This window comes from Pauljensenia sp. UMB10120 (genome assembly GCF_030212035.1).
Lineage (GTDB): Bacteria > Actinomycetota > Actinomycetes > Actinomycetales > Actinomycetaceae > Pauljensenia > Pauljensenia radingae_A.
This window is the reverse complement of record NZ_JASODH010000005.1, coordinates 57,672-115,342: the sequence shown is the minus strand read 5'-3', so window position 1 is coordinate 115,342 and position 57,671 is coordinate 57,672. Positions and strand designations below refer to the sequence as shown.

Sequence of the window (57,671 nt, the reverse complement as noted above, 5' to 3'; positions counted from 1 at the left end):
CTGCTCGCCGTGGTCGCCCCCATCATTGCTCTGATCCTGGTCGTCATTGTCATCGCATTCATGGCGTGGGCGATCGTGACGGTGCGCCGCTCCCTACAGCGCGTCCCACGATCAGGTCGTCACGAACGAGAGATCATCAGCGACGCGGACATCCTCGACAATCTCAACGATGCACGAGGGCGGCCTACGCGCGACTAAATGCCGGGTGATCCTTTCCACTGGCTGTGCGCGTGAGCAGGGGAGCGCCACTGCAGGCGGAAGTGCTAAACTCGACAGGCGTTGGCCCCGATAGCTCAGCGGATAGAGCGTCTGCCTCCGGAGCAGAAGGTCGCAGGTTCGAGTCCTGTTCGGGGCGCTCACAGGTAGGCGCTCAATGAGAGATTGAACGCGGGGTGCGCCACAGTGCGGTAACGAGTGGAAGCACGGTGCCGATGCCGTCTAATCTTGAACCATGACGCCTGAAGAACTTTCTGCACTGATCACGCGCATTGTGCGCGATGCCGCCCACGCCGGCACCATCACCCTGGATGAGGCTGATATCCCTGAAACAGTGACCGTGGAACGCCCTCGGCAACGCGAACACGGAGACTGGGCATCCAACGTTGCGATGCAACTGGCCAAGAAAGCACACACCGCGCCGCGTGCCCTGGCCACCGTCGTGGCAGACGCACTGCGTGAGAACGAGGGAATCGACAGCGTTGAGATCGCAGGTCCGGGATTCATTAACATCCGACTGGCCGCAGCCAGTGCCGGCGAGCTTGCGCGCACCATCGTGGAAGCAGGCGAAGCATATGGGCGCAACGACTCACTTGCCGGCACGCATATCAACCTCGAATACGTCTCGGCCAACCCGACCGGCCCGATTCACCTGGGTGGCGCACGCTGGGCGGCCGTGGGCGATTCGCTGGCCCGCTTGATCAGCGCGAGCGGCGCAGAAGTCACGCGCGAATACTATTTCAACGATCACGGCTCCCAGATTGACCGTTTCGCCCGCTCACTGGTGGCGCGCGCTCGCGGTCAGGAAGCGCCCGAGGACGGGTATGGCGGCCAGTACATTCAGGACATCGCAGACCAGGTGCGTCACGATGCGGCGGCAGCAGGGGAGCCTGATCCTGCCACACTGCCGGATGAAGAGGCTGTCGAGGCATTTCGCGCTCGCGGCGTTGACCTGATGTTCGCGCAGATCAAGGATCGCCTGCGCGCCTTCCGCGCCGAATTTGACGTGTTCTTCCACGAAGACTCCCTGCACACCTCCGGAGCCGTCACACGTGCCATCGAAATCCTGCGCGAACGCGGCGAAGTGTTTGACGAGGATGGCGCCGTCTGGCTGCGCACCACCGATTACGGTGATGACAAAGACCGCGTCCTCATCAAGTCGGACGGCCAGGCTGCCTACTTCGCAGGCGACGTGGCCTACTACCTGGATAAGCACTCCCGCGGAGCAGACGCAGCAATCTACCTGCTCGGCGCTGACCACCACGGCTACATCGGCCGCATGATGGCCATGTGCGAAGCATTTGGTGACAAGCCAGGTGTCAACATGCAGATCCTGATCGGCCAGATGGTCAACCTGGTCAAGGACGGACAACCGGTGCGCATGTCGAAACGAGCCGGCACGATCGTCACCCTTGATGACCTGGTGGATGCTGTGGGCGTTGACGCCGCGCGCTACTCACTGGTGCGCGTATCGATGGATTCAAACGTGGACATCGACCTGGACCTGCTGTCCTCGCACACAAACGAAAACCCTGTCTACTACGTGCAGTACGCACATGCCAGAACCTGCAACGTGGCGCGTAATGCAGCTGAACACGGTGTCAGCCGAGACGCCGGATTCGACCCGTCCGCGTTGGACCATCCTGCCGACAGTGAACTGCTCGGAGTGCTCGCCACATTCCCGGCGCTTGTTGCGCAGGCCGCTTCAATGCGTGAACCTCATCGTGTGGCTCGTTACCTCGAACAACTTGCTGCAACGTACCACGCATGGTACGGGCAGTGCCGCGTCACCCCTCGCGCTGACGAGGACGTGACCGAGTCCCACGTGGCCCGCCTGTGGCTCAACGATGCGGTGACGCGGGTTCTGCGTAACGGACTGGCACTGCTGGGAGTGAGCGCCCCTGAGCGCATGTAGTGCACGCAGCTTGTCCAGCGCCAGGAATCGAGAAAGAGGACCACGATGTCAGCACATGATGCACAGGACGACCCGACTCTGATCCCCAGCGTGCCAGCAAAAGCAACCGTTGGTACCCTCGTCTGTCCCGAGCCTTCCGAGCGTGCGGACATGTGGCCGTGGTCAGCTCGCCGCACAGATGATGGTGTCATCGAAATCGGTGGGTGCGCGCTGACGGAGATGGCCGAAGAGTTCGGCACGCCGCTTTTTGTTCTGGATGACCGCGACCTTCAGGCTCGCGCTCGTATGTGGGCGTCCACCATGACCGAGGAATTCTGGGACGGATACGGCATGAACGGTGGCGACGCATTCTATGCTGCCAAGGCTTTCATGTGCTCCCACGTGGCCCGCACCGCCACTGAACGTGGCATGGGCATCGACACCTCCACCTTCGGGGAGTTGACCAGTGCGCTGCGCAGCGGCGTGGACCCCGAGCGCATCGGCCTGCATGGGAACAATAAGTCGGACGAGGAAATCCGTGTGGCGCTCACTGCTGGTAACGGCCGAGGCATTGCCCGCATCTTCGTGGACTCACCTGGTGAAGTGGATCAGATTCAACGCATTGCGGCCGAGAGCGGCGTGACAGCGCGTGTCATGGTTCGAGTGAAGACCGGCATCCATGCAGGTGGCAACGAGATGATTCAAACCAGCCACGAAGACCAGAAATTTGGTCTATCGGTGGCAGGAGACGATGCGATGAGCGTCGTCCGTGCGATTCTGGATGCTCCGAACCTGACGCTGGTGGGTCTGCATAACCATATCGGCTCGCAGATCGCTCAGGCTGAGCCTTTTGCCCACGCCGCACGGATAGTCATGGCTTTCCGCCACAGGATTCATGAGGAACTGGGTGTCCTCGTCGATGACATCGATCTGGGTGGGGGACTGGGCATCGCCTATACGTCAACCGACCCGATTCCACCCACACCTGCGCAGGTGGCGCGTGAATTGGCTACAACCGTTCGAGCAGAAGCTGAGGGCTATCACGAACCAGTCCCGCGAGTGAGCGTGGAGCCAGGACGCTCCGTGATCGGCACGACAACGGTCACCGTGTACACGGTGGGTGCGGTGAAGGACGTGCAGGTCAGTGACGATCTGGTGCGCCGCTACGTGGCTGTCGACGGGGGAATGTCGGACAATATTCGACCCGCACTGTACGACGCGGAATATTCCGTCACGCTGGCGAATCGGCGGCTTAGTGCACCGCTGGTGCGCTGCCGAGTGGTTGGAAAGCATTGCGAGTCCGGTGACATCGTCGTGAAGGACGTCGACCTGCCCGCTGACCTGCATCGCGGTGACCTGCTGGTGGTGCTGGCGACGGGAGCCTATGGCTGGTCGATGGCGTCGAATTACAACATGGTGCCGCGGCCAGGCGTTGTGGCCGTGCGCGACGGGAATGCTGAGGAAATCGTGCGTTCCCAAAGCGTGGAAGATCTACTGGCCTGCGACGTGGGCCTCGCCTGACCTGCGTGAAGCTGGGTGAAGCTTCAGGATCACTGGCAGCTGTGCGCCCTATTACGTCAATGCCACTTGCACCAGTGGCGCAGTGCGTTATGGTCGATGCATGGCTGATTCGACCTCTCACGTGAATGACATTGTGTTGAAACAGGGAATGACCATCCCGCAAGTTGGTTTTGGTACCTACCAAATACCGCCTGAAGAAACTGCAGAACGGGTCGAACAGGCGATTGAGGCGGGATATCGGCACATCGACACTGCCGCTGGATATCACAATGAAGCCGGCGTTGGTAAGGCGATTCGACGTTCAGGTCTGGAGCGTTCCGATATTTTCGTGACGACGAAGTTGCAAAATAGCGATCACGGTGCTGACCGAGCCATTGAGGCGCTGGATAATTCCCGACGTGCGCTTGGTCTCGATGTCATCGACCTGTATCTGATTCACTGGCCGGTTCCCTCGAAAGATCTTTTTGTCGAAACGTGGCGTTCCATGATCCGCATGCTCAACACGGGAGCCGTGCGCGCGCTGGGCGTCTCCAACTTTCTGCCTCATCACCTCGACCGTCTACGCGACGAGACGGGCGTGACACCGGTGATCTTACAAACCGAAGTTCATCCGTCTTTCTCGCAGCCTGACGTATTGTCCGATGCCCGTAACCGGGGAATGGTCATCGAAGCGTACTCACCGTTGGGCCAGGCGCGCGACCTCGAGGACCCGGTGATCCTCGACATCGCTGAGCGTGCCGGTGTCACCGCGGCGCAGGCTGTTCTGGCGTGGCATATGCAACGTGGTCGCGTGGTCATTCCCAAGACCACGTCGCCTGAGCGCATGGAGGAAAACCTGGCTGCAGCTGGTGTGAGCCTGCCGGAAACTGACTTGGAGGCGATCGATGCCCTCCACAGTGAAAGCGGCCGCATCGGGGCGCATCCGGACGAATTTGAGTAAAGAGCGTTTAAACTGGCAGAACTGCGTGTTGCGTAGGGGTTGTTGTGTGTCGCGGCAGTTCAGGCGTAGTTTAGAACAGAAGATATTGACACCTGTAGTGTGTGATCACGTTGTGGACAAACTAATCAGAATGTGAAACCTTGCGTCTTTCTTGAATGCATCTGACTTAACCTGCGGTTTATCTGAAGTTAAATTCTCAGATTTCTTTCAACATGGTAAAAGTGAGGTCAAGAATGCGTGTGCAGCGTAATGTAACGCGGGCTGCCCGGCTGACAGCAGTGACGGTTGCTCTTGGCGTGGCCAGCGCTGGCGTCGTCACGGGAGTGGGGAGTGCCCAGCCTGGAACACCAGCTGACGACGGTGCAGAAGTGGAAGTTGCTCAATCTGGAGATGCCCCTCAGTCACCTGATGGCGCCCAGTCAGGACAGCCAGTAGCGGCGAACCAGCCGGCCGCAACAGACAGGGCGGCAGACGAGGGAACCCCCCAGGCGAACGATGCGAGCGATCCTGAGCCAGGTGTTCCCTACGTCCAGAATTTTGCGATTAACCTCAAGCGCGGCGTCAGTTCAGATCAGTTTAACTCTGCCGTGGCGGCCGTGCGTGACACGGGTGCCGTGATCCTGCAGCAGTACCCGCAGATCGATTCATTCTTTGCTCAGACAGCTGACAGAAACTTTGCGGAGCACGTGCGCACGACACTGGCCGACAAGAAGGTGCCGTTGACGAACGTCGGACCCACCCGCTACGCCAAGGTTAAAGGTGACGAGATTGTCGTGGAAGCGGCTCAAGACTCAGCCCCGTCAGGGCAGTCAGGCACATCGACGAGGATGACGGGTCGCAGCCAGCTTGAAAAGAACAGTGAACTGGACCAGGAGTACACACCCGATCCTCAATCCGAAAAAGCGTGGGGTCTGAAGGCTGTCCGTGCCGACCAGGCAGCGGCCGTCGATGTCATGCTTGCGCCGGTCACCGTCGGTGTCATCGACTCCGGTATCGATGGAACTCACGAAGACCTCAAGGACCAGATCGATCACAGCAAATCCGTTGGATGCTCTCACAATGGTATTCCTGACACCTCGTTTGAGGCATGGCAGCCCTCCCCGACATCTGGATCTGATCACGGGACACACGTCGCCGGAACGATTGCTGCAGCGCACAATGGGATCGGCGTTGACGGTGTAGCACCGCATGCGAAACTTGCCGCGATTAAGGCAGGAAACGCTGATGGTCTGTTCTACCCCGAATACGTTACCTGCAGCTTCATCTGGGCTGCAGAACACGACATCGCGGTGACCAATAATTCATACTTCACCGATCCGTGGGAACACTGGCTTCCCACTGAAGAAAACCAGGCTGCAGGCCTGGAGGCCGTGACTCGCGCGGTTGCTTACTCCCACGACCACGACGTGCTCAACATCTCGGCTGCCGGCAATGACGATCGCGACATTGACAACGCGACGACAGACAGTGGCAGCCCGAATGATGTGGCTGGAGCTGCAATTGAGAACCGCTCGTCAGTGGGAGGCGTGGACCTTCCCAGCGATGTTTCCGGAGTGGTCGTGGTCTCTTCGGTGGCAAAGCCAAAGGGTTCAGATCCGCTTGACGGACCCTTCATTCGCTCATACTTCTCGAACTACGGCGCGAATGCTATTGATGTCGCCGCACCTGGATCGAGAATCTTTTCAACGATTCCACTTGGTTTCGACTGGAGGGATGAGACTGCACTGTACGCATCGAAGAGCGGTACATCTATGGCGTCGCCACATGCCGCAGGCGTTGCAGCACTTTTGCGGTCCGTTAACCCGACGCTGAGTGCTGACCAGGCAGCAAACCTTCTGCGTGAACAGGCAGGTGGCCGCTACAAGGTCTTGGCCGACCCGAACAACGCAGAGGCGCCAGACGGCAAGGAATACCGCGGCACCGGTCTGGTGGACGCACTGGCTGCTGTCACAGTGAATCAGCCTCAGCCGACGGTTGCGGGAGTGGAGTACTGGGACTCTGAGAGCCAGTCGTGGAAGGCCATTGCGGATGCGAAAGTTGCTCCCCAGGGTGAGTACGTCAGGATTCGTGCAGCAGTCTCCGGGCCCTACACGAAAGCTGCTTTGCGAGTCAACGGTCGGTCCGTGGCCACCCTTGACGGGACTGGCGCCTTCGACTCGCAAGTTGCCTTTCTGGAAGCTGAGTTGAAAGTCGCTCAGGCATTCACTGCGGACAGGAAGCTGAATGTTGCAGTCGACGCGTGGGGACGTAATAACGATGCGCGTGCTGATGACGATGTGACGGTGGCTGTTCAGGGAACTCTGGACACGACCCGCAAGCACGACGAGCAAAATAAGCAGCCAGCTGCATACAGTGCAAAGCCCAGCGTTGCCCGTACCGGCGCATCGGTGCCCGCGATGGCACTGGCCGGTCTTGCGCTTGCTGGGGCTGGAGCGTTGACAGCTTCGCGACGCATGACGCGTTCCTGATTTAGTGAGGATGGCACCGGGTGCAACCGCATCCGATGTCGCACTCAAACGTGGCGCCTGCACCGTGTGGTGTGGGCGCCACGTTGTCTGTCCAGGCCACCACAGGCAGCGCCGGCGGGAATCCTTCGCTCTTTGAGCAGCCCCGGCGAACCCTCGGCGTTCAACAACCGCCGTTCAACACTCTCAGCGGGATCGCCCTCGTCCCTTTGCGCGCGAGCTGGGAGTAGCCGACAGGGGGTCTTCAGGCCAGGCATGCTTCGTGTACCGGCCGCGAAGCTCGGAGCGAACCTGTTGGTAGGGACCAGCCCAAAACGACGCAAGATCGGAAGTGATCGCCACCGGACGACCGGCCGGATCGGTTAGGTGAATAATCAGCGGAACTCGGCCGTCGACGAATCTGGGCGTAGACGTCCACCCGAATGCTTCCTGGACTCGCAGCGTGAGCGTCGGCCCGTTCTCAGTCCACTCAATGCGCCGACGTGCTCCCGTTGGAATCTCAATATCGGGCGGAGTCAGTTCATCCAGTCGCGCAGCCTGAGGCCAGGGCAACAGCGAACGCAACAGTCGCATCGTATCGATGCTGGTCAGTGGTTTTCCCGAAGCCAAGGCAGGTAAATCCTCAGCTCCCCACTGCGGAAAACTCGAGGCCAATGCTGCATCCGACACATCCGGCCACGGATCTGTGACAATCTCGTGGAGCGCTGCCATGCGGGCACGCAACTGCACGGCGGTCGGTGTCCACGTCAGCGCTGACATTCCGTGCTCATTCAAGACCTGCGCCATGAGATCTTGAACAGTCTGCGGCGGCAGCGTCCTGAGTGACCGTGACGCGAGTCGAATAGCACCCAGCATGGTGGCCTGTTCGCCGCGAAATCGCTGTGCTGCCGGATCATACCAGGCGCGCGTGTCCTCATGGACAAGGGCGCCCGCACACCCCAGCGCATCATCCTCGCTGAGGGGGAGCGCCGCCCGGATCAGCGCGGTTGAACTGCCTGACGGCCGTGTCATATCGCTCACCGCCAGCCACTGCTGTCCGGCGAGGGGACTGGTGGCGGGCAGGGACGCTCCCAGACCGGACACCGACTGGTAGGACAAGGGAGAATCGCGGCGCCTACGCATGATCCACTGAGGGTGAGCGGTGGCCGCGACGAGGGCAAGCTGGTCATCACGGCTGAGCTGGTCTGCAGGTGCGTGGCGCGACATGTCGGCAGCGTATCGACCCATGAGGCGTGTCAGTCGCGCCGACTGGTCGCGTATATGCGACCACTCGGCGTGCGAGGAGTGGCACAGACGGCGCACGCTGGCAGCAAGATCGGCGTTGTCACAGCGAATCTGCTCATCAATGATCGCAACACACTCACACGCGGCCTCCACCCCGATGACCGGCGCGCAGGCTGCCAGTGCGTGAGCAAGCGAGGGTGCGACCGGCAGTCGCGCAATCATCTCGCCATGAGGTGTGGGCGCGCCCTCAGTGTCGAGCGCCCCGATAGCGACCAGCGCCTCGCGAGCAGCCTGGACATTGCCCGAGGGTGGCTGATCCATCAACGGCAAGTCAGCAAAGTCGCGCACGCCCCACACCGCGCACTGCAACAGTGCATCAGTCAGATCAGACTCCACGATTTCCGGGGCCGGGGTCTGCCGGCGGCGCGCCCACTCATTTTCCGCGCAGCACCGCACCGCCCAGCCAGGGCCGAGCCTGGCTGCACGCCCTGAACGCTGGACCATCTCAGCTCGTGACGCTGGCACTGTGACCAGGGTGGTGACACCGCGTGCCGGGTCGATGGACGGGTGGCGAGCCAGCGCAGAATCAACAACGACGCGCACTCCGGGAACAGTCAGTGACGATTCAGCGATCGACGTGGACACGATGACGCGTCGCCGTCGCTCGCAGCCCTCAGGCACAGGTGTCAGGATACGGTCCTGCTCGGCCGCCGACAGAGCAGACAACAGAGGCACTATCTCCACGTCGCCCCGCAGACGCGCACGCAACTCATCAATCAGCATGCGGATCTCGCGTGCACCTGGCACAAAGACCAGGACATCTGCGCTGGTGCGCTGCACAGTCTCATCGACAACGCGACCCATGTGAGCCAGGAACTCTCGACTTACTCCCACTCGGCCACTGCCACCGACAGGTGCGAGAGCAGAAACGCCCGGTGCGGCAGGCGCCCACGACTGCTCCAGTGGAAACAGCACGCCCGGCGCCTCAATCGTCATGACATCTGCGCCCTCGCACTCGCAGGCGTGGGTGCGGACGAAAGTCAGTGTCGGCGCCATATCCAGCGTTGCCGAGGTGAGGAAGATCGTCAGATCCTCACGCAGTGTCTGCCGTACATCGAGCAGGAACGCCAGGGCCAGATCAGAGTCGAGCGCACGCTCATGGAACTCGTCCAGAATTACGGCACTCACTCCCGGCAAATCCGGATGAGCCTGGAGGCGGCGCACCAACACGCCAGGGGTGACCATCTCGATACGCGTGTGCGGGCCGACGGCGCGCTCGCCGCGCACCGTGAACCCGACCGTTTCCCCCACACGCTCACCCAGCAGGGAGGCAATTCGTCGGGCGGAAGCGCGCGCAGCCATACGTCGCGGCTGCGTGCAGACCACCGTGCCGCTGACGCGCGCTGCGACAGCGGACGCAATGAGCGTCGTCTTACCGGACCCGGCGGTGGCTGACACGACGGCAAACGTCCCCGGGTGCGCGGCGCGCGTCACCTGATCGAGGACTGACACGATAGGCAGGTCCGGTGGATGTGTGATCAGATCAAACAGCGATCGCCGGGGCTCGCTGGCACTCGACCCCGGATCCGTCACAGTGTCAGTGTGCTCACTCGACGAAGTCAGCACTGATCATGAACGTCATCGAGTAGTCCTCGCCCGGTTCCAGCACGATCAGGTCGATCCCGGAATTGAACGCATCAGGCGGGCAAGTCATCGGCTCAACAGCGGTGGCGATACGTCCCTGCTGATCACCGGAGTACACCTGAACCCACGGCGCGTCAGAGGTGACCGACACGGATGAGCCACCCTCGTCACACAGGCTGACTTGCCACGTGCCGTCGGGCAATTCGGTGAACGCGTGATCGACCGACTGGCTGCCGATGAGCCGCCCGGAGCGGAAATCCAGATCCAGATCTTCCACATCTTTCAGCTCGACGGGTGCCAAACGCTTATCGACATCGAAAACCTTGCCGGCCGGAACCGTCAGCGTCATCGCGTCGATCGACTGCTGACCGATCGTGATGTAGGGGTGGTGTGAGCAACCATAGGGGGCAGGTTCGCTGCCCACATTCTTCGCGTAGATCGTGATGCTCAGGCCGCGCTCCGCGCTCAGTGCGTACGTCACCGACAGGTCGAGGGCGAAGGGGTAGCCGTATTGCGGCGGCAGGAATGTGCTCATGGTCGCTGAATCAGAATCGGAGTGTACGACGGTCCAGTCGGTCCAGGACACCAGCCCGTGCAGAGCTGCCCCGGTTTCGATTTCGTTTCGCGGCACGTCCATGCGCTCACCGTTCCACGTGTACGTCGCCTCGGTGATGCGGTTGGGCCACGGTGCCAGCGTTTTGCCGAAGTAGCCCTTCGTCAAAACGTTCGGGTCGAACGGAAGCGTGGCATCGCGGCCGTTGAACGTCAGGGAAGCAAGAGCCGCTCCCACCGACACCACGTGCGCGGTGTATGCGCCTGCGCGCAGAGCAATATCGTGTCCGGAAAGTGTGCGTGTCATCGTTCCCACCCATCTGTGCTGGCAATCGTCATAGATTTCTTCCAGTGTAGTGGCTCGAGGCCGCTGCGCTGACACCCCGAGCGCGGGTGACGGAATCCACGCCAAGGGTGGCGCGAGGCACTGCTACATCACCGCTGCAATATCGAAGCGGCGCAGCTGCTCGCGCACCTTATCCACGTGCTCCACACTCGGGGGCTTGACGTCCTCCAGCGTGTACGTCATCCCCAGGTTCTTCCACTTGTCAATCGCCATCTGGTGGAACGGAAGGACTTCCAGACGGGACACGTTCGGCCACTTTTCGACGATCTGTCCCACTCGGTCGATGTTGTCCGGATCGTCGGTCAAACCCGGCACCAGGACGAAACGTACCCATACTTCGGTTCCGTGCTGAGCCAGGCGATCTCCGAAACTGATGGTGGGTTGCAGGTCGCGGCCAGTGACCTTTCGGTAGGTATCAGGATCACCGGACTTCACGTCGAGCAGCACCAGGTTCGTGTCCTCGATCATTTCATCGGTTGCCATCGCACCCAGGAAGCCGGAAGTGTCCAGCGCCGTGTGAATACCCATTTCACGGGCGCCGCGCAGGATGCGTGCAGTAAAAGCAGGCTGCATCAGTGCTTCGCCGCCCGATAGCGTGATTCCGCCGCCGGTGGTACGGAAGATTCTGCGATAGCGCTTAATGCGGCGCAACAGTTCATCGGACTCGATGGGCTGGCCGTCGCGCATATTCAGAGTGTCAGGGTTGTGGCAGTACAGGCAGCGCAGCGGGCACCCGTTGAGAAAAATCGTCATGCGGGTACCAGGTCCGTCCACCGCGGTCACGAGTTCCCACGAGTGAATCGACCCGAGTGTTCCTTCGCGCATACGGCGCAGACGATCTGTTCGCTCAAGGTCGGTCAGCTCCTGCAGGCCGGCTGTGCCCGCCCCGGCCATCCGATTAGCTGGCGGCTGAAAATCCTGGTCGCCGAGCAGCTCAATAGCCACTGGCTGTGACTGTGTCGTCATGTATGCACCTCCTGCCATAAAAAGCGCTTGGCTGCCTGCCATCGTTGAATCGATCGGCAGGCAACCAAGCGGCACGTTTCAGTTTTCTGATCTTCGCATTGCGGTGTCATCGCGCAGTGCCGAGGACGCCCTCGTACCTGCGGGGATCAGGCTGAGTGGTGGAACGTACGGGACAGAACATCCAGCTGCTGCTCGCGGGTGAGCTTCACGAAGTTCACTGCGTAGCCGGACACACGCACCGTCAGGTTCGGGTATTTCTCAGGATGGTCGATCGCATCTTCCAGGGTGGAACGGTCCAGCACATTAATGTTGGCGTGGTACAGCCCCTTGATGCCGCCGTTCTCCTCACGCTTGTCCTTCATGTCGGCCAGGCGCTCATCAAACGTCTTCGTTGCCATGATCTCTCCTTCTCAGGTTGTTTCTAGTATCTCAAAAGAACTGTTCGTCGTCTCAATCAGTCTTCAGGAATGAAGCCGGAATCGAGGATGCCGACCAGGTTCGTGACCTGCTCGCCCTTGTTCCGACCCAGACCTGATGGCGTGATCGTGTTGGTCAACGAAATGCCGTCAAGGGCATCGTTGTAGTCCAGTTTACCGACCGACAACATGGATGCGACCATGCCGTGCGTGTCCACACCGTTCTGCGGGTTGGCGCCCGGCGCGAAAGGTGTGCCGGCCTTGTGTCCGCAGGGGAACGCGCCGGTTGCGCGGCCGTAAACCACGTTCGAGGTAATGGTCAGCACCGACTGAGTCGGGATGGCATCACGGTATAGGGGGATCTGACGGATCTTGTCCATGATGGTGTGAACAACGGTGGCGGCGATTTCGTCTGCACGATCATCGTCGTTGCCGTAGGTTGGGAAGTCACCTTCGACCTCGTAGTCCACAACTAGGCCGGTCTCATCACGCACGGGGACGACCTTGGCGTACTTGATGGCAGCCAGGGAGTCGGCCACGATGGACAGGCCGGCGATACCGCAGCCCATGGTGCGCACGATATCCGAATCATGCAGTGCCATTTCCATCGCTTCGTAGGCGTAACGGTCGTGGCAGTAGTGGATGATGTTGAGGGCCTCAACGTAGGTGCCCACAACCCAGTCCAGCATGTCCTCGTACTTGGCCCAGACCTCATCGAAGTCCAGCGGGCCGTCACCCTTGATGGGCTCGTACTCGTCAACGATCTGCTTGCCGGTCATCTCATCGCGACCACCGTTGATGGCGTACAGCAGAGCCTTGGCGGCGTTGACGCGCGCGCCGAAGAACTGCATCTGCTTGCCCACGCGCATCGGAGACACACAGCATGCGATCGCTGCATCGTCGCCCCAGTGAGCGCGGATCTGCTCATCGGATTCGTACTGGATGGAGGACGTCTCAATCGAGATCGAGGCGCAGAATTCCTTGTAACCTGCGGGCAGGTTCTCATCCCAGAAGATCGTGATGTTTGGCTCGGGAGCCGGTCCCAGGTTGCGCAGTGTCTGCAGCAGACGGAAAGACGTCTTGGTGACCAGTGTGCGACCGTCCTCTGAGAAACCGGCATCTGACCAGGTTGCCCAGTAGGGATCGCCGGAGAAGATCTGATCGTACGCCTCGGTGCGCAGGAAACGCACGATACGCAGCTTGACAACCAGGGCGTCGATGATTTCCTGAGCGTCCTGCTCGGTGATCACGCCTGCCTTGAGGTCGCGCTCGAAGTAGATATCGAAGAATGCGGACAGGCGGCCGATTGACATTGCAGCGCCGTCCTGAGACTTCACGGACCCGAGGTAAGCGAAGTAGGTCCACTGCACAGCTTCCTGCGCGTTCTTCGCGGGGCCGGAGATGTCGAAGCCATAGCTGGCAGCCATGCTCTTCAGTTTCTTCAAAGCCTTGATCTGCTCGGCGTGTTCTTCACGGTAGCGGGCCCAGTGCTCGGAGAACGGCTGATCAGCGTAGCGGTCCTTGTCAACCTGCTTGGCTTCGATCAACGCGTCGACACCGTACAGAGCGACGCGGCGATAGTCACCGATGATACGGCCACGGCCGTAGGCGTCCGGCAGGCCGGTGATGATGTGGGAAGAACGGGCTGCGCGAATACGAGGTGTGTAAATATCGAACACGGCATCGTTGTGGGTCTTGCGGTACTGAGTGAAGATCTTCTTCACGTCAGGGTTGACCTCTTTACCGGCTTCCTTGATGGCGGTTTCCACCATGCGCCATCCGCCGAACGGCATCATCGCGCGCTTGAGGGGTGAGTCGGTTTGCAAGCCGACGATCACATTGTCGTCGTCGCTGATGTATCCGGGGCCGAACGCGTCAACGTCTGCCGGTGTATCCGTGTCAACGTCGAGTACGCGCTTCCTGCGCTCCTCGGACAGGTAATTCTTCTCCAGTGTGTCCCACAGGCGCAGTGTCTTGTCTGTAGGGCCAGAAAGGAAGGAGGCGTCGCCCTCGTATGGCGTGTAGTTGCGCTGAATGAAATCACGAACGTCGATGTGCTCGGTCCATGCACCGCGCTCGAACCCATCCCACGGGTCTTCGCTGACGGATGTTGGAGCGGTCATCTGGGTGGTCATAATCCCTCTTCTCCGGTTCCGGTCCCTTCGATCTGAAGGGTTTCGGTGGCGTGGTTCGCGGCCAGCCAATGTATGTCTGTTTGACATCTGACCTTATTGTCTCTCGAAAGCGCTGGGCCTTCTAGGAGGATCCTGAATTAGGACCTATGGACTACGTCTCACTGCGCGTGGTTATGCTGACGGCATTCTGAGCAATGGGACAAAAGTCCCATGACGAATGTCGCATTATGCAGTAAGCGACGAGGGAGTCCTGTCCGCGCCGGATCAGAAGCGTGGAATGTTGCGCATATTTGACGTTGCCATTGACACTGCTTCGCCGGCACCGCGGTTCAACACGATCTTCGACATGGCCGTGGCAAAGCCGAACAGCTGCTCGCCGGTAATTTCAGGTGGAAGGCTCAGCGCGTTTGGATCGGTGATGACTTCGACGAGGGAGGGACCGCGATGGCTGAGCGCCCTCGTCAAGGCGTTGCGCACATCCTGAGGATCGTCCACGCGTTCAGCCTGGAATCCCATTGCGGACGCGACATCTGCATAGTGCATGTCGTGCACGTCGGTGCCGAAGTCAGGCATTCCGTCCACGAGCATCTCCAGCTTGACCATGCCCAGCGTTGAGTTATTGAACACGATGACCGTGATGGGCAGGTCATGCATGCGGGCTGTGACCAGCTCGCCGAGCAGCATTGACAGGCCGCCGTCGCCTGAAATGGAGATCACCTGGCGGTCCGGGAATGCTTCCTGAGCGCCGATGGCCTGAGGCAGAGCATTCGCCATTGATCCGTGCAGGAAGGAGCCGATCAGTCGGCGCGACCCCAGCGGATCGATGTAGCGGGCTGTCCACACGTTGCACATGCCGGTGTCGGCGGTGAAGATCGCGTCGCGTGCGGCAATCTCGTTCAGGACGTGTGCGACGTATTCGGGGTGAATCGGCTTGATGTGCTCGACCTTGCGCGTATAGGAGCCGACGGGTGCCTTCATGATCTTGGCGTGCTTCTTGAGCTGCTTCTTCAGGAATGCTGATGAGCGGCGTCCCTTGAGCTGCGGCATGAGGCTGTCAATCAATGCCTTGACATCGGCGCAGATCGGCAGGGACACGTCGGTGCGTCGTCCGAGTTTTTCGGGGCTGTTGTCGACCTGTACGGTCAGCGTGTCAGGCAGGAACTGGTTGTACGGGAAGTCTGTTCCAAGCAACAACAGGACATCCGCATCGTTCATGCCTTCTGCAGCTGCGCCGTATCCCAGCAGGCCGGTCATGCCGACATCGAAAGGGTTGTCGTACTGAATGAAGTCTTTCCCGCGCAGGGTATGCCCGATTGGTGCCTGCAGTGCGTCTGCCAGTGCAATGACCTCATCATGTGCGCCCGCCACACCGATACCCGCGAAAATCGCGACCTTCTTGGCTTTGTTGAGCATGGTGGCAAGCTGAGCAACATCATCGGGGTTGGGGTGCAGAATCGGACGGCGAGCCGGAACGAACTGGGGTGTGGGAGCCTGCGCCTTCTGGTCAGACACGTCACCGGGAATCGTCACCACTGCGACGCCCTGAGTGCCAATCGCGTGACGGATTGCAGCGTTCATGACGCGCGGAGCCTGTTGAGCGGTGGAAACCATTTCGCAGTACGACGAGCACTCCACAAAAAGCCGGTCGGGGTGGGTCTCCTGGAAGTAAGACTGTCCGATCTGCACGCTGGGAATGTGTGAGGCGATAGCCAGGACAGGCGCGCCGGAACGCTGCGCATCAAAGAGGCCGTTGATCAGGTGCAGGTTTCCCGGGCCGCATGAACCAGCACACACTGCCAGTTTTCCGGACACCTGAGCATCAGCGGCAGCGGCGAACGCGGCCGACTCCTCGTGGCGCACGTGCACCCAGTCGATACCGCCCCTGGCGGATCCTCCGGTTTTGCGCACCGCATCAACAATTGGGTTGAGCGAATCGCCCACGATCCCATAGATCCGATGTACTCCAGCTTCCACCAATTGGCTGACGAGTTGTTCTGCGACGTTCATTGCGTCTTTTTCCTTAACCGTCGAGGATCGATCTGCGAATCACCACATACATGCGGCGCATCTTTTACTGTACGCAATCTTGCTGCCATACACCTCGTGATGACGCTCACGAGGGAGCCCTCGCTCGCAGTGACGGTCGCCATTGACGAGGGGCGAGCATCAACGACGCGGATCCATGTGCCGCACACTGGACACTGTCGCATCGGGCCTGTGGCCTTGGTTAGGATCACTATCGAAACGTCTGATCAATGAAGGGGTGCACGATGTCGGAACAGCCGCGCACAGTGCGAGTCGCCATCCTGGGAGCGGGAACCGTCGGCTCGCAGGTCATTCGACTGATCCACGAACGAAGCGCTGACTTGAGCGAACGATGCGGAGCGCAGCTGGAAATCTCAGCTGTCGTCGTGCGAAATGTGCACGCCCCGCGTGATGTTGACATCGATCCGGAACTGCTGACAACGGATGCGGCAGAAGCGATCGACCATGCAGACATCGTCATCGAACTGATCGGCGGCATTGAACCGGCACGTGAATACGTGCTGCGGGCCCTGAATGGTGGGGCAACGGTCGTGACCGGCAACAAGGCACTGCTTGCCGCCCACGGTCCGGAACTGTACGAGGCTGCGGCCCAGGCGGATACGGACCTGTACTTCGAAGCGGCAGTGGCTGGAGCCGTCCCAGTTGTCTACGGTCTGCGTGAATCGCTGGCAGGTGACAAGATCAGCCGTATTGTCGGCATCGTCAACGGCACGACGAACTTCATCCTTGATTCCATGCTCACCGCACACGCCAGCTACGAACAAGCCCTTGCCGACGCGCAGAAACGAGGCTACGCGGAAGCTGACCCCACTGCTGATGTCGAAGGGTATGACCCTGCCGCTAAGTGCGCACTGCTGGCCTCCCTGGCGTTCCATTCACGCGTATCCATGAACGATGTCAGCGTCGAAGGCATCTCGCAGATCACCGCTGACGACATGATGGAAGCGGCGCGCACTAATCACGTGATCAAACTGCTCGCCGTGGCTGAGCGTTGCCTCGACGATCTGGGCAATGAAGTGATCAACGCGCGCGTCCACCCCGCCCTTGTGCCGACAGGACACCCACTGGCCACTGTCGACGGCGTGTACAACGCCGTCATCATCGAAGGCGAATCTGCCGGACGGCTCATGTTCTACGGGCAAGGCGCAGGCGGTGCGCCAACTGCCTCAGCGGTATTGTCCGACCTGGTCGCCGGGGCGTCCCACCGTGTGCACGGTGGCCATGCTCCGCGCGAATCCACCTACGCGCATCTACCGATCATTGAACAGGGCATGACACGCACCCGCTATCAGCTTCGTCTGCATGTTCATGACGATCTGGGTGTTTTAGCTGACGTGGCCTCCGTATTCGCCCGTCACGGCGTATCCATCCACTCGGTCGACCAGCGTGACGGTGAACCGGGTGCGCAAACCACCATCGTGATCGCCACGCACTGTGCCCGTGAGGCTGACGTGCTGGCAGTAGCTGAAGCACTCCGTCAATCTGACGCCGTCATCGACGTGGCGTCGCTCCTACGTATGGAAGGTGAATAACACATGGCTCATCAATGGCGCGGATTGCTGCGTGAATACGCTGAGCGGCTCCCACTGGAAGAATCCGACCCGGTTGTCACACTGCTGGAAGGTGGCACACCACTGGTAGAAGCTCCTGCCATTTCGAAGCGCGTCGGAGCGCGCGTCTGGCTGAAAGTGGAAGGCGCCAACCCGACTGGCTCGTTCAAGGACCGCGGCATGACAATGGCCGTGTCCAAAATCGCCGCCACCGACACCCAGATGATCGCCTGCGCCTCCACCGGCAACACGTCAGCCTCGGCTGCAGCCTATGCTGTGGCTGCCGGACTGCAATGCGTCGTGATCCTGCCCGCCGGAAAAATCGCTGCAGGAAAGCTGGCCCAGGCCATCATGCATGGTGCCCGCCTGGTTCAGGTCGACGGAAACTTCGACGATGCGCTGCGCATCGTGCGCAAGCTGACGGAAACCTACCCTGTCGCACTGGTCAACTCGGTCAACCCCTACCGCCTACAGGGGCAAAAGACCGCCGCATTCGAAATCGTTGACGCGCTGGGCGATGCGCCCGACATTCACATACTGCCCGTGGGAAACGCCGGGAACATTTCCGCCTACTGGATGGGTTACAACGAATACGCTGGCCAGAAAGCTGTCACCACGATGGAAGAGTCCTACCGAAACCTTCCAGCCGTTGCCACACACGTACCGCAGATGTGGGGCGTGCAGGCAGCCGGAGCGGCACCATTTGTTGCCGGACACCCCATCGACAACCCGGAAACAATTGCGACCGCCATCCGGATCGGATTCCCTGCGTCGTGGGATTTCGCCTCACGTGCGCGCGACGATTCCAAGGGACTCATCACCGCTGTTCCCGACGAGGAAATCATGCGCGCCCAGCAGATCATCGCCGGCGAAGCCGGAGTATTCGTCGAGCCGGCATCTGCCGCATCCGTGGCCGGGCTGCTCCGCGCAGCTGAAGACGGACGCGTTCCGCGCGACGCACGAATTGTGTGTACGGTGACGGGCAATGGCCTGAAGGATACGAAGACGGCGCTCGCGGCCCTGCCTGACGGGGGTGTGCAGGCCGAAGTCGTTGCACCCGACACGCACGAAGTTGCTGAACTGCTGGGGTTGAAGTAGCCGACGTTACCGAGGTGCACGCAGGCGCATCGCTGTGTCGTTAGTGGGCGATTCGGCGCCGTGTGCGGTCTAGACTAAGTTTCATCGCCTCACGAACGGCGGCGAGCGCCGCCCTCGTTCACTGTTAATCAATGTGTGGGAGACCATCGTGCAACTGCGTGCGGATTTTGCTCGTGTCAGCGTGCCGGCCACCAGCGCCAATTTGGGGCCGGGTTTTGACTGTCTCGGGATCGCACTGGATCTGCGCGACATCGTGTCCGTTCACGCCACCGCCGGCCCGACCAGCATTGTTGTCGAGGGTGAAGGGGCAGGCACTGTCAGCGAGGGCGACGACAACCTGATCGTGCGTGCGATGCGAGTGGGCTTGGATCATGTGGGCGCGCCGCAGGTAGGCGTGAGAATGCACTGCCATAACGTCATTCCGCACAGCAGGGGATTAGGCTCATCGGCCAGTGCCGTCGTGGCGGGACTGGCCCTGGCGCGCGAGCTGATCCGCGACGCTGAGGCGCTGGATGATCACACGATCCTGCAGCTCGCCACGCACATGGAAGGGCATCCGGACAATGTGGCCCCCGCAATCGAAGGCGGCATGACAGTGGCGTGGATGGGTGATGATGACGCTCAGGCCCTGCGATTTGAGCCCCCCGCGTCGATGACGCCCACCGTGTTTATTCCTGATTTCCCACTCGCCACGTCGAAGGCGCGTCAGGTCCTGCCCGACGTCGTGCCCTATCGCGATGCTATTGCCAATATTTCACGTGCAGCTGTGCTGGTTGCCGTCATGTCCGACAATGCGCGCACTTTCGGCTCGGACGATGCGGATATCAGCCGCTGGCTTTTCGACGCAACTGAGGACCATCTGCACCAGGAATACCGGCGCGCCGTGATGGAGCCGTCACTGGCACTGGTTGACTGGCTGCGTGAAGCCGGCGTGGCGGCAGTGGTCTCCGGCGCAGGACCCACTGTCATGGCGTTGAACCACGTGGATGATGACATGCGTGCGAGCGCGCAGCGGTCGGGTTGGACTGTGCGCTCTCTGGCTGTCAGCGGGGATGGAATCCGAACAGATCGCCCGCAGCGTCCCAATGTGTGATTTTCCGCTCAACAATCCTCGCATTGCCACGCGAAAGATGGCATAGTGGGGGGAGAAGTGGTTAAACTTTTCAGCGGTGACTGTGTTGTACAGTCATAGCCGCTGTGTCGGCCATCCTGGTACTCGTCACAAGACTTGTTCGACGTGTACACCTCCGTTTGTGTATCTTTCAACGGATTTCATCTGCCCGCATAGGGCGATCAAGTGAGGAACAATTAGTGAGCAACGATCACACTGATGGCGCATCGAATCACGCGCCATTGTCAGCCATGAAGCTGACGGAGCTGAAGGCACTTGCAGCGCAGATGGGGCTCCGCGGAGTCTCGACCATGCGCAAGGCCGATCTGGTCTCCACCATCGAAGCCGCCCGCCGCGGCAACAATTTGTCTCAAGCACGCTCAGAGCACAAACGCCCTGCCGCTGACGCCTCTGAACGCCACCAATCTGAATCGACAGACGAACAGGCCTCGACACCGACGCGGTCACGAGGACGTCGCCGCGTCGCCACTGCCGGTGCTGTCGAGCCGCGTCAATTCTCGCTCGACTTTCCTGGGTCGGACTTCCAGAGCAAGCCGCTGGCTCCCAAGGGTGACGGCCACGACGAGGGCGACTCATCTGACGAGCACCGCGAACGCAAGCCACTGGCCCGCAAGGGCAATGGTCACGGACGTTCACGCTCCAACCAGTATGAGCGCAACAACGAGGCGCGTGAGAATCGCGCGGCTGCCCTCGATGTGCGTGCCGAACTCGCCGGTGTTCACAGTGATGATGACTCGGCCGACGCCGAGCAGTCCGGTAGCGAGTCAGCTCACCGCAAACTCAATGAGATTGAACTGCCTGAAGGCGACAACGCGAACAACTCCCGTGGGCGCGGTCGCAGAGAACGCAATGCGCGCCGCCGCGGACGAGACCGTGACGAGCGCCGAGACCGCTCAGATCGTTCGGAGCGAAATTCGCGCAACAACCGCCGTCGCGACAATGAGCCGGAAATTCGTGAAGACGATGTGCTGGCACCTATCGCAGGCATCTTGGACGTTCAGGAAAACCACGCCTTTGTTCGTACCTCGGGATACCTGCCCGGCCCGAACGATGTGTACGTCACTTTGGGCAATGTGCGCCGATGGAACCTGCGCGCAGGCGATGCCGTCTCCGGTGCGGTGCGTCAGCCTCGCGAAGGCGAGCGCCAGCGCCAGAAGTACAACGCACTGGTCAAGGTGGACACCGTTAACGGAATGTCTGTCGAGGAAGCCGGCGAGCGCCGCGAATTCGGCAAACTGACACCGCTGTACCCCAATGAGCAGCTGCGCCTGGAAACCACCCCGAAGGCCGTGACGCCTCGCGTCATCGACCTGGTGGCACCGATCGGCAAGGGACAGCGAGGATTGATCGTCTCCCCGCCGAAGGCCGGTAAGACGATGATTATCCAGCAGATCGCCAAGGCAATCGAGGTCAATAACCCTGAGGTTCACCTCATGGTCGTCCTAGTTGACGAGCGTCCTGAAGAAGTCACCGACATGCGCTCCATTGTCAAGGGTGAAGTCATCGCCTCCACCTTCGACCGCCCCGCTTCCGACCACACCACGGTTGCCGAACTTGCCATTGAGCGAGCCAAGCGCCTGGTCGAGCTGGGACAGGACGTTGTCGTGCTGCTCGATTCACTCACGCGCCTGTCACGCGCCTACAACCTGGCGGCACCGGCGTCAGGTCGTATCCTCTCCGGTGGTGTGGATGCTTCCGCGCTGTACCCGCCCAAGAAGTTCTTCGGCGCAGCCCGCAACCTCAAGGAAGGCGGCTCACTGACCATCGTGGCCTCTGCCCTGGTGGAGACCGGGTCCAAGATGGACGAAGTCATCTTTGAAGAGTTCAAGGGCACCGGCAACATGGAACTGCGCCTGTCGCGCGCGCTGGCAGATCGTCGAATCTTCCCGGCCATCGATGTCAACGCCTCGGGCACTCGTCGCGAGGAAGTCCTGTTCAAGCCTGAAGAGCTGCGCATCATGTGGAAGCTGCGCCGCGTCCTCGGATCCCTTGAGCAACAGCAGGCACTGGAAGTGGTTCTGGACAAACTCAAGGAAACCCAGTCCAATGCTGAGTTCCTCATGCTGATCCAGAAGACCACGCCGAACGCTGACTAGATTACCCACCGGTGGTGCAGGTGGGTAATCTCACCTGCACCGCCGGTGCATCATCTGGATCTATCGGCCGGAAAGTGGCACAATTGCAACTCGGTTCCGGTTCACCGCGTAATGCGCGATGTCGATGATTGCGCATGCGGACCCGGCGTCCTCGAATCCCGTAAGGAGAAAACCATGAAAAAGGGTATCCACCCCGAATACGTTCCCACCACGGTGACGTGCACATGCGGCAACTCGTTTGAAACACGCTCGACGATTACGTCGGGTCAGATGCGCGTGGATGTGTGCTCCCAGTGCCACCCGTTCTACACGGGTAAGCAGAAGATTATGGATACTGGTGGCCGCGTGGCTCGCTTCGAAGCCCGTTACGGCAAACGCAGCAAGTAGCGTTTGACTTCAGCGCCGGTGACCCGTCAGGGCACCGGCGTCTTTGTATCGCACATCTTTTCGCCACAATCGGAGGAGCTCGCATGGCATCGGCATCACACACAGATGAATTCCCGACGCTGCAGGCACTGCTCGAAGAACACCATAGCGTCGAGCAGCAAATGGCAGATCCGGCACTGCACAACGATCAGGCAAAGGCTCGTAGAGTGGGGCGGCGCTACGCCGAACTGAACCGTGTTGCCGAGGCTTACCAGCGCTACTGCGCAGCCAGTGACGATATGGAAGCAGCTCGCGAACTCGCTGAGGAGGATCCCTCATTCGCGGATGAGGTGACAAGCCTGGAGGAACAGACCCGCCAGGCGCACGATGCCCTCGTCGATATTCTGACGCCGCGAGACCCTGACGACGCGCTCGATGTGATCCTGGAAGTCAAGAGCGGTGAAGGCGGCGAAGAATCCGCCCTGTTCGCAGCAGACCTGGCACGTATGTACGAGCGCTACGCCACCACGAAGGGATGGTCGGTCACCGAACTGTCCTCCACGCCCACCGAGCTGGGTGGCTTCAAGGACATCACGATGGCGATCCGCGCCAAAGGCACGCCCAGCCCGGAAGAAGGCGTGTGGGCTCATCTCAAGTACGAGGGTGGCGTTCACCGTGTCCAACGCATCCCTGTCACCGAATCGCAGGGACGAATCCACACCTCTGCTGCCGGCGTATTCGTCATGCCGGAAGTTGAAGAAGATGACGAAGTCGAAATCGACCAGAACGATCTGCGCATCGACGTCTACCGTTCGTCAGGGCCTGGCGGACAGTCCGTGAACACGACGGACTCGGCTGTGCGCATCACTCACATTCCGACCGGCATCGTCGTGTCGATGCAAAATGAGAAATCGCAGCTGCAAAACCGTATCGCAGCTATGCGCGTGCTGGCATCCAGACTTGCTGCTGAAGCCAGGGCCAAGCGTGAGGCTGAAGCCAGCGCACAGCGCCTATCTCAGGTACGCACCGTTGACCGCTCGGAGCGCATCCGCACCTACAATTTCCCGGAAAACCGTATCTCTGACCATCGCACCGGTTTCAAGGCCTACAACCTTGACCAGGTGTTGTCCGGCTCCCTGGATCCTGTCATCCAGTCAGCGATCGACACTGACGAGGCAGCGCGCCTGGGCAAAGCGGGCGATGAATAGGGCACTGAACGAGCAGCTGGTGCTGCCGCGTTTAGCAACCTATACGCCACGCGAATTGTTCGCGTGGGGCAGACGCGCCCTTCAAGCAGTCAACCTGGAGGGAGCACACGCCGACCAGGATGCCCGTGAGCTGCTGGAATGGGTACTGGGCTGTGACAGCCTCGTGAGCGCTCCGGATCAGGTGGGCGCGCGCGCAGCAGAACGCTACCGCTGCGCCATCGCATCGAGGCGCACCAGCATTCCTCTGCAGCACATCACAGGTCGCATGTATTTTCGGATGCTCACCCTGCGCGCAGAGCCCGGCGTATTCGTTGTTCGACCCGAAACAGAAATGGTCGCGCAGCACGCCATTGACGCGGCGCGAACCTGCAGTGCGGATGAGCCTGTGGTGGTGGACCTGTGTACAGGGTCAGGAGCCATCGCACTTGCGGTTGCCACGGAGGTACCCGCCTCGCGTGTTCTTGCCGTGGAGATTGACGAGGCTGCCTGTCAGCTAGCCGCTCGTAATATCGCTGACATCGAGCCGGTGCGCGTTCATCTGGTACGCGCCGATGCATTATCCGCCCTCGTCGAATACGAGGGGAGGGCCGACGTTGTCGTGTCGAACCCGCCGTATATTCCCGGCAGCGCCCACCCTACGCAACGCGAAGCGCAACTGGACCCGCCGCGTGCCTTGTATGGCGGGGGAGAAGATGGGCTGGTGATCCCACGTGGCATCATGACCCGGGCGCGCGCCCTGCTGGCTCCGGGCGGCACACTCGTTATGGAGCACGCCGAATCTCAGGCAGAGGATCTTGTGGCATACGCTACAGCTCAGGGCTTCACGAATGTGCATATGGCACCGGATTTGACGGGACGGCCCCGCATGGTTATCGCAACCGCCCCCGTCGTGGAACAATAGCCGCGTGGCACATTCGACTATTCTTCACTGTTCACATGGCATCTCAGCGCAGGATCTGCAGCGCATCCGCACGTGTGTCAACCGTGGTGGCCTCATCGTCATGCCGACCGACACGGTCTACGGGATCGGCGCAACCGCACACGACCCTGCCGCCGTCGAAGCTGTTCAACACGCCAAGGGGCGAGGACGCTCCAAACCACCGCCGGTTCTGGTCGCAGATAATGAAGCGCTGGACGTGCTTGGCACTGACATCAGTGAGAGCACGCGTTTACTGGCGCGACGGTTCTGGCCTGGAGGCTTGACGCTGATCGTCCGCGCCCACCCCGACCTGGGCTGGGATCTGGGCGACACGGGCGGCACAATCGCACTGCGCATGCCTGATAGTGAGGTGGCGCTGTCGATTTTGCGCGAATGCGGTCCAATGGCCGTCACATCAGCGAATCTGACGGGCGAGCCTCCCGCCACCAGTGTTGAGGCGGCCGCTGCCTCGTTCGAGGATCACGTCGACCTGTATATTGACGGTGGTCCAACGGCGGGGGCGACTCCCTCGACGATCATCAATATGGCCACGGAGCAGCCCACACTGATCCGCCTGGGCGTCATCGACCCGCGCGACCTGGAAGATACGGCGGGCTGCACTTTTAAAAGTCCTGAGGACAAGTAGAGGCCGCCACCGATGAAGGTCTACCTGCTGCTCATGCTCATAGCCAGTGGTGTCACCGCGATTATGACGCCGCTGGTGCGATGGGCATGCCTACGGTGGGGGATCGTGCCGAAGCTGCGTGAACGCGATATTCAGGTCACACCGATACCGCGACTGGGTGGCATCGCCATGACCGTCGGTCTGCTCATCACTTTGCTGATCGGCTCACGAATCCCGTACATGGCGCCCGTGTATTCGACCAGCATCCCGTGGGCAGTGATGGCAGGTGCTGCAGCCATGTGCGTGCTGGGCGTGCTCGATGACCTGCTGGAGCTGGACTGGCTGACCAAACTGACCGGACAGATCCTGATCGCCGGTCTCATGGCACTCCAGGGTGTTCAACTCGTTTCATTTCCCATCTTCGGCATCACGATCGGGTCGTCACGGTTGTCGCTGATTGCCACCGTGTTCGTCATGGTCGGCATCGTCAACGCCGTGAACTTCATTGATGGTCTGGACGGTCTGGCGGCCGGAGTCGTGGGGATTGGTGCAGCCGTGTTCTTCGGGTATTCCTACCTGCTGTCACGCCAGCTTGGTGCACAGTCATATGCGACAACCGCGTCACTGATCGTGATTGCACTGGTCGGGATCTGTGCCGGGTTCTTGTGGTACAACTATCACCCCTCGTCCATCATGATGGGCGGGGGAGCTGAGACGCTGGGATTGATTCTGGCTGCCTCCGGTGTCATCGTCACCGGCCAGATCGACCCCAACGTGCTGGAGCGAAGCCAGATCATCGCCGGTCTCATGCCGATTATTTTGCCCCTGGCTGTGATCGTCGTCCCCATCGGAGATCTGATGGTGACGGCAGTTCGACGCATGATGCGTGGGAAGAGCCCATTCCACGCCGACCGCTCCCACTTCCACGATCGCCTATTGGCACGAGGACGTTCCCATCGCGCCGTTGTCATGATTTTGTATTTATGGACGGCGATCATTTCAACTGCCGCGTTGTCCTTGCTGCTGGTTGAATGGAATCGGACAGTGATGATTTTTGTGCCGCTGATTGTCCTGGCCACGATCCTGACCGCATCTGAATTCCCGTGGAAGATATCAGCGCGCGCACGCCCGCCACAGTCCGAGGCAGATGCGCCCGACCCGAGATCCGAAAGGTAGCCATGTCACTCGACCATGACCACACGCCCACCCGCGCAGCTACTCAGCCAGCGATGAATCGCGCTATGACAGCGCTGCGCCGGTTCATAGTGCTTGCAGGCGTCGTGATGACAGGCGGGGTCCTGGTGTGCTGGGCGTTGATGTCAACGGTCGGCTGGGCGACCGCGCTGGTCAGCATCCTAGTTGTGGCAGTCCTGTGCGCCGCCGAATTCGTTGCACTGCCGCGCATGGTCGCGCAGGGACCGAATCTGTTCCTGGCGTGGATCGGCGGGGGATATTTGCTCAAGCTTGTGGCAGTGGCGGTCGCGCTCTTGGCATCGCGCCCCCTAGGGCTCAATCACCGCGTTGTCGCGATGACAGTAATCGTGACAATCCTCTCATTGATGGTGATTGAACTCGTGATTTTGATGCGTACACGCATCCCCACGGTGGTCCCAGCTGCGACGCAATCCGGTCAAGTGGCGCAAACTCGCGACCACTCCCGCACGCGGTTAGGTGAGCACGATCCGGGTGCTGACACCTCAATGTGACGTTTGTCCCGCGTATCAGGTAGTTTTGGCACTAAAGAGGGTCTGAACCCTGTTAGAGTAGGGACGCTGCAACGCTCGTGACACCACGTGTCGGCTAGCCTGTAGAGCAGTGCATGCGGATCGAAAGGAGGCCGTCCTCGGCGATGTCAACGACCCAGGTGTCCACACAGGTCACGTCACGCTCCGCTGAGCCCAGGCGACGTAACCTTCCGCTCTGGTACTGGATTGTCACGGCAGGTCTGGTTCTTCTGATAGCTCTGACAGCTATCCCTGCGCTGCGCAGCCATCCCCACAGTCCCGGTGTGACAGATTTCTTCCCGCCATCACTGTTCGGACCTGAACACGGTACGGTGGTCAACCGCCTGACACTGGCACGCATCATTGCTGCGGTGCTGATCTGCGCTCTGTTTGTTGCGGGCGCAATGAGGGCGAAGATCGTCCCCACTCGCTTCCAGCAACTGATTGAAGCATGCGCCCTGTTTATCCGCGATTCGATCTCCATCCCGATGTTGGGGGAGAAGCGAGGGCGACAGTACGCGCCACTGATCGGCGTCTTTTTCTTCGGCGTGATCGCAATGAACATCACCGGTATCGTTCCCGGTATCAACATTGCCGCCTCGTCGGTAATCGCTGTGCCGCTGGTGTTCGCAATCTTCTCCTACGTGTCGTTCATCTGGGCGGGTATCCGTACCCGCGGTGTCGGCACGTTCTTTGCTGAGCAGCTCTTGCCGAAGGGACTCCCTAAGCCGGTTTACCTGCTGATCACTCCCATCGAGTTTTTCTCAACATTCATTGTCCGCCCTGCAACGCTGGCGATCCGACTCCTGTGCAACATGATGTCGGGACACCTGTTGCTCGCATTGACGTTCTTCGGGACGTCAGCCCTGCTGGCGGCGGCAGGCTCGCTCAAGGCTCTGGCGGCCGTCACATTCGCGGCAGCCATTGCAATGACGCTTTTCGAGATCTTCGTCGCCTTCCTGCAGGCCTACATTTTTGCCACGCTGACTGCTGTCTACATCAAGTTGTCGGTGGAATCCCATTAGTCAAATACACAGCCGCTTGGCACACACAGAAAAGGAAGAATCCATGACCGGAACAATCGCCTACATCGGCTACGGAATTGCAACCCTCGGACCTGCTTTGGGTATTGGCATGCTGGTGGGCAAGACCCAGGAAGCAACCGCCCGTCAGCCTGAGGTTGCCGGCCGTCTGTTCACCAACATGATCATCGGTGCCGCACTTGTCGAAGCCCTCGGCTTGATCGGCTTCGCAATGCCCTTCGTCGTTCAGTGATATTCATGTTGCCAATGCAAGAAGCAGGAGATGCGGCGGCTGGGACGAGCGTCCTCGTCCCACCAGTGGCCGAAGTCTTTCTGTCTGCCATCATTTTGCTGGGAATCTGGCTTGTCATCGGCAAGTTCGCTCTTCCCCGCATCTACGCGATGATGGATGAGCGCGAGGAGCGCATCGAGGCCGGTCTGCATGCTGCTGAACAGGCACGTGAAGACCGTGCACTTGCTGAACGCGAACGCGAAGAGGCGTTGGCGCAGGCCAACGTTGAGGCTCATTCCATTCGCGAGCAGGCAAATGCTGACGCGAAACGCATCAGGTCTCAGGCTCGCGAATCCGCCCAGGAAGAAGCCGCCCGCATTCAGGAGAACGCTCAGCGCCAGATTCAGGCTGAACGCCAGTCAGCAGTGGTTTCGCTGCGCTCGGACATTGGTGAGCTGGCAACCCAGCTGGCCGAACGCATCGTCTCTGAGCAGCTCAGGGATCAGGATCTGTCACATCGGGTGATGGACCGCTTCCTCGATGACCTTGATGACATGTCGTTGAGCACAGCTGCGTCGACCTCCGCACAGCCGCAAGGAACGAACGCATAATGCGCAGATCAAGCCGCATGAGTGTCGATGCCGCACAGTCAGTTGTGTCGCGCATCTTGTCGCCCACGTCCTCTGAAACTGACCAGGGACTGCGTGTGGCGGAAGAACTCTTCGCTATCGCAGATATGGTCAGGGACGATTCACGCCTGGGTCGCTCATTGACCGATCCGGCGCGCGCTCGTGAGGACAAGGTGCGTCTGGCTGACGACTTGTTCGCCGCCACGGTCACCTCTCAGACGCTCGAGGTGATTCACACTCTCGTCGAGGGCGAGTGGTCATCGTCCAGTGACATTATCGAGGGTCTGGAGCAGGTGGGGATTCACGCTCTTCTGCGTGACGCGAAGTCTCATGACGGCTTGGACCGGGTTCTGTCCGAATTGTCCGACATTCACCAGGTCCTCCTGTCCAACCGGGAGCTGCGCACGCAGCTGTCGGTGCTGGGGCGTGGATCATCTGACGATCGGGCAGCTCTGGCGGAAAAGATTTTCGGACCTCACGTCAGCGCATGGACTCTGCGGATTGTGCGCCGCCAGGTCGGACGGCTCAACAAAGGACAGCTGATGTCGCATCTGCGCCATATCGCGCAGGACGCAGCGTCCCTGAAAGACGAAAACCTGGTGTCCGTCATCAGTGCCGGCCCGTTGACAGATACTCAGATGCATCGCCTCCAGACGATGCTCAACGAGAAACTGGGCGAAACGGTCAGCATCGACATGACATACGATCCCTCCCTGATCGGAGGATTCCGAATCATTTCCGGCGACCTCGTCATAGATTCATCGATAGCAACGCGACTACGACAGTTGCACCAATCCCTCGCGCACTGATAGATGATGGCGCACCACAATACACAGACAAAGGAAACGCTCAATGGCTGAACTCTCGATTAGCTCCGAAGAGATCCGCTCGGCTCTCGATTCTTTTGTGGACTCCTACAAGCCCACTCAAGCGGCAGTCGAAGAAGTCGGACACGTCACCGAAACGGCCGACGGCATTGCCCGCGTGGAAGGCCTGCCCGGTGCAATGGCAAACGAGCTTCTTCGCTTTGAAGACGGCACGCTTGGCGTGGCCATGAACCTCGACGTGAGCGAAATTGGTGCCGTTCTGCTGGGTGATTTCAGCGGCATTGAAGAAGGCCAGCCGGTTCACCGCACAGGTGACGTTCTGTCTGTGCCGGTTGGTGACGGATACCTGGGGCGCACCGTTGACCCCCTCGGCAATCCGATCGACGGTCTGGGCGAGATCCAGGATCTGACGGGTCGACGCGCCCTCGAACTTCAGGCACCCGGCGTGATGATGCGTCGTTCGGTCCACGAGCCGCTCCAGACCGGTCTGAAAGCTATCGACTCGATGATTCCGATCGGACGTGGCCAGCGTCAGCTGATCATCGGTGACCGTCAGACAGGTAAGACCACCATCGCGATCGACACGATCATGAACCAGCGTGATAACTGGCTGTCGGGCGATCCGAGCAAGCAGGTGCGCTGCATCTACGTGGCGGTTGGCCAGAAGGGTTCGACGATCGCATCGGTGCGCTCCACACTGGAAGAAAACGGGGCGATGGACTACACCACCATCATTGCCTCACCGGCATCCGACCCCGCAGGCTTTAAGTACCTTGCGCCCTACACCGGATCCGCTATCGGACAGCACTGGATGTACGAGGGCAAGCACGTCCTCATCGTGTTCGATGACCTGTCCAAGCAGGCCGAGGCCTACCGAGCCGTGTCCCTTCTGCTGCGTCGCCCACCGGGGCGTGAAGCATACCCCGGCGACGTGTTCTACCTGCATTCACGTCTGCTGGAACGTTGCGCCAAACTCTCCGATGAACTGGGCGGCGGATCGATGACGGGTCTTCCCATCATCGAAACGAAAGCGAACGACGTATCGGCCTACATTCCGACCAACGTCATTTCAATCACCGACGGCCAGATCTTCCTGCAGTCGAATCTGTTCAACTCGAACCAGCGCCCTGCAGTCGACGTCGGTATCTCGGTGTCCCGCGTGGGTGGCGACGCTCAGATCAAGGCCATGAAGAAAGTGGCGGGCACGCTGAAACTGACGCTGGCCCAGTACCGTTCGATGGCGGCGTTCGCAATGTTCGCTTCCGACCTTGACGCCACGACCCGTTCACAGTTGACTCGTGGTGAGCGTCTGATGGAACTGCTCAAGCAGCCGCAGTCCACGCCGTACCCCGTGGAAGAACAGGTCGCATCGATCTGGGTGGGCACGCACGGCTACCTCGACAAGTTGGACGTGTCTGACGTGAGTTCCTACGAGCATCAGCTTCTGGACTACCTGCGCTCACACTCCGACGTGCTGACCACGATCCGCGAGACTGGCGTGCTGGATGATGACACGGAGAATGCTCTGCGTGAGGCCGCAGAGAAGTTCACGCAGCAGTGGCTGAGCGCGCAGCCAGGTGAGAACCTGGAGGACGGCGAGGTTGAAGCTGAACATTCACGTGAAGAGATTGTCCGTCGTCGCCGTGAGAAGAAGGCCTGATCGATGGCTGGTCAGCAGAGGATCTACAAGCAGCGCATTGCGTCTACGCAAACGCTGAGCAAGGTCTTCCGCGCCATGGAGATGATTGCAGCCTCCAGGATCGGCGCGGCGCGTCGCGATGCGACCGAAGTGGGACCCTACGAGCAGGCGATCACGCAGGCTGTGGCCTCAGTTGCCATCCACACGGATATGGGGCACCCGCTGACCGACGTGCGAAACGACACGCCTCGCGTGGCCGTGCTGGTGGTCGCTTCTGACCGAGGCATGGCGGGTGCCTATTCAGCGACAATTCTGCGTGAAACAGAGCACCTGGTCACCACGCTGCGCGAAGAAGGGAAGACCCCGATCCTGTATACCTGCGGGCGTCGCGCCAAGAATTACTTCAGCTTCCGTGGCGCTGAGATCGAGCGTTCGTGGGAAGGTGAATCGGACGAACCCAGCCTGGAGATGACGCACAGCATCGCCGAGGAACTGCTGAAGCGGTTCCTGGATGAGGACAGGATGACCGGCGTGTCCGAGGTTCACCTGGTCTACACGCGATTCAGGAACATGATGAGTCAGATCCCTCAGGTCAGGCAGATGCTGCCGCTGACTGTCGTGGATGCCTACGGTGAAGGCGAGACAAATGAAGTCGATCCGGTAAAGGACGACGGATCGCTGCTTTTCCCTGAATACGAATTCATCCCGTCTGCGCGCGACGTCCTCGATGCTTTGCTACCGCTTTATGTGGAAAGCCGCATCCGCAACGTTCTGCTTCAAGCCGCCGCATCGGAACTGGCGTCGCGTCAGCGAGCGATGCACACGGCAACCGACAACGCTGAAGAATTGATTACGAAGTACACGCGTTTGGCGAATTCGGCCCGCCAGGCGGAGATCACGCAGGAAATTAGTGAGATCGTGGGCGGGGCCGACGCCTTGGCTAACGGCTGAGCCCACATGATGGAGAAGATGACCATGACAGAATCACCAGAAACCGGCGAAGGCCGAGTTGCCCGCGTCGTCGGCCCCGTTGTCGACGTCGAGTTTCCGCCTGACCGGATCCCGGCCCTCTACAACGCACTGCAGGTGGATGTGGAGCTGCCTGACCAGGGCGAAGGATCCGAATCATTCGTCATGACGCTGGAAGTCGCACAGCACTTGGGTGACAACCTGGTTCGCACAATCGCACTCAAGCCGACTGACGGCCTGGTGCGCGGTGCCCGCGTGCGCGACACCGGCGGCCCCATCACTGTCCCGGTCGGTGACGTCACCAAGGGACACGTCTTCAACGTGATCGGTGAACCGCTCAACCTCAAAGATGGCGAACAGCTCGAAATCACAGAGCGCTGGCCTATTCACCGTCAACCACCTGCATTCGATCAGCTTGAGCCACGCACCAAGATGTTCGAAACGGGCATCAAGGTGATCGACCTGCTTACCCCCTATGTGCAGGGCGGCAAGATCGGCCTGTTCGGCGGCGCAGGCGTGGGCAAGACCGTGCTGATTCAGGAAATGATTCAGCGTGTTGCTCAGGATCACGGCGGCGTGTCCGTGTTCGCCGGTGTGGGCGAACGTACCCGTGAAGGCAACGACCTGATTCACGAAATGGCTGATGCAGGCGTCTTCGACAAGACCGCACTGGTCTTTGGCCAGATGGACGAGCCGCCGGGGACCAGGTTGCGTATCGCGCTGACCGGTCTGACGATGGCGGAATACTTCCGCGATGTACAAAACCAGGACGTGCTGCTGTTCATCGACAACATCTTCCGTTTCACTCAGGCAGGTTCCGAGGTGTCCACCCTGCTGGGCCGTATGCCCTCGGCCGTGGGTTACCAGCCGAATCTGGCGGACGAGATGGGCCAGCTTCAAGAGCGCATCACCTCTGCCGGTGGTCACTCCATTACCTCGCTGCAGGCCATCTACGTGCCAGCCGATGACTACACGGACCCCGCGCCGGCTACCACGTTCGCGCACCTGGATGCGACCACGGAACTGTCCCGTGAGATCGCGTCGAAGGGTCTGTACCCGGCGGTTGACCCGCTGTCATCGACCAGCCGTCTGCTTGACCCGGCTGCGATCGGCCAGGAACACTACGATGTGGCAATCCACGTCAAGGCCATCTTGCAGAAGAACAAGGAGCTGCAGGACATCATCGCCATTCTGGGTGTCGACGAATTGTCCGAGGAAGACAAGGTCACGGTTGCGCGTGCACGTCGAATCGAACAGTTCCTGTCACAGAACATCTATATGGCTGAAAAGTTCACCGGCCAGCCAGGCTCCACCGTTCCGCTGTCAGAAACCATCGAAGCCTTCAAGCGCATTGCCGAGGGCTACTACGACAAGGTTCCTGAGCAGGCATTCTTCAATATCGGCGGCATTGAGGATCTGGAGCGCAAGTGGCACGAACTTGAGGCAGAATCCTGATGGCCGAGACAGGGGCGCTGAGCGTCAAAATCGTGACGAAGCGAGGCCTGTCCTGGCAGGGAGCTGCGCAGTATGTGCAGGTCCCAGTCGAAGACGGCTCGCTGGGCATTTTGCCTCATCGTCAACCATTGTTGGCTAGATTGAAAGAAGGTCCCGTCATTCTCACCATTGGCGACGACACGAAGACATTTCCGGTAGCCGGCGGATTCGTCTCCGTGGATTCTGACGTTGTCACCGTTGTTGCAGAAGGCATGGAGTCCTGAGAACACTGAGAACTACGTCCGTGATGAGCATTCATCACGGACGTAGGCGATATTACTGCATGGAAGGAGCTACAGCATCATGAACACTGCGTTGGTGTGGGCGCTGTGGCTCATCGTCATACTCGCCGTCATCGCTATGCTGATCGTCGGCTATATCAATGTGCGTGCCCGCCGGCTGGACACCTACCTGGGATCGTTTAGATGCTGGGCGCGCCGAGACTCTCAGTCCGGCTGGACAGCCGGAGTCGCCCATTACGGAGTCGAAACCCTCACCTGGTACCGCCTGGTGGGGTTTTCCATGCGGCCGGTTTTCTCAATGCCTCGACGTACCCTTGAAGTCTCAGCGCCCGACACTCGCTCTGTTGACGGAACCATGATCGAAGTGCATCTGGTCTCCGGTGATGATCGCTGGCAGGTGGCGATGGCCGCATCCAGTTACAACGGCCTGGTGTCATGGGCAGAATCTGGCCCTCCGCGTTCCTCGCAATCGTCCATCGACTAAAACGAGCAAAAAGGCAGGCACGCTTTCGTGCGTATCGTAGTAGCAACATGTTCAGTTGATTATTCAGGCCGGCTAACCGCGCACCTGGACAAAGCCCCGCGCGTCATCATGCTGAAGGCAGACGGCTCGGTCCTGGTTCACTCCGATGGCGGCTCCTATAAGCCGCTGAACTGGATGAGCGCCCCGTGCCATATGCGCATCGATGAGCCCAGCACCGATGAAACGGATCTAGGCGTGAGCGAGGTGTGGACTGTTCAGGCCGCCAAGTCTGACGACCAGCTGCTCATCCGTATTTTCGACGTTCTCCACGACGTCAACGAGGACCTCGGCGTGGATCCGGGCCTCATTAAGGACGGCGTGGAAGCCCATCTGCAGGCTCTGCTGGCTGAACAGGTGCCCTTGATCCTGGGAACGGGATACTCGCTGGTTCGCAGAGAATATCCCACGCCAATCGGGCCGGTGGATATGCTGGTGCGCGACGAACACAATGTTCCCATCGCTATCGAGGTGAAGCGACGCGGTGGCGTCGACGGAGTGGAACAGCTCACTCGCTACCTGTCGCTACTGGCCAGAGATCCCCTGCTTTCTGACATTCGCGGCATTTTCGCTGCTCAGGAGGTCACGCGGCAGGCACGCACACTGGCAGAAGACAGAGGAATCCACGTAGTCGTACTCGACTACGACGCAATGCGAGGCGTCGATGACGCAGAATCTCGCCTGTTCTAGGAAAAGAGAGACCATGACGGATCAGACTGATCAATCCACTTCACTCGTTGCTCTTCGAGGACGGGTCGTCACACCGGATACGGTGATCGACGATGGGGTAGTGGCGTGGAACCGCGACACCATTATCTGGGTCGGTGACGCGGCGGCGCAGGAGGCCCCCTCGTCAATTCGTGAACAACTCAATGATCTGAAGCCGAGCGATGACATCATCATCCCTGGCCTCGTCGACGTGCACTGCCACGGCGGTGGTGGCGAATCGTTCCCGAACGCGCAGACCCCCGAGCAAGCGATGACGGCTGTTACCGAGCACCGCGCTCACGGGACGACCTCCCTTGTTGCATCGCTGGTGACTGCTGACGCGCAGACCCTCAAGGAACGTGCTGCCATGCTCGCCACGCTGGCCGATCGAGGGGAGCTGGCTGGAATCCACTTTGAAGGTCCGTTCGTGTCTCATGAGCGCTGTGGCGCGCAGGACCCACAGTTCATCTGCGACCCGGATCCCGTGCTGACAGCTGAACTGCTGGACGTGGCTGGCGGGCACGCGGTGACCATGACCGTGGCGCCGGAGAAACCGCACGCCAGCGGTGAGGGATCAGTGGCTGAAGTACTGCGCGAGGGGGGTGCTCTGCCATCGTGGGGGCATACGGATGCAGAGCCGGACGACGTTCAAGCCGTCTTTGAGGACGCCCGAGGACGCTACGCTGATCAGCTGAAAGACCCGGACCATACACGTCCCCTGGCGACGGTGACGCACCTGTTTAACGGCATGAAGCCGATGCACCACCGCGATCCCGGTTCCATTGCAGAGTTCCTTGCAGCGGGTGCGCGAGGTGATGCGGTCGTGGAGATGATCTGTGATGGTGTGCATGTCAATCCCACGCTGGTGCGCTGTGTGTACGAGGTTCTCGGACGGTCGCGCTGCGTCTTCATCACTGATGCGATGGCTGCTGCCGGAATGGCGGATGGCAGCTACCAGCTTGGGCCTCAGGCTGTGACGGTAACTGATGGGATTGCTCGTCTGACTGATGGCGGAGCGATCGCCGGTGGAACAGCTCACCTGCTCGATTGCGTGCGCGTCGCAGTGGGCGCTGGAATTCCGCTGGTCGATGCGGTATTTATGGCATCTGCTCAAGGTGCCAGAATCCTTGGCGATGAGACGGTGGGGGCACTCGAAGTCGGCAAGCGTGCTGACGTGGTCTGTCTGGATTCTGAGCTGCACCCCTTGCGCGTGTGGCGCGCGGGTGTCGTGTGCGATAGGAATAAGTAAGAGCGGCAAGACGACGTAGGCGGCCAGAGGAGCGATCACGACATGGGGCGGGGCAGACGGTCACGAAAACGACCTTGGGGCGGCGAACATCCGCGCCTCGATATGAGTCGTCTGGCCTCCATGCCGCATAGTGCCGAGGGGCCTGGTGGGCTGCACTATCAGGTGTCGTACGTGTCGGGATCGCAGAAGACGTACACGTGTCCTGGTTGTGTCCATCCGATTGCTCCTGGCACACCTCATGTGGTCGCGTGGCCCGAAGAAGCACCCTTTGGATGGGATCAGGGGGTGGAAGCCAGACGCCATTGGCACCGGCATTGCTGGGAGCACCGGCTTCGGCCCCTCTGAGCCTGACTTGTTGGGCCTGTCTCGTGAGCCCGTCAGGCACTGCCCTTTTCGACTCTGCGATATGATGGATTATTACCATCGGTTCTGCGCTCACATCAACGGGCACTGTATTGTGAATGACATACGAGGAATTTTTGCGGAGGAGCGGACACTGTGAGTGGTATCAGACGTTACGCCAGCGCTTTAGCCGTTGCAGCAGTGGCTCTTGTTGCTGGCATCATCGGCATTTTAACACTGACCGTCTGGGCACCTGGACAGCACATTGAGGCCAAGGCTGACCCAGATCAGCCCTATGTGATGACGCGTGCGCGTGTGCTCCCTTTGAAAGCAGAAGACGTGACAGTGACCGTCGAAGCTGCCGATGCGTCGACGCCCGTCAGTGTCGTGGTTGGATCCACTCCTGATGTGATCGGGTGGCTCGGTGACGAGGCTTATACCGAAGTTGTGGGCCTGGAAGCTGGTATGACACAGCTGAAAGTAACCGACCATGCGGAAACGGATGCGAATCAGGCGCAATCGTCGGATGTGGCTGATGGCGAGCAATCCGCAGCTGCTCCTCAGTCAACGGCCGATGGTCAGGCACAGTCCGAAGCCCAGACTGCCAAGGAAGAAGCTCAGTCGGGGGCCTCGATTGCGAACCCGTTGGATAATGACATGTGGTTGGATCAGGCAGCCGGCCAGGGGAGCGCGTCGCTCACACTGAAAGCCGTTCCTGACACGGTGTCCGTACTGGCCACGACAGACGGTTCGAAAGCCCCGACATTGACGTTGACATGGCCGGTTGAGCGCACCAATATCGCAGCGATCGCCGTGTGGCTTTTGACCATTGTCCTGGCACTGATCGCCGCAGTCATGGCGGTCATCATCTGGCGCAACCAGCGTCGCCGCGCGGCACGTGCCGACGAGCTGAAGTCTCGTGACCAGGCTGATACCACCGACACCGCCCTGATCGACATCTCCCAGATGCCAGACGCCGAGGAAGCTTCTGACGAGGCAGACGATGAGGGTGACGTGTCGCAAGCTGAGGACGGTACTCATGAAGCAGACGAGGCTGAGTCGATTGATGTCAGCGAGCCGGTCCCGGTAGCCGACCTGACAGATGAAGCTGACGGCTTGCCTGAGGAGCAAGCCCACCGGGAAGAACACGATCACTGTGAAAAGGTGAAACGCTCCGAAGAGGCGGACCAGTACGAAGAAGCGGAAGAGCCGGAAGAACTTGCTGAATCCGCTGAACCTGTCGAGCCGGCCATGAACGGCGAAGCTGAAGACCTCGTCGAACAGAAACAGGCTGCCGAACCCGCTGAGTCGGAGGAAGCTGTAGAACCGGCTGAGCTTGCTGAGCCGGCTGAGACTGCAAAGCCAGCCGAACCAGTCGAACATTCGGCCCCCACCGATTCGGGTGTCATTGACATGTCCTTGGCTCGTGTACCGATGGTCTTCCCGACGCGACGCGCATTACGCGAAGCGCGCTCCCGCGGCGAAGAATCGGTGAATATCGATGGTCACGAATTCAACACTGGCCTCATCCCGATCGTCCCGTTGGCGCACCAAGCAGACAGCGGCGACACCCTCGTACGTCAGACAGACGGCGACCGTGCGGAAAACGAAGCCGATCATGTGAGCGGCACTGGCCACGCGAGCCGAACCGACCGTTCACAGGACGGCGACGATCCACGGGGCGACGATACACAAGCTGACGCCGAACGACCTCAGGACACTGGCCGTTCCCAAAAGGGCGCATGGACGTCCATCATGTCGAACTGGCTGCATCGTGACGGAACAGGACCGACCAAGGAGGAACAGTGATACGCCGCCGCATCTGCGCTGCCGTGGTGATGCTCGCATCACTGTCGATGGTCAGCGCCTGCTCGTCAGGAGAAATAGAAGTACCGGCCACTGAACAGCCAGCGTCCGGCGCAAGCGGTGCGGCCAACCTGGATGCCAACCGCATCAACACGATCCTCGGACATATCCAGGCCGCACTCGACCAAGCCAGTGACGAAGGCACGACCGAAGCCCTTTCCGGACGCGTCAAAGACCCGGCTCTGCGCATGCGCGGTGCACAGTTCGTGCTCGCCAAAGCCAAGGACACCACGGTGCCGCAGCTGAGTCTCACCGGGGAAATGGTGACATCGACCAACTCAACGACGTGGCCGCGAATGTTCCTGGACATCGAGCAAAGCTCGGACGGGGAACTGCCGATTGTTTACGTCATCACTCAGCAGGATGCGCGCTCCAATTACGAACTGGAGAACTGGGCGCGCCTTCTGGGCGGCTCAGAATTCACGACAGCCCCACTGGAGACGGGTGCAGCATACGTACCTGCCGATGCCGACGGCTTCATCATGACGCCCAGCGAAGCAGTGGAAAAATACGTCGAAATGCTCAATTCTGGCACCGCCGGATCCGACATGTTCGCAGAAGACGAGTATGCGCGCTCGCACTTCGACGAGATCGCATCGCTCGGACAATCCGTGCAGGCCGCCGGTACCGTCACGGCTCACGCACAGACGGAGGGATTGCCGATCTCAGGAATCGTCTTGAACAACGGATCAGCCCTCGTGTCCGCATCGTTCGCAATGACGCACACCTATCAGCGCACGGTTGCCAGATCCACCATGCAGCTGGGCGGCTCCCCTGCGGCTATTAACGAGGGAGACCCCAAGGTTATCGGATCGGCATCTGCAAAATACCTGGTCTCGGTTTTGATTGAGCTGCCGCAGGCCGGATCCGATCAGAAAGCTCGCGTCATTGGCGCTGAACGTGTGATCGAGCAGGTCACGCGCGACGATTCAACCAAACCCGAAGGAGAATAAGTGGCAGTGAGTGATCCATCAATGGCGCAGCACAATTCGCAGCGGGAACCAGCCTCGCGTGCAGCGCACAGCGCGGAGGCCTCCGAACAGTCCCACGTGCAGCGTCAGGTCGCCGATTCTCACGGTGCCGTTGACCTGTCCGCTTCGGGCGTCCCTGCTGCTCCTGTCGACGGTGATGCCGGGGTGCAACTGAACGTGCCTTTGATTCGCGACTGCGATGACGCTCAGTTCGAGGACATCATGGCAACGTCACGCACAGTTCCCGTGCTGATGGCGTTGTGGTCATCACGCTCCTTGGAGTCATCGTCCTTTCTGTCCATGCTGGAGGAGATCGTCCGCGAAAGGAGCGGCGCCTTCCAGTTGGTGAAGATCGAGGTGGAGAAAGCTCCGGGCATCACTCGCGCACTTCAGGTGCAGGCCTTGCCGACGGTGTGTGCACTGATCGGTGGGCGCCCGATCCCGCTCTTCCAGGGAAATGCGATTAAAGAACAGGTCGTGCCGGTCCTGGATGAACTGTTGACGGCAGCCCAGCAGATGGGGGTTACGGGCCGCGTCGCAGTCAGCGGGGAGGACGTGAAGGCGCCCGTACCGCCTGAACACCAGCATGCGTTGGACCTGGAAGAATCAGGTGACCTCGACGGCGCGATCGCGGCGTGGGAGAAGATCGTGGAGCGCAATGCGCGCGACCACGATGCTGAGGCCCAGTTGGCGCGCGTGCGTCTGCTTGAGCGCGGCACGGCTGGGAATGCGGATAACGACCTGGATCATGCTGATGAGCTGTTTAACGCCGGCCAGCACGCTCAGGCCTTCGACGTTCTGATCAGCGCTTTGGAGCACAGCACCGATGATGACAGGCGTGAAGAGCTGCGCACACGCATCTTGGACTTGTTCCGCGTGGCCGGATCCTCACCGGAAGTCAACGCTGCCCGTCGCAGGCTGGCAACCGCTCTCATGATCTAGAGGCTGGTGTGGGGTCGCACCGTAGGTGCCAGCGCGAACCGATTCGACCGCGCGTCGGGGCAGTCTAGTGCTCGCCGGCGACGCTGCGCCATACGTGCAGGGCTCGTTCATCAAATAAGCAGAACACGATCCTGATTGCGTGCTCGTCCTGTTCGCTTTCATAGGTGCGAGCCGCCTCTATGCCGATACTCGCAACCTGTTCCATATCCCAGCCGTACACTCCTGCTGAAATTGCAGGGAACGCTACGGAGCGTGCACTGATGTCCTCGGCAACCCGCAGACTCGATGTGAAGCAGGAGCGTAGCAGATCCGGGTCAGTCTGCCCGCGATGCCGGTTAGGTCCGACAGTGTGGATTACCCAGCGCGCCGGCAGTCTGAAACCCTCAGTCGCTACAGCGTGCCCCACGGGAAGACCATCAGGGAACTGGCTGGCACGCACTTTCTTGCAGGCGGCGAGCAGGTCGGGCCCAGCTCCGCGGTGAATTGCCCCATCCACGCCGCCACCACCCAGCAGTGACGAGTTCGCAGCGTTGACAATGGCATCCACCTCAAGTGTTGTGATGTCGCCGCTGATCAGTTCCATCATTGCTCGCATATCTCACGGGCGGTTGAGCGAGCAGGCAGGAATTGCTGCCCGTCCGCTCAGCCGTCCGTGTCTAGTTCTCAGATGTGACAGGACGCAGCCAGAGCGCACCCAGCGGCGGCACGCGCAGCTCAGCCGATGCTGGCCGGCCGTTCCATGGAACATCTTCAGCGATGACCGGCCCCATGTTGATCACACCGGATCCGCCGAACTCTTCGCTGTCAGTGTTGAGGATTTCCTCCCACTGGCCGCTGAACGGCAGTCCCACGCGGTAGCCCTCGTGAGGCGTGCCGGCAAAGTTCGTGACGCAGACAAGGAGGTGCTGCTTGTGATCGGAGCCCATCCCCTTGCGGATATGGGAGATCACGTTGTGATCGCCGTCTGACGCGTCGATCCACTCAAAGCCCGTGTAGTCGTCGTCCCACAGCGCGGGCTCGTCGCGATAGATCCTGTTGAGAGCCGACACCAGCGACAGCAACCCGGAATGCAGATCGTCATCGAGCAGCCACCAATCCAGAGAATGCTGCTCGGTCCATTCCTGTTCCTGCCCAAATTCCTGTCCCATGAACAGCAGTTGTTTGCCAGGATGCGACCACTGGTAGGCGTACAGTGCGCGAAGCGAGGCCATCTTCTGCCACTTATCACCGGGCATCTTCGAAACGAGCGAGCCTTTGCCGTGAACGACCTCATCATGGGACAGCGGCAGAATGTAGTTCTCGGAGAATGCGTACACCAACGAGAACGTGAGTTCACCGTGGTGCCAGCGACGGTTGACAGGGTCTTCCTGCATGTACCGCAGCGTGTCGTTCATCCAGCCCATATTCCACTTCATGCCGAACCCCAGGCCGCCTCCTGACGTTGGCGCGGTCACGCCGGGCCACGCTGTTGACTCTTCAGCCACCATTACGATGCCGGGGTGACGCCTGTAGGCAGTTGCGTTGGCTTCCTGCAGGAACTGGATGGCTTCCAGGTGTTCGCGACCGCCGTACTGATTCGGCCGCCACTGGCCTTCCTTGCGTGAATAATCCAGATACAGCATGGAGGCCACCGCATCGACACGCAAGCCATCGACGTGGAACTCCTCGAGCCAGTACAGCGCGTTGGCAACCAGGAAGTTGCGCACCTCCCGACGCCCGAAGTTGAAGACGTACGTTCCCCAATCCGGATGTTCACCACGCAACGGATCGGGATCCTCGTACAGGGGAGTGCCGTCGAAACGGGCAAGCGCCCAGTCATCCTTCGGGAAGTGGGCTGGCACCCAGTCCAGGATGACGCCGATACCTGCCTGGTGGAGGCGGTCCACCAGATAACGGAAGTCGTCGGGCGTGCCGTAGCGTGAGGTCGGCGCGTAGTACGAGGTGACCTGGTAGCCCCACGAACCGCCGAACGGATGTTCAGCCACCGGCATGAATTCGACGTGCGTGAAACCGGCTTCGGTGACGTAGGCGATCAGCTCATCAGCGAGCTGACGGTAGCCCAGCCCCTGTTTCCAGGATCCAATGTGGACTTCGTACACTGACATGGCAGCGGTGTGCGGGGTGGTGTGAGCACGCCTGTCCATCCACTCATCGTCATCCCACCTGTGGAAACGGTCGGTGACAACAGAGGCAGTTGCCGGAGGAATCTCGGTGGCACGTGCCATCGGATCAGCCTTTTGGAACCAGTTACCGCCCGGCCCTCGGATCTCGAATTTGTAGCGCGCTCCCACGCCCACACCTGGGATGAACAGCTCCCACACGCCGGACGATCCCAGTGAGCGCATTGCGCTGGCGGTGCCGTCCCAGTAGTTGAAGTCGCCGACGACGCGCACGGCAGACGCGTTGGGCGCCCATACCGCAAATGCGACGCCCTCGACGTCACCCATCGGGCCGGTGTAGTGAGTCAGATGTGCTCCCAGAACTTTCCACAGTTCTTCGTGTCGTCCCTCGGAAATGAGGTAAATATCCATTTCGCCCAGTGTGGGCAGGAAACGGTAGGGGTCGTCCATCAGTGTCGTCTGGTCACCGTAGGTCACGCGCACTCGGTAGTCGGGAATATCGTCACATTCAAAGACGGCAACCCACACGCCGGATCGTTCGTGAACAGCGTCAACTGTTTGATCGGGCGTGACAATTTGGACGGCGTCGGCCAGATGATGCACCGTGCGGATCGTCACTGACCCGTCACTGAGGTGCGCTCCGAGCACGGCATGAGGCAGGTAGTACTGCCCCTGTGCCACTGTATCAAGGAGGTCTGGATCTTGAGGAATCGGTGAGGCGTTCATGACCTCATTTTCCCATGCACACGGTCACGGCGTGGCCGTTCGGACGGTCGTGGCGTTCTTTCCAACAAACGACCGTCCGATGTGCTCCACGTGTCGACCGGTTTACCGCTCAGCCAGTTCGGTGAGCGCATCGAGGGGAATACTCAGCCAGTCTGGACGCATCCTATGTTCGTAGATCGACTCATAGGCTGCCTTCTCAATGATCAGTGCAGTCATGAGTGCGTCGTCGCGACCCGAGAAATCAGCGTGATACCCCTCAAGGAACGCACGCTGGTGCTGGCTGACCCACTCGTGAGCGACGGCATCGTCAATCGCTGAGTCATCATCGGCAAGGCGTCGTGCCTGAGCCATCGCATAGTCGAAGGAACGCAGCATCCCGGCAACGTCCTTGAGCGGCAGGTCAGGGGCGGTGCGCTCGGCCAGGGGGCGCAGCGGCTCACCCTCGAAGTCCAGAATCTTCCACCCATCATCGCTGAGCAGGGTCTGCCCCAGGTGGTAGTCGCCGTGAATGCGGGTCGCCTGAAGCGGCTCGTCCCATTGTGAGAGCTGGTCCAGCTTGCGGCCCAATGTATCCACGAGTTCGCCGGTCAGGCCAGGGACCTCAGCGTGCGCAGCATCGAGGTTGTTGCGCACCCGCGCAGCGATCTGTGATGGCGTCGGCCCGTCAGCAGTGGGCAGAGCCCTCGCCAGAATCTCATGCATCTGAGCTGTCACGGAACCCAGTGAACGTGCCTGCTCGGTAAGATCTTCACCGCGGGAGGCACCATCGACAAAGAAGACGAAACCGTCGCGCCCATCGCGTACCAGCTCACTGATAATGGTCGCCACACACAGTTCCGATTCCTTCTTGGGCCACGAACGCACGCGTGCCGGGACGGCAACGTAGCCGAAAACGCGTGGCACGTGGTTCCAGTCAGCCTTGCACAGCGCGGTGGGCACCTCAACATCCGGGTGAGCACCCTCCGTGAGCACGCGCAGTACCTTCGCGATGATTCCAGGAGTCTCGTCTGTGGTACCTCGGAAAATAACCGAGGTGTTCGACTGCTCGCCTCCATACACCTGTACCTGGTCACGCATGTCGCGCATGCGTTCAACGGTGTCAGCATCCACCGTTCCAACGGCACGACCCATCGCCAGCCACGTGTCCCAAAATGCCCACACCGACACGCCGTCCAGAATACTCAGGTCACCAATCGATCCGATGGGGTCGCCCTCGTCAACGTCCGTCGCAGGATCGTCGAACGTTTCGGCAACGTCGTCTCCGGCCTGCGGAACGACAACGAGGGGGACGTTGAGCAGTTGCGAGCCGGCCTGGATGATCAGCAGGCGAACTGACGTTAAATCACCGGAATCGGACTCCGGAGTTCCCGGCGGTTCCAGATAGCCTGAATCGGCATTGAGCTCGCCAATGACCTGCAATGTGCGGTCGCTGGTGCGTGGGAACCATCGCCTCGACGTGAGCCACGGGGCGATCGCTTCCAGGAGTTGAATGGAAGACGGTGCGTTACTCATCTTCTTCCTCACTTTCTGGTTCAAGGAACGTCACGCCCAGCCAGTAAAAGCCGTGGCGCGGCAGCGTGATGTCCACCGTCTCATCGTCACGCACATCCGGGAACGCGTTGCCCGATCCAAGATCGTACAGATGCCAGCCGGCCATGCCGGGCAGGTGGATCTTCGCGGAGTGCGGTTCAGTGGACAGGTTGTTGACGCACAGAATCGTTTCGGATTCGTCTCGGCGCAAGAACGCGAGCACAGCATCGTCAGAGGACCACAGCAGCGTCATGTCACCAAATCCGAACGGCGCATGCTTGCGGCGCGTGTTCAGCATCTTGCGCGTCCAGTTCAGCATCGAGGTCGGGCGGGTGGCGTGCTCGGCCACGTTCACTGCGCGCTGGTCATAGGTCGGTGATGAAATTCCCGGCAGGAACCACTGATCCTGCGGGGCATCGGAAAAGCCCATCGTCGGCGTGTCATCCCACTGCATAGGGGTGCGCACGCCGAAACGGTCAGGCAGATCCACGTTGTCACCCATACCGATCTCATCGCCATAGAACAGGAACGGGGAACCGGGCAAGGACAGCAGCAGCGCGTAGGCCAGTTCAACCTCGCGGCGCGAGGCATGCAGCAGTGGCATGAGTCGTCGACGGATACCGACATTGGAACGCATGCGCTCTTCAGGGCAGTACCACTCATACATCCTGGCGCGTTCCTCGTCCGTGACCATCTCCAGGGTCAGTTCATCATGATTGCGCAGGAAAACACCCCATTGGCCACCCTTGGGCAGGGGAGGGGTGGCAGCCAGGATTTCGCGCAGCCCGTGTGAGGATTCCTCGCGCAGTGCGGCGAAAATGCGCGGCATGATCGGGAAGTGGAAGCAGATATGGCACTCGGGTGCCTCATCGGTTCCAAAGTAGGCGACAACCTCGTGAGGCGGCTGGTTCGCCTCGGCAATCATGACGGTGCCGGGGAACTCTTCTTCGACCATTGCGCGCAGGTCCGCGATGAACTCGTGCGTGGCCGGGAGGTTCTCGCAGTTCGTACCTTCTTCTTCGAACAGGTAGGGGATGGCATCCAACCTGAAGCCGTCCACACCGGTGGTGCACCAAAAACGCACCACGTCTTTCATGGCTTCGCGCACCGCAGGGTTTTCATAGTTCAGGTCCGGCTGGTGTGAGAAGAAACGATGCCAGAAGAACTGGTGGCGCTCCTCATCCCACGTCCAGTTCGATACTTCCGAGTCCACGAAAATGATGCGCGCGTCGGCGTATTCGTTGGGTCGGTCACGCCAGACGTAGAAATCGCCGTACGGTCCGTTCGGGTCGGAGCGTGAAGACTGGAACCACGGGTGCTGGTCGGACGTGTGGTTCATGACCATGTCCAGCACGATGCGCAGGCCTCGTTCATGTGCGGCTTCCACGAGGGCACGGAAATCATCCATCGTGCCGAAGCGTTCGTCGATGCCCTTGTAGTCGGAAATGTCGTAGCCGCCGTCGGCCAGAGGGGAAGGAAAGAACGGGGGCAGCCAGATTGCATCGATACCGAGCCACTTGAGGTAGTCGAGCCGCGAGATCAGGCCGGGAATGTCACCCACGCCGTCGCCGTTGGAGTCCTGGAAAGAGTGGATCAGCAGCTCATAGAAGACTGCGTGGCGGTACCAACTGGGGTCGTCGGCCACAGGGACGAGGGCGGCTTCATCCTCGTGTGGCTGGTCCACCGTCATATTGTGGAATGGTGAGAGTTGCGCGTAACGGCTGGAGGTGGCGGTCGTCGTCTCAGGTGCGGCGTCCAGTTCAGCGCGCGATGAATCATCAACGGTCATGGCATCATACTGCCAGTTACGGCGCGCTGATGCACGGTGTGTACGCATTTCATGCCCGGTGAGTGGGACCCGCGGCGCCTGGAGGCGCGCGGTGCATTCTACTGTTGCTGTTCAACCCCAAAAACGTGTCCGATGCGGGTCCACGGGCTCAGCCGCACCACATTCGACGCACCCCAGCGGTACTCCATGCCGTCCAGTTCATCGACAAGGTTCAACCCGCCGCCGTGGCCAGCGTTGAGCAGCTCCATGCCGGGCGCGCTGACATCGAGATCAACAGAGCCCCACACTTCATGATGCGGATCCAGTGAGACCACCACGATCACCGTGTCCGGGTTCCCATCAGGTGTGAACTGTCCGGGAATGTGCCGTGAGAAGCACAGCAACTGGTCGTTGGATGTACGGTGAATGCTGATCTGGTGAAGCTGCTGCAGGGCACGATGTCGCCCTCGTGCAGTGTTGAGCAGGGTGAGCAACTGAGGAATACCCGTGCGCTCCGCATCCTCCCACCTGCGCGGACGGTACTCGTATTTCTCGTTGTTGATCTGTTCTTCAAAACCGGGGCGCGGTACCGATTCGACCAGCTCGTAGCCGGAGTAGATGCCCCACGTCGGAGCGCCGCATGCGGCCAGAATCGCGCGGATTGCAAACATGGCGGTGCCGCCCTCGGTCATCTGCGGCGTCAAAATATCGTGCGTCGTTGGCCAGAATGTCGGGCGCATCAGGTGCGGTGTCTGCTCGGAGACTTCCTTGAGGTACTCTTCGATCTCCTTCTTATAGGTACGCCACGCGAAGTACGTGTAGGACTGGTCAAAACCGACGGCACCCAGCGTGCGCATCATGGCGGGGCGAGTGAATGCTTCAGCCAGGCAGATCACGTCTGGATATTCGCGATGCAGCGTGTCCATCATGCGTTTCCAGAAGTTCACTGGCTTGGTGTGCGGGTTGTCTACTCGGAAAATCTTCACGCCGTGTGCGATCCACAGGCGGAACAGGTCGTGGATCGCTTCGAACAGGCCTTCAGGATCGTGATCGAAGTTAATGGGGTAGATGTCCTGGTACTTCTTGGGCGGATTCTCCGCATATGCGATGGAGCCGTCGGCTCGCTGCGAGAACCATTCGGGATGGTCCCTGACCCACGGATGATCCGGTGAACACTGCAGGGCAAAGTCGAGTGCGACCTCCATGCCGCGTTCGTGCGCGGCAGCGACGAATGCATCGAAATCGTCAAAATCTCCCAGGTCAGGGTGAATCGCGTCGTGGCCCCCTTCATCTGACCCGATGCCGTAGGGGGAACCAGGATCGGTTTCCAGAGCATTCAGCGTATTGTTCTTGCCCTTGCGGAACGTCGTGCCGATGGGGTGAACTGGTGTGAGGTAGATGACATCAAATCCCATCGCACTGATGCGATCGAGTTCCTCAATTGCGGTGCGCAGTGTGCCTGAGACCCATGTGCCATCAGGGCGCTGGAATGCGCCGGCTGAGCGGGGGAAAATCTCATACCAGGAGCCCACCAGGGCGCGGGTGCGCGCGACATGCAGCGGATAGGCCTCAGTGCGACCGACCAGGTCACGCAGTGGGTACTGACGCACAATGTGGCGCACAGAAGACGATATCCCGGCCGACAGGCGCTGCTGGTTTGATCGGGTGGCATCGCGCATGATGGAGATTGCACTGTGGAGGACGCGCGCATGGGGCTCAGCCAGACCCTGCTGGTCAGAATTGGCCAGTGCCCTCCCTTCGATCATGCGCTCAAACAGGCGTGCGCCCTCTTCCAGCATGAGGTCAGCGTCAATGTCGGCATCGACTTTAATGGTGGCATCATGTCGCCACGTAGCGTAGGGATCTGACCACGTCTGAATGCAAAATGACCAGTTGCCGGGTCGGTCAGGCATCACCCATGCCTCGTAGCGATCCAGACCGGGTGCAATATCCATCATCGGAGCAATCGTGTGGTCATGTCCGTCGGGGTCAATCAGGACCGCTTCGGCCTGATAGGCGTCGTGTCCCTCGCGAAACACCGTTGCGCGAATGGGGAATGGCTCACCGGCGGTCGCCTTGGCTGGAAGTCGCCCGCCTTCCACAACGGGGGAGAGTTCCACCGCGGGGATGCGTGTCACGGTCATGTCGAGTGGTCGAGAAGATTTGTGGCTCACACTGTTAGGGTACTGAATTTGGGAGGCACGTGGGGGACCATGGGTGGTGTGCGCATCGCCAAGAAGAATTCCCATGCCGTATCTTGTGGTCGCATCAAGGCTGAACGTGACTGAGCCATGACACGTTCGAGACCCCACGTGAAACGTCAATGAAATTTTCTCACCATGCATTCAGCGGAGATATTCACCATTCGACGCTGAATGCAGGGACCACTAGACTGCTGTGTGTGAGAATGATTCAGCGCATTACACGCGGGTGCTTCAGCTGCTGCAGCGTGTCTAACTGAAGGGATTGATTACTAGATGTCGTATAGCCTGGCTGATGCAGCCACTTCGCAAGTCCGCTCCTTTTCAGGTCGACCAGCAGATCGCTCCACCCTCATGGAAATGTGGCAGGGCCTTTCTGCGGCAGTTGTTGACCGCGTCGCGAGCGACTGGGATCGTACCAACCGTCTGTATGCAACCAAACGACGGGAACACTATTTCTCGGCCGAATTCCTGATGGGTCGCGCCCTGCTGAATAACCTGTCGAACCTCGGCCTGACGGATGAAGCAGAAAAGATCGTCAATTCTTTTGGCCAGACGCTGTCCGATGTCCTGGAACAGGAACCGGATGCAGCGCTGGGCAACGGTGGCCTCGGGCGACTGGCAGCCTGCTTCCTCGACTCTTGCGCCACACTGGACTACCCGGTGAACGGCTACGGAATCCTGTACCGCTACGGCCTGTTCAAGCAGCTGTTTGAGGACGGCTTCCAGCGTGAACAGCCCGATGCGTGGATGGAGGAGGGCTACCCCTTCATTGTGCGCCGCGAGGAAGAACAGCGCATCATTCACTATGCCGACATGGATGTGCGAGCCATTCCCTACGACATGCCGATCACCGGATACGGCACACGCAACGTGGGAACGCTGCGACTGTGGCGTGCTGAGCCGGTTGAAGAATTCGACTACGACGCGTTCAACTCGCAGCGCTTCACTGACGCCATTGTCGAGCGTGAAGCCGTCGCGGACATTTCACGCGTGCTGTACCCCAATGACTCCACGTTCGAGGGCAAGATCCTGCGCGTGCGCCAGCAGTACTTCTTCTGCGCCGCCTCGCTGCACGACATTGTTGCCAACCATATTGCCCAGCACGAGGGCGACCTGACAACGCTGGCTGATTTCAACGCGATTCAGCTCAACGACACTCACCCGGTTCTGGCCATCCCCGAACTGATGCGAATCCTGCTGGATGAGTACGGCTGGACGTGGGAAGCAGCATGGGACGTCGTCAGTCACACGTTCGCGTACACGAACCACACGGTGCTGGCTGAAGCGCTGGAGAAGTGGGAGACATCGATCTTTGATCGCCTCTTCCCGCGCATCATGGAAATTGTGCGCGAAATCGACCGCCGCTTCCGCATCGACATGACTGAGCGCGGCATCGACGAGGGAACCATCAACTACATGGCTCCGGTCCAGGGCAACATGGTGCACATGGCGTGGATCGCCTGCTATGCGTCGTATTCGATTAACGGTGTGGCCGCGCTGCATACAGAAATTATCAAGCGCGAAACGCTGCGTCAGTGGCATGACATCTGGCCCGAGCGTTTCAATAACAAGACGAACGGTGTGACCCCTCGTCGCTGGCTGCGTCAGTGCAACCCGCGCCTGTCCGCCCTGCTTGACGAGGTGACCGGCTCAGACCAGTGGGTCACCGATCTTGACGTCCTCGCACAGTTCACTGACAGCGTTGACGAGAGTGTTCTGCAGCGACTGATCGACATCAAGCATGACAACAAGGTTGACTTTGCTCAGTGGATCAAGAACCGCCAGGACATTGAGGTCAATCCTGATGCGATCTTCGACGTGCAGATCAAGCGTTTGCACGAGTACAAGCGTCAGCTGATGAATGCGTTCTACATTCTGGACCTGTACTACCGACTCAAGGAGGATCCGTCACTGGACCTGCCGCCGCGCGTGTTCATCTTCGGTGCGAAGGCAGCGCCGGGATATATACGTGCCAAGGCGATCATCAAGCTGATCAACTCAATCGGGGATCTGGTCAACAACGATCCTGACATTGACGGGCGCATCACAGTTATCTTCGTGGAAAACTACAACGTCTCGCCTGCTGAGCACATCATTCCGGCTGCTGACGTGTCTGAGCAGATTTCAACTGCCGGCAAGGAAGCGTCGGGCACCTCGAACATGAAGTTCATGATGAACGGTGCACTGACCCTGGGCACGCTCGATGGCGCGAACGTGGAGATTCTGGACGCTGTGGGCCAGGATAACGCCTACATCTTCGGTGCCACGGAAGATGAGTTGCCTGAGCTGCGCCGCACATACGATCCGCGCTGGCACTATGAAAACGTACCTGGACTGAAGCGTGTGCTCGATGCGATGACTGACGGCACGCTGGATGACGGCGGCACAGGTGATTTCCATGACCTGCGTCTGTCACTGCTGGAAGGTAGTTACGATCCGGCCGACGTGTACTACGTGCTGGGTGATTTCGATGCCTACCGCACGGCTCGCGACCAGATGGCGCGTGACTACTGTGACCGCCAGGCATGGGCACGCAAGACATGGGTCAACATCACGAAGTCGGGACGCTTCTCATCGGACCGCACGATCCGCGACTATGCGCGCGAGGTGTGGAAGCTTGAGGCAGCCCCGATCGACCAGTGATCCTGTCACGCTGAACTATTCAGGCTCGCTACATGTGGTAGCGAGCCAATAGTTCGCAAATTCGACATCTCCTTGCTGGATGCGGGGAATGACGTCACGGGCGTGTCCTTCACCGACTTCAGGGTTAAAACGCTGGATGACGTCAAGATCGGGGAATTTGCTGATCTGCGTCACTGCTGTGTTCACACGGTCCGCGTTTCCACTGTTCGTGGCGTTAACGAATTCCTTGATCCAGGCACACTCCCAGTCAAGGGCTGCGAGGACCGCAACATCTCCTTCGGCGGTGACGACTGTGACGGGAGCGTCGGTAGACGGGTCAGTTTGCTGTGCCTGACGCATTGCTACAGGGTTATCGGCGCCGGACGTGTACTGGATGTGGTCGGTGCTTACTGAATCCACTTCAGCGCCTGCTGCCCACGGAAGCAGGTCGGCAACGGTGGGAGGGGTGGCGCCGGGCGGGTATTCCTCGCCCACTTGTGCCATTTCCTGCTGTGCCTGAGTGCTGATCTGCTCTGGAATATCAGCGCTTTGAGCGTATTGTGCAAGATCAGGATTGCGTGATTCAGTCCTGTTTGCCTGCGTGCTGGGCGTGAGGACGAACAGTGCAAGACAGGTCGCTGCGATGCATAAAAGTCCTGCTGCAATCAGAAGAATGCGCGTGGCGCGCATGTGATTCGTGATGGATGTATGCATGAGTACTGGATCACTCCCCATACTGATCGAGATTCTTCTCGAGGGGTGCGCCCGTCTGACACGAGCGCAACCGTATCTGCTTTCCAACTACGTCGTTAGTATTGAGCCTGTAATAAAGCAGTGTAGCACGGGCATCACGGTCACGTCAATCACACCATTGACGCACTTTCCAGCAGCCGACCGATCGCGTAGGTGATGATCATTGCCGCACTGCCTGCGCACACCAGTCGCAGGACCGACCTCTGGCGCGGAGAGCGTCCCAGCCACGCGCTGATCCACCCTGTCAATGCGAGAGCCACAAATACAGACACAAAGGTTGCCACGATGCGAAGCGGTGGGAGAGCCAGAACCATTGTCAGCATCGGCAGGGCAGCACCGCTGACGAATGCGATGAAGGAGCTGCCGGCCGCAGCCCACGGACTGGTCAGTGAATCCGAATCGATGCCGTACTTGAATGAAATGACGGCATTGACCGGCTCATGTGAGGACAGGTCCGAGGCAACCTGGTGCGCGCTCTCCTCGCTCATGCCGCGTTGCAGACACACCTGCTTGATCTCGTTGAAAGCGTGGCCGGGATTGCGGCTCTGTGCCACGTGCTGCAGGCGGACAATTTCGCGCTCAGTGTCACGTTGAGTGGATACCGATACGTATTCGCCGATTGCCATTGACAGTGCTGCCGAGGCGATTCCGGCAATCCCCGCAATGACAATGGCATGTGTGTTCGTGGGGTCGACAGCGGCGATGCCGATCAGTAGACCGGCGATCGACACAATGCCGTCATTGGCTCCCAACACTCCTGCACGCAGCCAGTTGAGCTTGGAGGAAATGAAGCCCTGCCGTTCACCGCGCGCCGCTTCGACAACAGTACTCATGAGAGCACATTACCGCAGGTCAGACCGGGTTTCTAGCAAGGAAAAGCTGATCTAAAAATGACCAGCTTACGCAAACCTTGGCTCGCTCAGTACACCATATCCATCGCGCGACGCACCTCAGCCAGCGTGCGATCAGCCTGCTCATTGGCGACTTCATCACCGTGATGGAGAACCTCCAGCAGGTAATCCTCGTTAGCGGCCAGCTCTTCACGGCGCTCGCGGATCGGTGCGAGGAACTCGTTGAGCGCGTCGGTCACGACTGATTTGAGCGTGCCGCCGCCACCATCGCCGATACGGTCGGCAATGGCGTGGGGATCCTCGCCAGTGGCCAGTGACGCCATCATCAACAGGTTCGACACCTCGGGTCGATTCTCCGGGTCATAGGTGATGACGCGATCAGGATCAGTCTTGGCTTTCTTGAGCACACGCGCCGTCTCATCGGCAGTCATATCCAGCTCGATCGTGTTGCCACGAGACTTTGACATCTTGTTGCCGTCGGTGCCCAGCAGCAGCGGGGTCTTCGACAGCAACGCGTCAGGGCGCGGGAAAACAGGATGCTCCTTGTCGGCGCGCCCGTAGCGGCGGTCAAAACGCTGAGCGATCAGGCGTGTCTGCTCCAGGTGGGGGAGCTGGTCCTGTCCCACCGGCACGAGGTTCGCCTTGCAGAACAGGATATCTGCAGCCTGATGCACCGGGTAGGTCAGCAGCAATCCCGACATGGCGCGACCGTTCGTCGCATCAAGCTCTGACTTGACCGTAGGGTTGCGATGCAGTTCAGACTCGGTGACCAATGACAGGAACGGCAACAGCAACTGGTTCAGTGCCGGCACTGCCGAGTGGTTGAAGATGATGCTGCGCTTTGGGTCGATACCCACGGCCAGATAATCGGCAACGAGGCCCAGGACGCGCTCGCGCAGCGGGCCAACAGCGTCGCGGTCAGTGATGACCTGATAATCGGCCACCAGAACCCACGTTTCAACGCCGCGGTTTTGCAGTTCCACGCGGTTCTTCAACGTGCCGAAATAGTGCCCCAGGTGCAGCTTTCCGGTCGGCCGGTCGCCGGTGAGGATGCGGAATCGCGACGGATCCTGATCAATGGCTTCCTCAAGTTCAACGGATCGGGTCTTTGCCCGTTCCAGCGAAGCGTGGTTGGTGGAATTTTCAAGTTGGTCTTCACTACTAGTCACGCCCGTAGTCTACCGAATGATGAGGGGTGCGTGCTGACAACATGACGATCACGGACTGTGGCTCGATCGTCACTTCGTCCCCACAACGGACAACTTCCAGTCTGTCAGGAAGCCCGCGTTCCAGGCGCTCGATGTCTCCCTCGACGTTGATACCGCCATCGGAAGGGCACGACCAGGAGGTATCCATGACGACGTACCAGTCAGAGCCGCGCCCGCTCACCAGACGAACCGTGGCAACATCCAATGTTCCATTCACCACAACGAGGGCGTCGCGGTCACCCAGCTGATACCCCGAACGGAGCATCTGGAAGACACGGTTGTGCTCCTGAGCCCAGCCATCCTGCGCAATGTCGTGAGCGTCACGATCAAACCACCCCAGATCGGCTATGACATCGCCCTCAGCTATCCTGCCATCTGCGAAAAGGGAGGGACGCAAGACCGGATGATGACGTCGCAGGGCCAGCAGCCAGCGAACAGTGGCGAGCTGCTGCTTCTGCGAGTCCGACATGTTCCAATCGATCCATGAGATGGGAGAGTCCTGGCAGTAGGCGTTGTTATTGCCGAATTGCGTGCGCTGAAACTCATCGCCCGCCACAATCATCGGAGTACCAGACGAGGTGAGCAGCGTCGTCAGCAAATTGCGCTGGCTCCTGTGACGCGTGGGGTAAATGTCCTGCAGGAAGTCAGAGCTGGCTGGCGACCCGTTCAGCGCGTCGTGAGCGTCATCGACCGGAGTCTGCGCAATAGTGCCTTCGATGCCGTGGTTCCACGAATGATTATTCGTCGTACCATCGCGGTTCTGTTCCAGGTTCGCCATGTTGTGTTTGTGATCAAAAGCGGTCAGGTCAGCCAGGGTGAACCCGTCGTGAGCTGTCACAAAATTCACGGAGCGCCGCGGTCCGTCAAAACGGTGCCCACCGTGAGCAAACAGATCAGAAGAGCCGGACACGCGTGTGGCCAGCTTCATCGGGCCGATCGCACCGCGACCCATTGCCAGGGACCTGAAATCGGAAAGCCAGAACTCGCGCACCGTGTCGCGGTAACGATCATTCCACTCAGAAAATGGTGAGGGGAAATTACCGGTCTGCCACCCGCCCGGGCCAATGTCCCACGGCTCGGCAATGAGCTTATCCTGGCACAGGTCCTCATCGGTTCCGATCCCGATAAGCAGAGGGTGCATCGGCGCAAAGCCCGTTGAGAAGCGTCCAAGCGTGGCCGCCAGATCGAAGCGGAAGCCATCGATCCCCATTTCGCGCGACCAGTAGCGCAGTGAATCCAGCACCATTTTCATGGCCAGTGGCTCGTCCGTGTTCAGCGAGTTGCCCGTTCCCGTCACGTCGATCATGCGACGAGGGCGCCCATGATCGAATCGATAGTACAGCGGTGCATCAAAACCGCTCCACGACAGTGTCGATCCCGTTTCCGACCCTTCGCATGTGTGGTTATAGACCACGTCCAGAAGCACCTCGATGTCGGCCTGATGCAGGATCGACACCATGCCTCGGAACTCATCAATCACACCCTGAGCGCCGCGCCTGCGTGCAGCCTCGGTAGCGTACGACGGTTCAGGGGCAAAGAACGACAGCGTCGAATAACCCCAATAATTCGTCAACCCGCGTTCAATCAGGAACGTCTCATCGTGTTTGGCGTGGATGGGCAGCAATTCCACAGCCGTGATGCCCAGCTTCTTCAGATAGTCCACCGCTGCGGGGTGCGCCAGTCCTGCGTAAGTTCCCCGCAGGTCATCCGGAATGTCAGGCATATTGAGCGTGAAGCCCTTGACGTGCAGCTCATAGATCACGGTCTGGTCCCACGGTGTGCGCGGTTTGTCGGCAATGTCGAACTGCGTGGACACGACAACCGAGTGCGGCATGTAGGGCGCTGAATTCAGGTCAGACTGTTCCAGCGGATAGGTTGCCGGGTACAGGTCCTCGTCAACGGTGTGCGCGTGAACGGCAGCCCCCATCTGGACCGAACCGGCCAGGCCGCGCCCATAGGGGTCCAGCAAAAGTTTTGCCGGATTGTGAAACATTGCGGCGTCAGGATCCCACGGGCCGTGGACTCGGAAACCGTAGTGCGTTCCCAGGCCTGCGCCGTCCAGGTGCCCATGCCAGATTCCGTCTTCGGGTCCGAGCAATGACCAGCGCTTTTCACGTGCCGTACCGTCATCTGCCAGGATGCACAGATCCACGCGCGTCGCATGGCGCGCCACAACAGCAACGTCGATTCCGCCTTCACGCGCATACACTCCGATCCGGCGAGGTGTGGGATTCGGTGAGGGGATGCGCGGTGCAGGAGCGGCGAAGTCGTGATCGGAGCTGGGCACCATGTTTCTTTTACTATCCATTTACTCTCAAACGTGTGTCAGGCAGGCACAATACCTGTCTCGATTGTAAGTGATCACCCCCCAGTCATGCGTCTCAATGACGGCTCTGACCGCGCATTTCTTCGCGAGGAGCTGAGACGCTCCTGGTGGACGTAACGTAAGCCACCACGAGGTTCGCCTCAAAGTGTGGCACGCTAAAGGCATGAGAATTGCAGTATGTGTCAAGCACGTACCTGACGTCCAATCGGAGCGTCGTATCGAAGACGGACGGTTGGTACGCGGAGAAGACGACGTGCTCAATGAACTCGACGAGAACGCGATCGAGGCTGCCGTCTCCCTGGTCGAAGAACACGGCGGTGAAGTGATCGCAGTGACGATGGGGCCGCAGGACGCTGAAGATGCCCTCGTGCGCGCACTTCAAATGGGAGCCGACCGCGCGATCCTCGTCACTGATGAGCGTCTCGAAGGCGCAGACGTGGTCACCACGGCGCGGGTGCTGGGAGCTGCACTCGACCAGCTACGCGAGGATGAACCTCTCGACATGGTGATCACCGGAATGGCCGCACTAGACTCTCTCACCTCGGCGCTGCCGGCGGCACTGGCCACGATCCTGCATCTGCCATACCTGGGTCTTGCCCATCAGATGAGCCTGACGGGCGAGGAAGAAGGGCCGTGGACTGTGACGATTCAGCGCACCGCTGATGGCTTCGATGACACGCTGACCAGTTCCACTCCTGTCCTCGTGTCGGTAACCGACCAGATCAATGAGCCGCGCTATCCCTCGTTCAAGACGATGCGTGCTGCGCGTTCCAAGCCGCTCGACGAGCTCTCACTGGACGATGTGGACGATGCGTCGCTCGATGAGAT

47 protein-coding genes and 1 tRNA gene (2 of these 48 cut by a window edge) are annotated in these 57,671 nt (G+C 60.0%); 33 read left to right on the top strand and 15 right to left on the bottom strand.

All coding sequences use genetic code 11. The annotated features are described in order from the left end of the window. The 6 genes from QP093_RS06365 to QP093_RS06340 all read left to right on the top strand — a co-directional run. Positions 1–198 carry the end of a DUF4126 domain-containing protein gene (locus QP093_RS06365; protein WP_285015693.1) on the top strand. It extends 480 nt beyond the left edge of the window, so the window shows 198 of its 678 coding nt (coding positions 481–678); its start codon lies off the left edge, out of view; its stop codon occupies positions 196–198. An 84-nt stretch (positions 199–282) separates the two neighbouring features. After that, a tRNA-Arg gene (locus QP093_RS06360) sits at positions 283–355 on the top strand. 96 nt (positions 356–451) lie between these two features. Continuing rightward, the gene (gene argS / locus QP093_RS06355; protein ID WP_285015690.1) at positions 452–2,131 is read left to right on the top strand and encodes an arginine--tRNA ligase; all 1,680 of its coding nucleotides are present in this window, start codon (positions 452–454) and stop codon (positions 2,129–2,131) included. Between the two features lie 45 nt (positions 2,132–2,176). Further along, positions 2,177–3,631, top strand: a complete 1,455-nt coding sequence (gene lysA, locus QP093_RS06350; protein ID WP_285015688.1) for a diaminopimelate decarboxylase — start codon at positions 2,177–2,179, stop codon at positions 3,629–3,631. A gap of 100 nt (positions 3,632–3,731) precedes the next feature. After that, positions 3,732–4,571, top strand: coding sequence for an aldo/keto reductase (locus QP093_RS06345; RefSeq protein WP_092648689.1), 840 nt, complete (start codon positions 3,732–3,734; stop codon positions 4,569–4,571). 239 nt (positions 4,572–4,810) lie between these two features. Then, entirely contained in the window at positions 4,811–7,039 is a 2,229-nt protein-coding gene (locus QP093_RS06340; protein WP_285015684.1) for a S8 family serine peptidase, read from the top strand. A gap of 183 nt (positions 7,040–7,222) precedes the next feature. On the opposite strand, the gene hrpB is transcribed toward QP093_RS06340, so the two are convergent. The 6 genes from hrpB to QP093_RS06310 form a co-directional block, all read right to left on the bottom strand. Further along, positions 7,223–9,853 carry an ATP-dependent helicase HrpB gene (gene hrpB / locus QP093_RS06335; RefSeq protein WP_285015681.1) on the bottom strand — a complete coding sequence of 877 codons (2,631 nt, stop codon included), beginning with the start codon at positions 9,851–9,853 and terminating at the stop codon, positions 7,223–7,225. Positions 9,854–9,866: 13 nt separating this feature from the next. After that, positions 9,867–10,763 (bottom strand): aldose-1-epimerase, encoded by an 897-nt coding sequence (locus QP093_RS06330; protein WP_285015680.1) that lies wholly within the window; start codon positions 10,761–10,763, stop codon positions 9,867–9,869. A 123-nt stretch (positions 10,764–10,886) separates the two neighbouring features. Then, positions 10,887–11,768, bottom strand: coding sequence for a pyruvate formate-lyase-activating protein (gene pflA / locus QP093_RS06325; RefSeq protein ID WP_058236998.1), 882 nt, complete (start codon positions 11,766–11,768; stop codon positions 10,887–10,889). 146 nt (positions 11,769–11,914) lie between these two features. Continuing rightward, complete coding sequence (grcA2, locus tag QP093_RS06320; RefSeq protein WP_058236997.1) at positions 11,915–12,166, bottom strand: autonomous glycyl radical cofactor GrcA2; 252 nt, start codon at positions 12,164–12,166, stop codon at positions 11,915–11,917. Positions 12,167–12,222: 56 nt separating this feature from the next. Beyond that, complete coding sequence (gene pflB, locus QP093_RS06315) at positions 12,223–14,319, bottom strand: formate C-acetyltransferase (RefSeq protein ID WP_058236996.1); 2,097 nt, start codon at positions 14,317–14,319, stop codon at positions 12,223–12,225. 264 nt (positions 14,320–14,583) lie between these two features. Beyond that, entirely contained in the window at positions 14,584–16,326 is a 1,743-nt protein-coding gene (locus QP093_RS06310; RefSeq protein WP_070726417.1) for a pyruvate dehydrogenase, read from the bottom strand. A 263-nt stretch (positions 16,327–16,589) separates the two neighbouring features. Between QP093_RS06310 and QP093_RS06305 the strand changes: the two genes are divergently transcribed. From QP093_RS06305 to QP093_RS06185, 25 genes are all read left to right on the top strand, one after another. After that, positions 16,590–17,897, top strand: a complete 1,308-nt coding sequence (locus tag QP093_RS06305; RefSeq protein WP_285015674.1) for a homoserine dehydrogenase — start codon at positions 16,590–16,592, stop codon at positions 17,895–17,897. Between the two features lie 3 nt (positions 17,898–17,900). Continuing rightward, positions 17,901–19,013, top strand: coding sequence for a threonine synthase (thrC, locus tag QP093_RS06300; protein WP_285015672.1), 1,113 nt, complete (start codon positions 17,901–17,903; stop codon positions 19,011–19,013). 148 nt (positions 19,014–19,161) lie between these two features. Further along, positions 19,162–20,106, top strand: coding sequence for a homoserine kinase (thrB, locus tag QP093_RS06295; protein WP_285015669.1), 945 nt, complete (start codon positions 19,162–19,164; stop codon positions 20,104–20,106). A gap of 218 nt (positions 20,107–20,324) precedes the next feature. Beyond that, positions 20,325–22,241 (top strand): transcription termination factor Rho, encoded by a 1,917-nt coding sequence (rho, locus tag QP093_RS06290; protein WP_502929397.1) that lies wholly within the window; start codon positions 20,325–20,327, stop codon positions 22,239–22,241. 174 nt (positions 22,242–22,415) lie between these two features. After that, complete coding sequence (gene rpmE / locus QP093_RS06285; protein ID WP_058236992.1) at positions 22,416–22,628, top strand: 50S ribosomal protein L31; 213 nt, start codon at positions 22,416–22,418, stop codon at positions 22,626–22,628. Positions 22,629–22,711: 83 nt separating this feature from the next. After that, positions 22,712–23,815, top strand: coding sequence for a peptide chain release factor 1 (prfA, locus tag QP093_RS06280; protein WP_285015664.1), 1,104 nt, complete (start codon positions 22,712–22,714; stop codon positions 23,813–23,815). Beyond that, positions 23,808–24,716 (top strand): peptide chain release factor N(5)-glutamine methyltransferase, encoded by a 909-nt coding sequence (gene prmC, locus QP093_RS06275; protein ID WP_285015662.1) that lies wholly within the window; start codon positions 23,808–23,810, stop codon positions 24,714–24,716. Before prfA ends, prmC begins: the two co-directional genes overlap by 8 nt. Positions 24,717–24,720: 4 nt before the next feature. Then, the gene (locus tag QP093_RS06270; RefSeq protein WP_070726430.1) at positions 24,721–25,380 is read left to right on the top strand and encodes an L-threonylcarbamoyladenylate synthase; all 660 of its coding nucleotides are present in this window, start codon (positions 24,721–24,723) and stop codon (positions 25,378–25,380) included. A 12-nt stretch (positions 25,381–25,392) separates the two neighbouring features. Next, positions 25,393–26,535 (top strand): glycosyltransferase family 4 protein, encoded by a 1,143-nt coding sequence (locus QP093_RS06265; protein WP_285015659.1) that lies wholly within the window; start codon positions 25,393–25,395, stop codon positions 26,533–26,535. Between the two features lie 2 nt (positions 26,536–26,537). Beyond that, positions 26,538–27,065, top strand: coding sequence for a hypothetical protein (locus tag QP093_RS06260; RefSeq protein ID WP_285015657.1), 528 nt, complete (start codon positions 26,538–26,540; stop codon positions 27,063–27,065). 143 nt (positions 27,066–27,208) lie between these two features. After that, a complete protein-coding gene (gene atpB, locus QP093_RS06255) occupies positions 27,209–28,108 on the top strand; it encodes a F0F1 ATP synthase subunit A (protein WP_285015655.1) in 900 nt (299 codons plus the stop codon). Positions 28,109–28,151: 43 nt separating this feature from the next. Continuing rightward, the gene (gene atpE / locus QP093_RS06250) at positions 28,152–28,358 is read left to right on the top strand and encodes an ATP synthase F0 subunit C (RefSeq protein WP_092648680.1); all 207 of its coding nucleotides are present in this window, start codon (positions 28,152–28,154) and stop codon (positions 28,356–28,358) included. A gap of 5 nt (positions 28,359–28,363) precedes the next feature. Next, positions 28,364–28,948, top strand: coding sequence for a F0F1 ATP synthase subunit B (locus QP093_RS06245; RefSeq protein ID WP_092649113.1), 585 nt, complete (start codon positions 28,364–28,366; stop codon positions 28,946–28,948). After that, positions 28,948–29,775 carry a F0F1 ATP synthase subunit delta gene (locus QP093_RS06240; RefSeq protein ID WP_285015651.1) on the top strand — a complete coding sequence of 276 codons (828 nt, stop codon included), beginning with the start codon at positions 28,948–28,950 and terminating at the stop codon, positions 29,773–29,775. Before QP093_RS06245 ends, QP093_RS06240 begins: the two co-directional genes overlap by 1 nt. A 43-nt stretch (positions 29,776–29,818) precedes the next feature. Beyond that, positions 29,819–31,453 carry a F0F1 ATP synthase subunit alpha gene (atpA, locus tag QP093_RS06235; protein WP_285015648.1) on the top strand — a complete coding sequence of 545 codons (1,635 nt, stop codon included), beginning with the start codon at positions 29,819–29,821 and terminating at the stop codon, positions 31,451–31,453. A 3-nt stretch (positions 31,454–31,456) separates the two neighbouring features. After that, positions 31,457–32,383 (top strand): F0F1 ATP synthase subunit gamma, encoded by a 927-nt coding sequence (locus QP093_RS06230; RefSeq protein WP_092648677.1) that lies wholly within the window; start codon positions 31,457–31,459, stop codon positions 32,381–32,383. An 18-nt stretch (positions 32,384–32,401) separates the two neighbouring features. Next, positions 32,402–33,856 (top strand): F0F1 ATP synthase subunit beta, encoded by a 1,455-nt coding sequence (gene atpD / locus QP093_RS06225; protein ID WP_371935771.1) that lies wholly within the window; start codon positions 32,402–32,404, stop codon positions 33,854–33,856. Beyond that, entirely contained in the window at positions 33,856–34,119 is a 264-nt protein-coding gene (locus tag QP093_RS06220; protein WP_058236982.1) for a F0F1 ATP synthase subunit delta/epsilon, read from the top strand. The genes atpD and QP093_RS06220 overlap by 1 nt, the downstream gene beginning before the upstream one ends. Positions 34,120–34,198: 79 nt before the next feature. Next, positions 34,199–34,621, top strand: coding sequence for a DUF2550 family protein (locus tag QP093_RS06215; RefSeq protein ID WP_058236981.1), 423 nt, complete (start codon positions 34,199–34,201; stop codon positions 34,619–34,621). A gap of 27 nt (positions 34,622–34,648) precedes the next feature. Next, a complete protein-coding gene (gene nucS / locus QP093_RS06210; protein WP_285015641.1) occupies positions 34,649–35,347 on the top strand; it encodes an endonuclease NucS in 699 nt (232 codons plus the stop codon). A 13-nt stretch (positions 35,348–35,360) separates the two neighbouring features. After that, positions 35,361–36,614, top strand: coding sequence for an N-acetylglucosamine-6-phosphate deacetylase (locus QP093_RS06205; RefSeq protein ID WP_285015639.1), 1,254 nt, complete (start codon positions 35,361–35,363; stop codon positions 36,612–36,614). Between the two features lie 102 nt (positions 36,615–36,716). Beyond that, positions 36,717–36,959, top strand: coding sequence for an Rv1322 family protein (locus tag QP093_RS06200; RefSeq protein ID WP_285015822.1), 243 nt, complete (start codon positions 36,717–36,719; stop codon positions 36,957–36,959). A 153-nt stretch (positions 36,960–37,112) separates the two neighbouring features. Beyond that, positions 37,113–38,765, top strand: a complete 1,653-nt coding sequence (locus tag QP093_RS06195; RefSeq protein WP_285015636.1) for a hypothetical protein — start codon at positions 37,113–37,115, stop codon at positions 38,763–38,765. Beyond that, positions 38,762–39,775, top strand: a complete 1,014-nt coding sequence (locus tag QP093_RS06190; protein WP_285015634.1) for a hypothetical protein — start codon at positions 38,762–38,764, stop codon at positions 39,773–39,775. Before QP093_RS06195 ends, QP093_RS06190 begins: the two co-directional genes overlap by 4 nt. Positions 39,776–39,781: 6 nt before the next feature. After that, positions 39,782–40,735 (top strand): tetratricopeptide repeat protein, encoded by a 954-nt coding sequence (locus tag QP093_RS06185; protein ID WP_285015632.1) that lies wholly within the window; start codon positions 39,782–39,784, stop codon positions 40,733–40,735. Between the two features lie 64 nt (positions 40,736–40,799). Here QP093_RS06185 and QP093_RS06180 read toward each other — a convergent pair whose 3' ends face one another. From QP093_RS06180 to QP093_RS06160, 5 genes are all read right to left on the bottom strand, one after another. After that, complete coding sequence (locus QP093_RS06180) at positions 40,800–41,321, bottom strand: O-acetyl-ADP-ribose deacetylase (RefSeq protein WP_285015631.1); 522 nt, start codon at positions 41,319–41,321, stop codon at positions 40,800–40,802. Between the two features lie 70 nt (positions 41,322–41,391). Then, positions 41,392–43,581 carry a 1,4-alpha-glucan branching protein GlgB gene (glgB, locus tag QP093_RS06175; protein ID WP_285015630.1) on the bottom strand — a complete coding sequence of 730 codons (2,190 nt, stop codon included), beginning with the start codon at positions 43,579–43,581 and terminating at the stop codon, positions 41,392–41,394. A 102-nt stretch (positions 43,582–43,683) separates the two neighbouring features. Next, positions 43,684–45,093 carry a phosphotransferase gene (locus QP093_RS06170; protein ID WP_285015629.1) on the bottom strand — a complete coding sequence of 470 codons (1,410 nt, stop codon included), beginning with the start codon at positions 45,091–45,093 and terminating at the stop codon, positions 43,684–43,686. Beyond that, positions 45,086–46,801: a maltose alpha-D-glucosyltransferase gene (gene treS / locus QP093_RS06165; protein WP_058237816.1), complete on the bottom strand. Its 1,716-nt coding sequence runs from the start codon at positions 46,799–46,801 to the stop codon at positions 45,086–45,088. The genes QP093_RS06170 and treS overlap by 8 nt, the downstream gene beginning before the upstream one ends. A gap of 197 nt (positions 46,802–46,998) precedes the next feature. Then, complete coding sequence (locus QP093_RS06160) at positions 46,999–49,023, bottom strand: maltotransferase domain-containing protein (protein ID WP_285015820.1); 2,025 nt, start codon at positions 49,021–49,023, stop codon at positions 46,999–47,001. 333 nt (positions 49,024–49,356) lie between these two features. Here QP093_RS06160 and QP093_RS06155 point away from each other — a divergent pair, with 333 nt between their 5' ends. Then, a complete protein-coding gene (locus QP093_RS06155; RefSeq protein WP_285015628.1) occupies positions 49,357–51,726 on the top strand; it encodes a glycogen/starch/alpha-glucan phosphorylase in 2,370 nt (789 codons plus the stop codon). A gap of 15 nt (positions 51,727–51,741) precedes the next feature. Here QP093_RS06155 and QP093_RS06150 read toward each other — a convergent pair whose 3' ends face one another. The 4 genes from QP093_RS06150 to glgX form a co-directional block, all read right to left on the bottom strand. After that, entirely contained in the window at positions 51,742–52,419 is a 678-nt protein-coding gene (locus QP093_RS06150; protein WP_285015627.1) for a hypothetical protein, read from the bottom strand. Positions 52,420–52,568: 149 nt separating this feature from the next. Next, positions 52,569–53,291 (bottom strand): VIT1/CCC1 transporter family protein, encoded by a 723-nt coding sequence (locus tag QP093_RS06145; RefSeq protein WP_285015625.1) that lies wholly within the window; start codon positions 53,289–53,291, stop codon positions 52,569–52,571. Between the two features lie 86 nt (positions 53,292–53,377). Beyond that, positions 53,378–54,478, bottom strand: a complete 1,101-nt coding sequence (gene trpS / locus QP093_RS06140; protein WP_285015623.1) for a tryptophan--tRNA ligase — start codon at positions 54,476–54,478, stop codon at positions 53,378–53,380. After that, complete coding sequence (glgX, locus tag QP093_RS06135) at positions 54,471–56,825, bottom strand: glycogen debranching protein GlgX (RefSeq protein ID WP_285015621.1); 2,355 nt, start codon at positions 56,823–56,825, stop codon at positions 54,471–54,473. The genes trpS and glgX overlap by 8 nt, the downstream gene beginning before the upstream one ends. A 181-nt stretch (positions 56,826–57,006) precedes the next feature. Here glgX and QP093_RS06130 point away from each other — a divergent pair, with 181 nt between their 5' ends. After that, positions 57,007–57,671, top strand: the 5' portion of a protein-coding gene (locus QP093_RS06130) for an electron transfer flavoprotein subunit beta/FixA family protein (RefSeq protein ID WP_058236966.1). The gene runs 136 nt beyond the window's last position; 665 of the gene's 801 nt are visible here — the first part of the coding sequence; it begins with the start codon at positions 57,007–57,009; its stop codon lies off the right edge, out of view.

Coding starts and splice junctions, on each gene's coding strand:
- grcA2 (WP_058236997.1), bottom strand. CDS start 12,166: ATGGCAACGAAGACGTTTGATGAGCGCCTGGCCGACATGAAGGACAAG.
- QP093_RS06260 (WP_285015657.1), top strand. CDS start 26,538: ATGTCACTCGACCATGACCACACGCCCACCCGCGCAGCTACTCAGCCA.
- pflB (WP_058236996.1), bottom strand. CDS start 14,319: ATGACCACCCAGATGACCGCTCCAACATCCGTCAGCGAAGACCCGTGG.
- atpD (WP_371935771.1), top strand. CDS start 32,402: ATGACCATGACAGAATCACCAGAAACCGGCGAAGGCCGAGTTGCCCGC.
- QP093_RS06215 (WP_058236981.1), top strand. CDS start 34,199: ATGAACACTGCGTTGGTGTGGGCGCTGTGGCTCATCGTCATACTCGCC.
- prfA (WP_285015664.1), top strand. CDS start 22,712: ATGGCATCGGCATCACACACAGATGAATTCCCGACGCTGCAGGCACTG.
- QP093_RS06155 (WP_285015628.1), top strand. CDS start 49,357: ATGTCGTATAGCCTGGCTGATGCAGCCACTTCGCAAGTCCGCTCCTTT.
- QP093_RS06310 (WP_070726417.1), bottom strand. CDS start 16,326: ATGAACGTCGCAGAACAACTCGTCAGCCAATTGGTGGAAGCTGGAGTA.
- rpmE (WP_058236992.1), top strand. CDS start 22,416: ATGAAAAAGGGTATCCACCCCGAATACGTTCCCACCACGGTGACGTGC.
- pflA (WP_058236998.1), bottom strand. CDS start 11,768: ATGACGACACAGTCACAGCCAGTGGCTATTGAGCTGCTCGGCGACCAG.
- QP093_RS06230 (WP_092648677.1), top strand. CDS start 31,457: ATGGCTGGTCAGCAGAGGATCTACAAGCAGCGCATTGCGTCTACGCAA.
- QP093_RS06240 (WP_285015651.1), top strand. CDS start 28,948: ATGCGCAGATCAAGCCGCATGAGTGTCGATGCCGCACAGTCAGTTGTG.
- QP093_RS06265 (WP_285015659.1), top strand. CDS start 25,393: ATGAAGGTCTACCTGCTGCTCATGCTCATAGCCAGTGGTGTCACCGCG.
- prmC (WP_285015662.1), top strand. CDS start 23,808: ATGAATAGGGCACTGAACGAGCAGCTGGTGCTGCCGCGTTTAGCAACC.
- lysA (WP_285015688.1), top strand. CDS start 2,177: ATGTCAGCACATGATGCACAGGACGACCCGACTCTGATCCCCAGCGTG.
- glgX (WP_285015621.1), bottom strand. CDS start 56,825: ATGGATAGTAAAAGAAACATGGTGCCCAGCTCCGATCACGACTTCGCC.
- QP093_RS06245 (WP_092649113.1), top strand. CDS start 28,364: ATGTTGCCAATGCAAGAAGCAGGAGATGCGGCGGCTGGGACGAGCGTC.
- QP093_RS06305 (WP_285015674.1), top strand. CDS start 16,590: ATGTCGGAACAGCCGCGCACAGTGCGAGTCGCCATCCTGGGAGCGGGA.
- atpE (WP_092648680.1), top strand. CDS start 28,152: ATGACCGGAACAATCGCCTACATCGGCTACGGAATTGCAACCCTCGGA.
- QP093_RS06220 (WP_058236982.1), top strand. CDS start 33,856: ATGGCCGAGACAGGGGCGCTGAGCGTCAAAATCGTGACGAAGCGAGGC.
- treS (WP_058237816.1), bottom strand. CDS start 46,801: ATGACGGTGGACCAGCCACACGAGGATGAAGCCGCCCTCGTCCCTGTG.
- atpB (WP_285015655.1), top strand. CDS start 27,209: ATGTCAACGACCCAGGTGTCCACACAGGTCACGTCACGCTCCGCTGAG.
- QP093_RS06200 (WP_285015822.1), top strand. CDS start 36,717: ATGAGTCGTCTGGCCTCCATGCCGCATAGTGCCGAGGGGCCTGGTGGG.
- QP093_RS06330 (WP_285015680.1), bottom strand. CDS start 10,763: ATGACACGCACACTTTCCGGACACGATATTGCTCTGCGCGCAGGCGCA.
- argS (WP_285015690.1), top strand. CDS start 452: ATGACGCCTGAAGAACTTTCTGCACTGATCACGCGCATTGTGCGCGAT.
- QP093_RS06345 (WP_092648689.1), top strand. CDS start 3,732: ATGGCTGATTCGACCTCTCACGTGAATGACATTGTGTTGAAACAGGGA.
- atpA (WP_285015648.1), top strand. CDS start 29,819: ATGGCTGAACTCTCGATTAGCTCCGAAGAGATCCGCTCGGCTCTCGAT.
- QP093_RS06205 (WP_285015639.1), top strand. CDS start 35,361: ATGACGGATCAGACTGATCAATCCACTTCACTCGTTGCTCTTCGAGGA.
- QP093_RS06145 (WP_285015625.1), bottom strand. CDS start 53,291: ATGAGTACTGTTGTCGAAGCGGCGCGCGGTGAACGGCAGGGCTTCATT.
- QP093_RS06180 (WP_285015631.1), bottom strand. CDS start 41,321: ATGATGGAACTGATCAGCGGCGACATCACAACACTTGAGGTGGATGCC.
- thrC (WP_285015672.1), top strand. CDS start 17,901: ATGGCTCATCAATGGCGCGGATTGCTGCGTGAATACGCTGAGCGGCTC.
- QP093_RS06160 (WP_285015820.1), bottom strand. CDS start 49,023: ATGACCGTGACACGCATCCCCGCGGTGGAACTCTCCCCCGTTGTGGAA.
- QP093_RS06150 (WP_285015627.1), bottom strand. CDS start 52,419: ATGCATACATCCATCACGAATCACATGCGCGCCACGCGCATTCTTCTG.
- glgB (WP_285015630.1), bottom strand. CDS start 43,581: ATGAACGCCTCACCGATTCCTCAAGATCCAGACCTCCTTGATACAGTG.
- QP093_RS06170 (WP_285015629.1), bottom strand. CDS start 45,093: ATGAGTAACGCACCGTCTTCCATTCAACTCCTGGAAGCGATCGCCCCG.